The 57671-nt window shown below is 42.5% G+C and carries 53 protein-coding genes, 1 tRNA gene and 1 pseudogene (1 of these 55 running past the window's edge); 24 read left to right on the top strand and 31 right to left on the bottom strand.

Annotated features, from left to right (window positions below):
* Positions 1–343 carry the 3' end of a diguanylate cyclase gene (locus H4I94_RS11200; RefSeq protein WP_131274145.1) on the top strand. Its footprint begins 620 nt before the window's first position, so only the last 343 of its 963 coding nucleotides appear in the window; its start codon lies beyond the left edge, outside the window; its stop codon occupies positions 341–343.
* Between the two features lie 63 nt (positions 344–406).
* On the opposite strand, the gene H4I94_RS11195 is transcribed toward H4I94_RS11200, so the two are convergent.
* The 3 genes from H4I94_RS11195 to metG form a co-directional block, all read right to left on the bottom strand.
* Positions 407–1375 (bottom strand): MBL fold metallo-hydrolase, encoded by a 969-nt coding sequence (locus tag H4I94_RS11195; protein ID WP_261183156.1) that lies wholly within the window; start codon positions 1373–1375, stop codon positions 407–409.
* A gap of 45 nt (positions 1376–1420) precedes the next feature.
* Positions 1421–2692 (bottom strand): DUF6602 domain-containing protein, encoded by a 1272-nt coding sequence (locus H4I94_RS11190; protein WP_261183155.1) that lies wholly within the window; start codon positions 2690–2692, stop codon positions 1421–1423.
* A 103-nt stretch (positions 2693–2795) separates the two neighbouring features.
* Positions 2796–4856: a methionine--tRNA ligase gene (metG, locus tag H4I94_RS11185; RefSeq protein WP_261183154.1), complete on the bottom strand. Its 2061-nt coding sequence runs from the start codon at positions 4854–4856 to the stop codon at positions 2796–2798.
* 308 nt (positions 4857–5164) lie between these two features.
* Between metG and H4I94_RS11180 the strand changes: the two genes are divergently transcribed.
* Together H4I94_RS11180 and H4I94_RS11175 are read left to right on the top strand one after the other, a co-directional pair.
* Positions 5165–5953, top strand: coding sequence for a hypothetical protein (locus H4I94_RS11180; protein WP_261183153.1), 789 nt, complete (start codon positions 5165–5167; stop codon positions 5951–5953).
* A 270-nt stretch (positions 5954–6223) separates the two neighbouring features.
* A complete protein-coding gene (locus H4I94_RS11175; protein WP_261183152.1) occupies positions 6224–7027 on the top strand; it encodes a hypothetical protein in 804 nt (267 codons plus the stop codon).
* A 296-nt stretch (positions 7028–7323) separates the two neighbouring features.
* On the opposite strand, the gene H4I94_RS11170 is transcribed toward H4I94_RS11175, so the two are convergent.
* Positions 7324–7518 carry a hypothetical protein gene (locus H4I94_RS11170; protein WP_092819820.1) on the bottom strand — a complete coding sequence of 65 codons (195 nt, stop codon included), beginning with the start codon at positions 7516–7518 and terminating at the stop codon, positions 7324–7326.
* A 554-nt stretch (positions 7519–8072) separates the two neighbouring features.
* On the opposite strand from H4I94_RS11170, the gene sbmA reads away from it, so the two are divergent.
* The 3 genes from sbmA to H4I94_RS11155 all read left to right on the top strand — a co-directional run bounded on the left by sbmA (position 8073) and on the right by H4I94_RS11155 (position 11778).
* The gene (gene sbmA / locus H4I94_RS11165; protein ID WP_261183151.1) at positions 8073–9269 is read left to right on the top strand and encodes a peptide antibiotic transporter SbmA; all 1197 of its coding nucleotides are present in this window, start codon (positions 8073–8075) and stop codon (positions 9267–9269) included.
* A gap of 116 nt (positions 9270–9385) precedes the next feature.
* Entirely contained in the window at positions 9386–10456 is a 1071-nt protein-coding gene (locus H4I94_RS11160) for a DUF1176 domain-containing protein (RefSeq protein ID WP_261183150.1), read from the top strand.
* A gap of 326 nt (positions 10457–10782) precedes the next feature.
* Positions 10783–11778: a hypothetical protein gene (locus H4I94_RS11155; RefSeq protein ID WP_261183149.1), complete on the top strand. Its 996-nt coding sequence runs from the start codon at positions 10783–10785 to the stop codon at positions 11776–11778.
* Between the two features lie 92 nt (positions 11779–11870).
* Here H4I94_RS11155 and H4I94_RS11150 read toward each other — a convergent pair whose 3' ends face one another.
* Positions 11871–12449 (bottom strand): DJ-1/PfpI family protein, encoded by a 579-nt coding sequence (locus H4I94_RS11150; RefSeq protein WP_261183148.1) that lies wholly within the window; start codon positions 12447–12449, stop codon positions 11871–11873.
* 297 nt (positions 12450–12746) lie between these two features.
* Here H4I94_RS11150 and H4I94_RS11145 point away from each other — a divergent pair, with 297 nt between their 5' ends.
* The gene (locus H4I94_RS11145) at positions 12747–13202 is read left to right on the top strand and encodes a hypothetical protein (RefSeq protein ID WP_409976750.1); all 456 of its coding nucleotides are present in this window, start codon (positions 12747–12749) and stop codon (positions 13200–13202) included.
* A 124-nt stretch (positions 13203–13326) separates the two neighbouring features.
* On the opposite strand, the gene H4I94_RS11140 is transcribed toward H4I94_RS11145, so the two are convergent.
* From H4I94_RS11140 to gatC, 6 genes are all read right to left on the bottom strand, one after another.
* Complete coding sequence (locus tag H4I94_RS11140) at positions 13327–14058, bottom strand: carbonic anhydrase (RefSeq protein ID WP_261183146.1); 732 nt, start codon at positions 14056–14058, stop codon at positions 13327–13329.
* Positions 14059–14350: 292 nt separating this feature from the next.
* Positions 14351–14956: a hypothetical protein gene (locus H4I94_RS11135; RefSeq protein WP_261183145.1), complete on the bottom strand. Its 606-nt coding sequence runs from the start codon at positions 14954–14956 to the stop codon at positions 14351–14353.
* A gap of 392 nt (positions 14957–15348) precedes the next feature.
* Positions 15349–16296 carry a hypothetical protein gene (locus tag H4I94_RS16325; protein ID WP_409976800.1) on the bottom strand — a complete coding sequence of 316 codons (948 nt, stop codon included), beginning with the start codon at positions 16294–16296 and terminating at the stop codon, positions 15349–15351.
* A 63-nt stretch (positions 16297–16359) separates the two neighbouring features.
* Entirely contained in the window at positions 16360–17835 is a 1476-nt protein-coding gene (gatB, locus tag H4I94_RS11130; protein ID WP_261183144.1) for an Asp-tRNA(Asn)/Glu-tRNA(Gln) amidotransferase subunit GatB, read from the bottom strand.
* Complete coding sequence (gene gatA / locus H4I94_RS11125) at positions 17835–19313, bottom strand: Asp-tRNA(Asn)/Glu-tRNA(Gln) amidotransferase subunit GatA (RefSeq protein ID WP_261183143.1); 1479 nt, start codon at positions 19311–19313, stop codon at positions 17835–17837. The genes gatB and gatA overlap by 1 nt, the downstream gene beginning before the upstream one ends.
* Before the next feature lie 52 nt (positions 19314–19365).
* Entirely contained in the window at positions 19366–19680 is a 315-nt protein-coding gene (gene gatC, locus H4I94_RS11120; RefSeq protein ID WP_086174772.1) for an Asp-tRNA(Asn)/Glu-tRNA(Gln) amidotransferase subunit GatC, read from the bottom strand.
* A 132-nt stretch (positions 19681–19812) separates the two neighbouring features.
* Between gatC and H4I94_RS11115 the strand changes: the two genes are divergently transcribed.
* From H4I94_RS11115 to H4I94_RS11090, 6 genes are all read left to right on the top strand, one after another.
* Complete coding sequence (locus H4I94_RS11115) at positions 19813–20859, top strand: rod shape-determining protein (protein WP_092819810.1); 1047 nt, start codon at positions 19813–19815, stop codon at positions 20857–20859.
* Positions 20860–20874: 15 nt separating this feature from the next.
* Positions 20875–21732 (top strand): rod shape-determining protein MreC, encoded by an 858-nt coding sequence (gene mreC / locus H4I94_RS11110; protein WP_092819809.1) that lies wholly within the window; start codon positions 20875–20877, stop codon positions 21730–21732.
* The gene (gene mreD, locus H4I94_RS11105; protein ID WP_092819808.1) at positions 21719–22210 is read left to right on the top strand and encodes a rod shape-determining protein MreD; all 492 of its coding nucleotides are present in this window, start codon (positions 21719–21721) and stop codon (positions 22208–22210) included. The genes mreC and mreD overlap by 14 nt, the downstream gene beginning before the upstream one ends.
* Positions 22198–22764, top strand: a complete 567-nt coding sequence (locus tag H4I94_RS11100; protein WP_092819807.1) for a Maf-like protein — start codon at positions 22198–22200, stop codon at positions 22762–22764. The genes mreD and H4I94_RS11100 overlap by 13 nt, the downstream gene beginning before the upstream one ends.
* Positions 22765–22806: 42 nt before the next feature.
* A complete protein-coding gene (gene rng, locus H4I94_RS11095; RefSeq protein WP_131274128.1) occupies positions 22807–24261 on the top strand; it encodes a ribonuclease G in 1455 nt (484 codons plus the stop codon).
* 135 nt (positions 24262–24396) lie between these two features.
* Positions 24397–24567, top strand: a complete 171-nt coding sequence (locus H4I94_RS11090) for a PA1571 family protein (protein WP_086196905.1) — start codon at positions 24397–24399, stop codon at positions 24565–24567.
* 77 nt (positions 24568–24644) lie between these two features.
* Here the strand turns inward: H4I94_RS11090 and H4I94_RS11085 are convergent, their stop codons facing one another.
* Together H4I94_RS11085 and H4I94_RS11080 are read right to left on the bottom strand one after the other, a co-directional pair.
* Positions 24645–26030 (bottom strand): WS/DGAT/MGAT family O-acyltransferase, encoded by a 1386-nt coding sequence (locus H4I94_RS11085; protein ID WP_261183142.1) that lies wholly within the window; start codon positions 26028–26030, stop codon positions 24645–24647.
* A gap of 169 nt (positions 26031–26199) precedes the next feature.
* Entirely contained in the window at positions 26200–26931 is a 732-nt protein-coding gene (locus tag H4I94_RS11080) for a phosphoadenylyl-sulfate reductase (protein ID WP_261183141.1), read from the bottom strand.
* A 200-nt stretch (positions 26932–27131) separates the two neighbouring features.
* Between H4I94_RS11080 and thrH the strand changes: the two genes are divergently transcribed.
* Entirely contained in the window at positions 27132–27749 is a 618-nt protein-coding gene (gene thrH, locus H4I94_RS11075) for a bifunctional phosphoserine phosphatase/homoserine phosphotransferase ThrH (protein ID WP_086196902.1), read from the top strand.
* A gap of 69 nt (positions 27750–27818) precedes the next feature.
* Here thrH and H4I94_RS11070 read toward each other — a convergent pair whose 3' ends face one another.
* From H4I94_RS11070 to H4I94_RS11060, 3 genes are all read right to left on the bottom strand, one after another.
* Positions 27819–29039, bottom strand: coding sequence for an OmpP1/FadL family transporter (locus H4I94_RS11070; protein ID WP_180081929.1), 1221 nt, complete (start codon positions 29037–29039; stop codon positions 27819–27821).
* 327 nt (positions 29040–29366) lie between these two features.
* Positions 29367–30665 (bottom strand): OmpP1/FadL family transporter, encoded by a 1299-nt coding sequence (locus tag H4I94_RS11065; RefSeq protein ID WP_166171227.1) that lies wholly within the window; start codon positions 30663–30665, stop codon positions 29367–29369.
* Positions 30666–31636: 971 nt separating this feature from the next.
* Complete coding sequence (locus tag H4I94_RS11060; RefSeq protein ID WP_409976751.1) at positions 31637–31969, bottom strand: hypothetical protein; 333 nt, start codon at positions 31967–31969, stop codon at positions 31637–31639.
* Positions 31970–32194: 225 nt separating this feature from the next.
* Here H4I94_RS11060 and H4I94_RS11055 point away from each other — a divergent pair, with 225 nt between their 5' ends.
* The gene (locus tag H4I94_RS11055; RefSeq protein WP_092819800.1) at positions 32195–32653 is read left to right on the top strand and encodes a DUF2147 domain-containing protein; all 459 of its coding nucleotides are present in this window, start codon (positions 32195–32197) and stop codon (positions 32651–32653) included.
* 371 nt (positions 32654–33024) lie between these two features.
* On the opposite strand, the gene H4I94_RS11050 is transcribed toward H4I94_RS11055, so the two are convergent.
* Together H4I94_RS11050 and H4I94_RS11045 are read right to left on the bottom strand one after the other, a co-directional pair.
* A tRNA-Arg gene (locus H4I94_RS11050) sits at positions 33025–33100 on the bottom strand.
* 90 nt (positions 33101–33190) lie between these two features.
* Complete coding sequence (locus tag H4I94_RS11045) at positions 33191–34546, bottom strand: amino acid permease (RefSeq protein WP_092819782.1); 1356 nt, start codon at positions 34544–34546, stop codon at positions 33191–33193.
* 323 nt (positions 34547–34869) lie between these two features.
* Here H4I94_RS11045 and prpF point away from each other — a divergent pair, with 323 nt between their 5' ends.
* Positions 34870–36060 (top strand): 2-methylaconitate cis-trans isomerase PrpF, encoded by a 1191-nt coding sequence (gene prpF, locus H4I94_RS11040; RefSeq protein WP_131274122.1) that lies wholly within the window; start codon positions 34870–34872, stop codon positions 36058–36060.
* A gap of 218 nt (positions 36061–36278) precedes the next feature.
* A complete protein-coding gene (locus tag H4I94_RS11035; protein ID WP_261183139.1) occupies positions 36279–37187 on the top strand; it encodes a polyprenyl synthetase family protein in 909 nt (302 codons plus the stop codon).
* 81 nt (positions 37188–37268) lie between these two features.
* Here H4I94_RS11035 and putP read toward each other — a convergent pair whose 3' ends face one another.
* The 5 genes from putP to H4I94_RS11010 all read right to left on the bottom strand — a co-directional run bounded on the left by putP (position 37269) and on the right by H4I94_RS11010 (position 41989).
* The gene (putP, locus tag H4I94_RS11030; RefSeq protein ID WP_261183138.1) at positions 37269–38759 is read right to left on the bottom strand and encodes a sodium/proline symporter PutP; all 1491 of its coding nucleotides are present in this window, start codon (positions 38757–38759) and stop codon (positions 37269–37271) included.
* Positions 38760–38940: 181 nt separating this feature from the next.
* Positions 38941–39795, bottom strand: coding sequence for an SPFH domain-containing protein (locus H4I94_RS11025; protein WP_092819778.1), 855 nt, complete (start codon positions 39793–39795; stop codon positions 38941–38943).
* Between the two features lie 14 nt (positions 39796–39809).
* Complete coding sequence (locus tag H4I94_RS11020; RefSeq protein ID WP_092819777.1) at positions 39810–40283, bottom strand: NfeD family protein; 474 nt, start codon at positions 40281–40283, stop codon at positions 39810–39812.
* Positions 40284–40381: 98 nt separating this feature from the next.
* Complete coding sequence (locus H4I94_RS11015) at positions 40382–41299, bottom strand: patatin-like phospholipase family protein (RefSeq protein ID WP_261183136.1); 918 nt, start codon at positions 41297–41299, stop codon at positions 40382–40384.
* Positions 41300–41362: 63 nt separating this feature from the next.
* A complete protein-coding gene (locus H4I94_RS11010) occupies positions 41363–41989 on the bottom strand; it encodes a 1-acyl-sn-glycerol-3-phosphate acyltransferase (RefSeq protein ID WP_261183135.1) in 627 nt (208 codons plus the stop codon).
* 146 nt (positions 41990–42135) lie between these two features.
* Between H4I94_RS11010 and H4I94_RS11005 the strand changes: the two genes are divergently transcribed.
* From H4I94_RS11005 to H4I94_RS10985, 5 genes are all read left to right on the top strand, one after another.
* Complete coding sequence (locus H4I94_RS11005; protein ID WP_261183134.1) at positions 42136–43410, top strand: MFS transporter; 1275 nt, start codon at positions 42136–42138, stop codon at positions 43408–43410.
* A 118-nt stretch (positions 43411–43528) separates the two neighbouring features.
* A complete protein-coding gene (locus H4I94_RS11000) occupies positions 43529–44644 on the top strand; it encodes a porin (protein ID WP_261183133.1) in 1116 nt (371 codons plus the stop codon).
* A gap of 127 nt (positions 44645–44771) precedes the next feature.
* Positions 44772–46439 carry a phosphoethanolamine transferase gene (locus H4I94_RS10995; RefSeq protein WP_261183132.1) on the top strand — a complete coding sequence of 556 codons (1668 nt, stop codon included), beginning with the start codon at positions 44772–44774 and terminating at the stop codon, positions 46437–46439.
* Between the two features lie 9 nt (positions 46440–46448).
* Positions 46449–47126, top strand: coding sequence for a response regulator transcription factor (locus H4I94_RS10990; RefSeq protein WP_092819771.1), 678 nt, complete (start codon positions 46449–46451; stop codon positions 47124–47126).
* Between the two features lie 39 nt (positions 47127–47165).
* Positions 47166–48476: an ATP-binding protein gene (locus H4I94_RS10985; protein ID WP_131274114.1), complete on the top strand. Its 1311-nt coding sequence runs from the start codon at positions 47166–47168 to the stop codon at positions 48474–48476.
* Positions 48477–48524: 48 nt separating this feature from the next.
* On the opposite strand, the gene H4I94_RS10980 is transcribed toward H4I94_RS10985, so the two are convergent.
* Positions 48525–49226, bottom strand: coding sequence for a phosphatase PAP2 family protein (locus tag H4I94_RS10980; protein ID WP_261183131.1), 702 nt, complete (start codon positions 49224–49226; stop codon positions 48525–48527).
* 209 nt (positions 49227–49435) lie between these two features.
* Here H4I94_RS10980 and H4I94_RS10975 point away from each other — a divergent pair, with 209 nt between their 5' ends.
* On the top strand, positions 49436–50119 hold the full coding sequence (locus H4I94_RS10975) for an HAD family hydrolase (protein ID WP_261183129.1): 684 nt from the start codon (positions 49436–49438) through the stop codon (positions 50117–50119).
* 112 nt (positions 50120–50231) lie between these two features.
* Here H4I94_RS10975 and H4I94_RS10970 read toward each other — a convergent pair whose 3' ends face one another.
* The 6 genes from H4I94_RS10970 to H4I94_RS10945 form a co-directional block, all read right to left on the bottom strand.
* Positions 50232–51419, bottom strand: coding sequence for an ammonium transporter (locus H4I94_RS10970; RefSeq protein WP_261183128.1), 1188 nt, complete (start codon positions 51417–51419; stop codon positions 50232–50234).
* A 438-nt stretch (positions 51420–51857) separates the two neighbouring features.
* A complete protein-coding gene (locus tag H4I94_RS10965) occupies positions 51858–52583 on the bottom strand; it encodes an amino acid ABC transporter ATP-binding protein (RefSeq protein WP_171458688.1) in 726 nt (241 codons plus the stop codon).
* Between the two features lie 14 nt (positions 52584–52597).
* The gene (locus H4I94_RS10960) at positions 52598–53281 is read right to left on the bottom strand and encodes an ABC transporter permease subunit (protein WP_092819765.1); all 684 of its coding nucleotides are present in this window, start codon (positions 53279–53281) and stop codon (positions 52598–52600) included.
* Positions 53281–54024: an amino acid ABC transporter permease gene (locus tag H4I94_RS10955; RefSeq protein ID WP_131274109.1), complete on the bottom strand. Its 744-nt coding sequence runs from the start codon at positions 54022–54024 to the stop codon at positions 53281–53283. Before H4I94_RS10955 ends, H4I94_RS10960 begins: the two co-directional genes overlap by 1 nt.
* A 71-nt stretch (positions 54025–54095) precedes the next feature.
* Entirely contained in the window at positions 54096–55037 is a 942-nt protein-coding gene (locus H4I94_RS10950; RefSeq protein ID WP_131274108.1) for a transporter substrate-binding domain-containing protein, read from the bottom strand.
* A 335-nt stretch (positions 55038–55372) separates the two neighbouring features.
* Positions 55373–56050 carry a YetF domain-containing protein gene (locus H4I94_RS10945; RefSeq protein ID WP_261183127.1) on the bottom strand — a complete coding sequence of 226 codons (678 nt, stop codon included), beginning with the start codon at positions 56048–56050 and terminating at the stop codon, positions 55373–55375.
* A gap of 256 nt (positions 56051–56306) precedes the next feature.
* Here H4I94_RS10945 and H4I94_RS10940 point away from each other — a divergent pair, with 256 nt between their 5' ends.
* Entirely contained in the window at positions 56307–57332 is a 1026-nt protein-coding gene (locus tag H4I94_RS10940; RefSeq protein ID WP_261183126.1) for a molecular chaperone DnaJ, read from the top strand.
* 192 nt (positions 57333–57524) lie between these two features.
* Here H4I94_RS10940 and H4I94_RS10935 read toward each other — a convergent pair.
* A pseudogene (locus tag H4I94_RS10935) lies at positions 57525–57671 on the bottom strand (transposase); the annotation flags it as partial.

Raw genomic sequence — 57671 nt, 5'->3', positions numbered from 1 at the left:
CAAGCAGATTGCACAGATGCTGGAAAGCTGCTGTGTACGTCCACGTGACCTGGTGGCACGTTATGGGGGCGAGGAATTTGCGATTGTATTGCCAGAAACGAATTTAGAGGGTGCAATTCAAATTGCAGACAATATCCTTCGTATGATGAATCAGGCAAATCTGCCCCATCGGGCATCTCCGATTTCAGAGAATGTCAGTTTAAGTCTGGGGGTGAAATGTATTTGTCCGACAGAGAAAGATGACAAAATACACTTTTTAAATATGGTCGATAAAAACCTGTTTAAAGCCAAACAGACCGGACGCAAACGGTTTGTTGCCGATGAAGCGAAAATCACGGTTTAGGTCTCAGCAGTTCATTAAAAAATAATCCCCTGTATTGAGGGGATTATTTTTATTCATCTTTTATCAATCCTTAAAATGTACCGGAATCCACTGATAGTTTTTCCCATCTTTTGAATAGATATGCCCAAGACCCGGGAAAGGTAAATGCGGGGCAGCAATCAGCTGACCGTCTTTGGCATATTCGGCAAAGTGTTTTAAACGTGTCTGTACCGCTGCTTTGGGATCAGTATCAAATTCAATTGCGGTTTCAGGGCGGTCAAACTGCAAAGTGTGTGAATGCACGATGTCGCCAATAAACACGACTTCCTGACCATCAGCTTTGAGTTTAAAGCTGTAATGCCCCGGGGTATGTCCGAAAGAAGGCTTAAATTCGATTCCACCCAATGCCAATGATTTGTCCGAGAATACCTTCACTTTTTTGGCTTTTTCATATGGAGCTAAAGCCGCTTTAATTTTTTCAACTGTACCCAAGAAACCTGCTTGCTTGTCTTTTGGCAGTTTCTTCACGGTATTGGGATTTAGCCAGTAGTCATATTCTGTTTTTGAAATATGCAAAGTGGCATTTGGATAATTCGCTACGCCTTTATTGGAAATACCGCAAACATGGTCAGGGTGGAGATGCGTCAGGAAGATGTCATTCACTTGCGTAGGTTGATAACCTGAAGCTTTCAGGTTGTTATAGATTGAACCCAGATGTGCGCCAAAGCAGCTGGCTGCACCACTGTCCACCATTACCAGTTGCTTGCCTGTATTGATGAGAAAGGCGTTGACTGAGGTTTGAACGCCTTTGTCATTTATAGCAGCATATTTTTTTAGGATGTCGCTTTTTTCGCTGTCGCTTAAGCCTTTAAACATGGATGGGTTTAGGTGGTTCGTACCATCAAGCAGGGCGGTGATTTGGGTGTTACCCATTTGGTGGTGGTAATAGCCAGCGACTTGTTTTTGAGCTGGAATGGTTGATTCAGCTGCTTGGGTGGTGATGGCTGTGGTACTTAGCGTGAGTGCGAGGAATAGGGGGTTTAAAGTTTTCATAGGTTTCTTATAAGTTGATTAAATGTTTTTATATGATATTAGATTCTAACTAGGAGATTTAAGTTTTGTTTTTTGTCTATTGATCTTTTGAGTCAGATTTCTCTGACAACGTGGACAATCTTCAAATAGATTCTCTTTTAAAATATAATACCAAGGCAGTAGAACATTAATTTTATTACCTAATTTATTAATTATTATCTTTTCATAAATCATTGTGTTTTTATCATATTTTAGAATGGGATCTAACTCTAGTTTTTCAGGATTATAAATTTTAACAAGGTTGTCTGAGTGTATATTAAAAAGTATAAAATTTTCATCATAAAATTGTGTATTAATGACTGAGTTGTATATTTTTTCTAAATTTTCACTTTTAATAGTTTTTAAATATTGATAATCGTCTCCTTTGTGTTTATCACAAGTCATTAATTCATGATGTTCACCAAACATGAATTTGAAAGAAATATTGGTATTAAAGTCGATATTACCTAAATTATAGTAGTCAGATAATTTAAATGTAAATGTTCTAGTATTTTGTAGTAGATATAATAATATTGAGTGAAAATGGAACAAGTGATCATCATGATTTGGATTGCAAAAGTACGTTAATTCTTCATTTTGGCAAGAACTAATGTGGTCAGTAAGGAAATAATTGTATGAATCCTTATGTTGTAGAATAAAATGACCATGATCTAGAATAAATATAGCATTAGGTACTAAGTCAAGAGAATATTTGTTTTTTAAAGAATTTATACATTCTGTTAATTTTTCATTATCTAAATCTGTGGTATAAAAAAATATAATTCCAAATCCTTCATTAGATATATTAGCTTCTTTTTCACTTCTATTTTTTCTTAGTCTTTTATATGAAGCAATATTTTCAAAAGCAGATTCTAATTCTGTTTGAGTTACTTTTGATTTAACTTGAATTGTACCGTAAGTATTTTCAACTGGATGAACTTCAAGTGTATTTCCTCTTTTCATTAATAAAATTCTTTCTTCGTGGTTAGAAAAAAGAATGTCCAATTCTCTTGAATAATTGCCATTAGTATCTGCAACTCTACAACTTATTTCACTAATAAGAAATTTAGGAGGTACTAAACCGGCATTTAATAAGTGTTTACGTAAAATTTCTTCTCTATGTGTACCTAAGTCTCTTGTATGTTTTATATTCTTTGAGCGGTTATAACTATTCATTAAATCTTTTTGGGAAATTGACAACTCATGACCTAGCCCTTGAAATTCAGTTTTTTTTAATTTTAAAGTCCTTACAGTCTCGGTCTTATCGACGAGAAATTGAAGTGCATTTGAATTGCTCATAAGATTCCAATAATATTAAGCATGCTTTTATTAACAATTATTATTTTATCAAATAAAAGCCCCTACATCAGTAGAGGCTTTTTCTTATCTTTCGACCGAAATCTTAAGACACTTTATCACCCGGTTTAGCACCAGATTCAGGTGAAATCACCCAAACACCTTCGCCATTACCAGCGGCAAGTACCATACCGTTTGAAATACCAAAACGCATCTTACGTGGAGCAAGGTTTGCAACCATCACCACCAGTTTGCCTTTCAGGTCTTCCGGTTTATAGAACTCACGGATACCGCTGAAGACATTACGTGGCTCAGCTTCACCAACATTCAAAGTCAATTGCAGCAGTTTGTCAGAACCTTCAACCGTTGTAGCTTCCAAAACTTCAGCAACACGTAGATCAACTTTAATGAAGTCATCAATCGTAATGATTTCAGCTTCACCCACTTTAGGTTCGGCTTTCTTCTCTTTAGCTTTCTCTTTTTTCTTCTCAGCTTTTGCTGGTTCAGCAGCAGGTGCAGCTAAAGAATCTTTAGAGGCATCGACCATTGCAGCCACAGCTTTCGGATCAACACGTTGCATCAATGGCTGGAACAATGCAATTTCATGACCAGTTAAGATTTCTGTACGTGAAGCAAAGTCGAAAGAAGCCAGTTTAAGGAAGTCCTGAACCTGAGCAGCCAAAGTTGGAAGTACTGGAGCTAAATACACAGCCAATTGACGGAACAGGTTGATACCCACAGAACACACGTCATGAACTTGCTGTTCTTCGCCTTCGATTTTCGCTAAAGCCCAAGGTTTTTTCTCATCGATGTACTGGTTGGCCTTATCTGCAAGCGCCATGATTTCACGGATCGCTGCCGAAAATTCACGGGTTTCATAAGCTTTGGCAATTGAGTCACCAGCATCAATAAAGCTTTGAACCAGTTCAGGCTCGGCACAAGTTGCACTTAGCTTGTTATCAAACTTGGTATTGATGAATTTTGCACAACGGCTGGCGATGTTTACCACTTTACCTACAAGGTCCGAATTCACTTTCTGAACGAAGTCATCCAGATTCAGGTCAGAGTCTTCTACCTTGTCAGAAAGTTTTGAAGCAAAGTAATAACGCAGGTATTCAGGGTTCAAATGCTGTAAATAAGTTTCAGCTTTAATGAAGGTACCGCGAGATTTAGACATCTTCTGACCATTTACAGTCAGGAAGCCATTCACGAATAAACCGGTTGGTGTACGGTAGTCTGCACCTTCCAGCATTGCAGGCCAGAACAGGGCATGGAAGTAAACGATGTCTTTACCAATGAAGTGATAGACTTCATTTTTAGAATCTTTTTTCCAGAAATCATCAAAGCTTAAGTCAGGACGTTTGGTTTTGATGTAATTTTCGAAGCTCGACATATAGCCGATCGGAGCATCCACCCAAACATAGAAATATTTGTTTGGTGCATCAGGAATTTCAAAGCCGAAATAAGGTGCATCACGTGAGATGTCCCAGTCATTCAAGCCATTATCAAACCATTCATCCAGTTTGTTGGCGATAGATACGGGTAGACGACCTTCATCACGGGTCCATTTTTGCAGGTATTCACCAAAATTTGGCAGTTTAAAGAAGTAATGATCCGAAGATTTCTCAACAGGAGTCGCACCGCTTAAAGTCGATTTTGGATTTAATAATTCAGTTGCGTTGTAAGTTGTACCGCAGACTTCACATGAATCGCCGTATTGATCTTCTGCCTTACATTTTGGGCATGTACCCTTAATAAAACGGTCTGACAGGAACATGCCTTTTTCAGGATCAAATAACTGGGTTACAGGGCGAACTGCAATATTGCCGGCTTCACGGTTTTTGATATAGATTTCTGAAGCGCGGGCGCGGTTGGTATCACTGTGGGTAGAGTCATAATGATCGAAATGCACACCGAAACCGTCAAAGTCACGAATGTGTTCTTTTTGCACATTGGCGATCTGTGCTTCAGGTGAAATGCCATTTGCCTCAGCACGCAGCATGATCGCTGTACCATGAGCATCATCCGCACAGACATACGTCACGTCATGACCCATTGCACGCATCGCACGTACCCATATATCAGCCTGGATATAGCCGAGTAAGTGACCCATATGAATCGGGCCATTGGCGTAAGGAAGGGCATTGGTGACTAGGATTTTACGCACGGATTCACTCTCTCATTCGTATTCATTATGCAATGGGCCATAATTTTACATGATGCAGAAGGGATTACAAAGAAATGCTTTAGCTGAAGCGCAATGAATAAAGCGACCTGAATCTTCAAATACAGCATTCGGTATCATCCGATGCGCGACGATTAAACAATTGACCGAGGTAAGTTAACGCTACTTTCTGCAATCAATAGCAACAACATGTACAGGCTTTGTTGCAGTTTACTTAATTCGTCCGTTTGGGTGCATGCTTTGTGCTAAAAAATTGTCTGATCATTTTATGACACCTCAGGAGGGTACTCATGACTCAGAATAACCAGACAAGTACTTCGAAGCAAAACCCAGATAAAGAACAACATGCACGAGAATTGAATGAGCAAGTGGAAAAAGAGCAAAAGCAGAACGAGATCGATAAAAAGCATAATCAGGAAGTTCTAGAAGCCCAGAAGCACAATACTGATGAAAAGTCCGAAGCTAGGCAAGGCACTCAGCCAAGTGGCGAACATGCAGACCAGAAAGATAATTCTAATCAAGCTCAGTCTGGCAAGTTAGATCAAAAAACTGAAAGCATTAAGATGGATGACTTAAAAGTGAAGGCAATCGCGATTGGTGAGGATCTGCTGAAAAAAGCTGAAAAGATTCTGAATGAGCTAAAAAATGGCAAGTCAGACAGCCAGCAAAATGGTGAACAGGGTTCGGATGACACGAAAAAGGCTAAAGCAGATCATACATCGGAAGATAAATCGGCAAATCAGTCAGATCAGCAGGACCGTATGGCACATTTAAAAGATGAGGCCCTACACAAGTTTGAAGACACCAAACAGAAGATTATGGAGTTGGTCAATGAAGCCTCTGTCAAACTGGGTGAACTGAGACAGATGGCGACGGACACAATGAGTAAAATGAAAGGAGAAGATCAGTCTCAGTCTGGTGAGTCGAAAAAACAGGATCAGGATTCTTCGTCCAAGGACAATCAGGATAAAGACCAGAACTCAGCTCACACCAACAACAAAGCTGAGGCCAAAAAGGATCAAGATAAAACCCATCAATCTGAGCAACACAAGTCTGACCAGAATAAAAATCATCAATAAGGGTTTCAATTTTAAAGATACTTCATTCAGGGCATGGTTGAAGGGGCTAGAACGGCCAAAAAATTGAAAATGGTCCGGATGGCATCCAAACATGCTCCATCTGCAAACCGGGCAATGTCTAAATCGGGCGAACTGTAATTGGGTGGCTACAGTTGATTGAATCTCGCTTGGGATTCAATCAACGTCATCGTATTTATTTTATAGCGCTATGTGCTGTAATGAATACCTGTGATAATAGGCACTTAAAGCAATCTGCCAAGAGTAAAGACCATGATTGACCAGGATGATTTTGATTACGACCCACCTGTAACGTGTATTCAGCAAAATCAGCAGAATAAAGTGCAAATGGGCAATCAAATCTTGAAAGAAGCCGAACAGTATCTGGAAGATATCTCGGCAGATGAACATGCTTTTCTTATCAAAACATTATTGGGCTTAGCCGAGCAGGAACCGTATTTTCAGGTACTGGTAGAAGAACTTGATCAGCCCCTGGGGGCGAAAGTTGCCAATGATGCCTTAAACCTGATGCACTTTTGGCCTGCAATTCATCAATTTAAAGATATTGAACAATTTAATTTACTCGACATCATTAATTGCAAATATTTTCAAACAGAAATGCTTAAAGCTTTTGATGCTTTAGAGATTGATGACAGCATCAAAGCACAGCGTCGTTTTGTGCTGCTTGAAAGTTTTAAGATGTATAAACTTGGTTTTTATAGTGGCTGTATTCCTAACGTCTATGCACAGCTCGAAGGCATCTTGACCGATGTTTTACTGAAAACCGGTTTCTTAAAACAAAACGGCACCAAATTTGTCGATGTCTATAAAATCGTTCCGGGCTTAAAAGGCAACGAGATAAAAAGCCTGTGGCATAAATCTAAAATTGCAGCAGAGCTGAATCCTTATTTTCCCGAACTTGCAGCATACCAGATGGATAGCAGTTCAACCGTGAGCATGACCCGGCATAATATTTTGCATGGTACGGATCTGAATCATTTTAATCAGGGGCGCAGTTTCGTCTTGTTTATCTGGCTGTTTTCTGCGCTAAGCTTTATGAGTACGCTTAAATATTGAAAAAAACTGGTGTAAACAATATTCAGCTTAAAGCAGCTTGGTTGGGGGATGCTGGATAGACTAGAGGTAGAGGGAACTTTTAAGCTTCATAACAGATAAAGCATCTATCTCTTTTTCTATGGCTTTGATCAGCAGCGGAGGCTTTTTAGCCAAACTTTATGATTCTTTAGTGGTTGTTTAGCTTTAGGGTTGTTTATGGCCCACCAAAAATCTCGAACCTGAGTTTAGGGAAGGTGTACCCAAGTTGAGAATTCCGTAGCCAAATTTTCTAAATCAATATAAAAATCCAATGAAATTTATAGCTCACGCCAGACTGTATTCTCATCTCGCAAAGAAACAGTAAAGTTAAAATTTGAGTCGTCTGATACCAACAGGCTGGTCGGTGTTTGCATAACGACTTTTAAAATAGTGCCTTGTTCAAAAACCAGCGGATTGCAGTTTTCTTTTTCCAAGGTTACGGGTTTTAATAATTCGATGATTAATTTTTCCATTTCACTTCCCCTGTTTATTAGAAATTAGATTAATTATACCATAAATTGGTAAATATTTAACCAATTTTATCAGTTTTGCGAGTTAAATCAAAAACAAACGGATAAAAATCATTATGCAGTCGACATACTGAAGAAGTAAATGAGAAGGGATTAAAGTTTATATTTTGATTTATCTTCCATTTTTGAACATTTCCATAAAAATTTTAGGGATTTAATAGCTGGATTATTTTTAAGAAAATTTTAATTTATCCCCTCTAAGCTGAGTCAAGATCTGGCAAAAAGTCATCAGTGCTGTGTTGAATGCAGGATGTCGCAGATTTTAAGCTGAACTGAATGGTTAAGACGTCACCACAGGGCGAATGAACCCTACCATTTGCCGATTAAGGTGTCAGCCCAAGACAATATTTCATCTGAAAAAACATTTCACAAACAGTGTATAAGTTGCTACAAAGATGAAAAGACGAGAATAATAGCCGCTTCATCCATCCGGCTTAAATGGGCCGGCTGGTTGATTGGCAAGTTTGAAACTAAAAATAAAGGAATAGCTTGAGCGAATGTTTAAATCTTTTTTTCCTGACCCGAAGTGGTTCTTTTCATCGTTGGTACTCTGGTTTGTCATCAATATTGCACTGTGGTATTCCGGCGGAAGTGGCTGGGGAACATTTTTAGGCTTTGCACCGGGTTATGCCACTGCAGAATTACCGATAGGGGTAAGTCGCTTTTGGGCGCCTTCATTTTTATGGTTCTATCTGTGGTTCATGGTTTCAACCGTTATTTTTGCCCTGTTCTGGCGCTTAAAATCCAGCAATCCATGGCAGGGCTGGTCGGTCTGGGGCTCGGCTTTTATTCTGTTTAACATCTGGTTTGCCGTGCAGGTGAATGTGGTGGTGAATGCCTGGTACAGCCCATTTTATGACCTGATTCAGAAAATGCTGAGCAGTGGCGGTGGCAATGTCAATTTACTCTACAGTGAAACCTTGACTTTCCTCTATGTCGCCATGGTCTATGTGACCATTGCCGTATTTAACCTGTTCTTTGTCAGCCATTATGTATTCCGTTGGCGTACGGCCATGAATGACTATTACACTGCACATTGGGAACAGTTACGTCATATTGAAGGGGCTTCGCAGCGTATTCAGGAAGATACCATGCGTTTTGCCAAAACCACCGAAAGTTTGGGAGTGAGTTTCATTCAGGCCCTCATGACGCTCATGGCATTTTTACCGGTGTTATTGCAGTTGTCATCGCATGTCAAACAGCTGCCGGTGATTGGTGAAATTCCATATGCGCTGGTTTGGGCTGCCATTAGCTGGGCAGTGCTGGGTACCGTAGTGTTGATGGTCGTCGGGTATAAATTGCCGGGTCTGGAATTTAACAACCAGAAGGTTGAAGCTGCCTACCGTAAGGAACTGGTTTACGGTGAAGACTATGCCGATCGTGCCGATCCGCTGACTTTAAAAGAACTGTTCAGTCGCGTGCGTTTTAATTATTTCCGCCTGTATTTCCATTATGCCTATTTCAACATGGTACGCATCTGGTACATGCAGCTGGACAATCTGTATGGCCTGTTTGTGCTGTTTCCAAGTATTGCCGCAGGGGCGATTACCTTAGGCCTTATGATGCAGATTGCCAATGTCTTTGGCAAGGTACGCGAGTCATTCCAGTATTTAATAGAATCTTGGCCGACCATTATCGAATTGCTTTCAATTTATAAGCGTTTAAGGGCATTTGAATCGACTTTGCATAAATAAGGCATACTCAAATTGAGCAACAGAACCCGTATGATGCGGGTTTTTTATAACGCTTTATATTTCACAATCATGAAAATGCTGAAGTATAGTAATTAAAAAGGGAAGGGGCAGAAAAAATGAAAAGGTTTTATGCGTGGACTTCGCTTTGCTGTCTGGCCGTGACCAGTCCTCTAACATTTGCCAAAGAAATTCAAGGCATGTCTTTTTCTCATCAGGATTGGGAAGTGTATTGCAGTAATACCGGCACCTGTCGGGCAGCAGGCTATCAGGATGATCATCTGCAAAGTATGCCTGCCACAATCTTGTTGACCCGTAAAGCTGGAGCAAAACAAACCGTACAAGGGACATTTTCCCTATCCAGTTTTGATCAAGCCTTAGACTACAAGAAACTGAATAATTTAAACTTTTTTATCAATAATCAGGATTATGGCCGAGTCAGGATTAACATTTCAGAGCAACTGCTTACAGGAGCACTAAATAGCAAACAGCTCAATGCACTGTTACAACAGGCCCGGAAAAAAGCGAACATCGTATTTAAAAATGCCTATTACATCTGGCAAGTTTCTGATGCAGGCATGACGGCCTCATTGTTGAAAATGGATGATTTTCAACAACGTATGGGTACGGTAGGGGCTTTGGTCAAGCCCGGCACCGAAGGTGAGTCGAAAGTATTGGCAGCACAGCCCAAATTAGTGGTCAATAAAGTAAAAACCGCAGCAAAACCTTATTTAACACTACAGCCCAATAGCAGACAGTACCAAAACCTGCATAAGTTACTCATGGCTGCCCGGCCGACACAGTCAGATGTAGCTGAATTTTGTGCAGGCATTTATGATGGAGAGGGTGCCAAACCACAAGCGATTGAACTCTATAAGCTTACCAATAACAAAGTTCTAGCTACCACCCTATGCTGGCGCGGAGCCTACAATGAAGGCTATGGGGCTTGGGTAATGAATCAATCTTTAACAGGCAAAGCGAGCTTTGTGACCGAATCTGCATCGGGTTTTGCAGCAGGCGAAATCAGCAGTGCACAAAAGGGTCGTGGTATTGGTGATTGCTGGAAGATGAGCGAATGGATTTGGCAGGGACAAGCTTTCGTTCAAACTGTAGATCGCTGGTCTGGCATGTTTAAAGGTTTTGCCGGTGGTGCTTGGGATCTTGATTTAATTGAAGCCGTGGTGAAATAACCCATTTCATTTTTGCTTTTGAGTACGCCAGCTGGCTATTTATATAAAAGATTAAATTTACATCAGGTCATGATGGAAATTGCCGAATAGCATCAGGGATAACTAAAGCTTCACCAATCATACAAAGTTTCAAATTGGCTAAAAAGTGTTATCTCCTTCAGATTTCAGTGCTGAAACTTTTAAAAGATTGGCAGTTATTTTGCTTTTTCAGATAAAAATGTATCCTGTAAATCAGTGGGAATTAATAATAAAATCAAGGTAGTGTATTTGTGATTTCCCGGATTTTCATATATTTTCTTAATGACAGCATCAGTGAGCATTAATACGTGAATTTCAAAACATTCATCTTGATTGGCGGAGTGGGCATCACTTTACATGGCTGTACCAGTTTTAATGCTTTGAGCTCAGATGATTCCGCTAAAAATTATGCTTCAGCACAGGAAATGATCGTTCAAAAAAATATTAACCAATCGAATGGACATGCCAAAGAATATGTCTATTCATGGGGAGCAAAACAGAATGACAAAGAGCCGCAATCTTTATATCCAAGAAAATATTTAAACAATTACTGTTCTGCCAAGCAGGGCAAATTCACGCTGCTCTATAAGAGCTCCATGACTCTGGTCAAGGATGCATCGGATAAAAAGCGTTTATCTGCATCTGGCAATGTCAAACAAGGCATAGGTGCCTACAAGTGCGTACAAAATAATGGGCAAAGCTGGATTGCGTCTATTGAGCCGGTGGCTGAACGTAAACTCAATGATGGGCGTGATACGCGTGTCGTCAGTTTGCAGACCAGGCTGATGTCTGCGGATGAAGCCAAAAAGTTTTATAAAAATATCCGTGTGACTACAAATGTTGCAGATAAAAAAATCAGTTCCAATGATCAGGGCAATAAAAAAGCGCTGAACAAGTCTGTGCCTCAACAAGAGGCTGAAGCTAAAAAAGAAACGGAACTGAAAAAAGAAACCAAGCCTGCAGCAGAGTTACCTGAAAAACAGCCGCTAAAAGTGGTGGAAAGTCCGCAACAGCAGCAGGTGAAATTTTACGTCGCTGCACGCCGTGATTTAAATAGCGGTAAAAATCAGGTGGCTGCCTGTAATAATGCACAGCGGGCCTATAATTATGGCAAATTGCAGGGAACGGAGGGAACCCGGGTCTACACTGAATCGGGGATGCTGGTGGCGCGCTGTTTAACCAGTGTGCCAAGTTATAGCAACCGCTTTTCTAATTCTAAAGCTCAAGCAAGGCGGGTCTTGCAAAATTTAGCCGTGAACTATAATCACAGTGGGGCGAAAAATATGCTTAGGCAGATGAAATAAAAAGCTATTTTGCTCATCTTCATCAGCGTCATGTTCCATCATCATGCGATGGAACATGAATGTTGAAATTTTCAAATCTTAACGCGGTAGTATTAGAGCTGAATCGTTGCACCGAGTGCTTTCATAAATTGCGCCATCCAGGCAGGGTGTGCAGGCCAAGCCGGCGCAGTCACCAGATGTCCGTCGGTGACTGCTTCAGTCACGGCAATATCGGCATATAAACCACCTGCAAGTTTTACTTCCGCTGCACATGCAGGGTAAGCAGAACAGATTTTACCTTGAAGTACATCGGCAGCCGCTAAAAGTTGCGCACCGTGACATACGGCTGCAATCGGTTTTTTTACAGCATCAAATTCACGCACAATTTCCACCACACGTGCATTCATACGCAAGTATTCAGGTGCGCGTCCGCCCGGAATGACCAGACCCACATAATCTTCGGTATTGACCGAGTCAAAGTCATAATTGATGGCAAAGTTATGACCACGCTTTTCGCTATAGGTTTGCTCGCCCTCAAAGTCATGAATGGCTGTGGCGATGCTGTCGCCGGCTTTTTTATCCGGACAGACTGCATGCACGGTATAGCCCAGGCCAGTTAAAAACTGGAATGGCACCATTGTTTCGTAGTCTTCGGCATAGTCGCCCACCAGCATCAAGATTTGCTTAGTCATGATTTTTCCCTCTGTTCAGATATGATTTATATAAAGTTTTATTTTCATTCACCATAGCATAAGCAGAGGTCCTTTTTAAGGATGAAGTGGCTTTCTTTAGTCGAAGCCGGAAACCCTTCAAATTGTCAGGTGGATAGACAAGCTGAAAAAGAAGCTTGATTTTACACAGCCATAACAGGCTGCACCCGGCAATTTATGATAAAAAGACAGCAGTTCAGAATGGAAGTTTGCTTTATGTTTTACTCTATTTTCACCACCTTGGGTCGTCGCTTTGCTCGAATCGGTTGTTCTGTTTTGATGGCAACTGCGGTTATGGGAACAACACAAGTTGCAATGGCCGGACCAACGGTGGATCAGTTGAGTAACTGTCTGGTGAAATCCACCACGGCAGCAGATAAAACAACGGTGCTGCAATGGACCTTTGTCGCGTTATCTGCACATCCGGAATTGAAGAAATTCAGCAATGTGAATGAAGAGCAGAGAACCCAGCTGGATAAAAACCTGGCACAAGTGTTACAGCGTATATTGGTGGATCAATGCGCGAGCCAGACTAAAGCTGTCATTGCTGCGGAGGGTGTACAAGCGGTGGGCGATAGTTTTCAGGAGCTTGGACAAATTACCGGTGAGGAAATTTTAGAAAATCCTGAAGTAGAAAGTCAGCTCAAAGGTGTGCTGCGCTATGTAGATTTAAATAAACTGGTGGTCACTTTCTTGACACCGGATGTGTGGAATAAGTTAGGAAAAATAAGATAAAACAACCATAAAAAAGACCTGAATTCAGGTCTTTTTTATGTTCAAGGGCTAAAAATTAAAAGTAACTTATATTTCAAAAGATGTGTGGAGATATAAATCGCTTTCTGTATAAATATTGGTGGCTTTATTCCAAAACCACACGTGCATTTTGCGGTTGTACAGGTCGATTGTTCGGATGCTCCATCAGTTTTGAAAATGCTTCAATTTGCTGTTTCGATGCCTGTTGAATGTTTTTTAAAACAATCCAGCGGACACCTTCGGTACAAGGCGGGGTAGTGAGTGAACCGTTAAAGCGGTAGTACTCCAGGTTGTCAGGTAAAAATGCAGATGCCAGGTCCTGTTGCTTGAGTGGAATGGCAGCACCGGCTTTTTTAGGTAATTCTTTCCACAGTTTAGCCAGTTTCTGGTTTTCTTTTCCTTCGTCAAACATCACCGCAACCACAGCAAGCTCACCCGTAGTTGATGCATGCACCAGATGCATTTCCATAGCGTAGGATTTACCTTGAATCTGGTTTTCACTGGGGCTATGCAAATGGAATTGTTTGAGTTCAAACTGTTGATTGTCCAGGTTTAAGTCGTTGCCTGGCTTGAAATTAATTTGAATGGTATGGCCGTTATGAATAATGTCTTGAGCTGAAGTGTGGTAATTAAATTTAAGTGGTGGCAGTTTGGCTTGTACGGTTTGATTAATATTAATAGGGGATTGGTTCGCCCCGGCACAGCTTTGATAGTTTGTGTTTAAGCTGGCCCAATGTTCAGGGGCTTTGTGACTGGCATAACCCCAATCGTGAGTTGAGCCAGCTTGAGCTGTGTGAACCGTGGCTAAAGTTAAAAGTGCTATTTTTCTAAAAATCATTATTTACTCTACATTTCATGCTTTATAGTTGGGCGTGTATAGTCTAAAAAATCAGCATTAGCTGCAAAAGAAAATGAATATAAAATATACAGTTAATGTTGTTTTTTTGAAGTTTATATTTTTATAAAGTGTTATTTTTACAGGTGAAATTAAGAGTTAAAATTAATCTTCTTCCTAGTCTTCACTTGTGCTGCGTTTTAAAGTAGTGCTTTAAAACTTGCTCAGGAGAGGGAACCGCGCGTATCAAATTGATGATGAGGCAAGTCCCCCTTTGGAAAAGGGGGATTAATGATTACAACAAATCAGGATAAAACTTCTCAAACTCTGGATTCACAGCTTCACCCCGCAGCAAATAGCCTTTGGGTTGTATATAACTATAAATTTCCCGCGAAGGTTGTTCATGCCAACCAATATTAAAAGCACAGAGTTTTGGGAAAAATTGTAGGTGGCTGTAGTTTAAGTTGTTATGAATCCAATAGGCGAGTTGTTGCCAATTCGCTTGGTCTTTTTCATACAGTTCTAGAAAAGATGGAATGACAATACATGCCGTTGCCCCATAACCTTTTGCATCGGGGTAGTCCCAAATATGGCTGGCAAAGTTTTTCTCGTTGCTTGCGCAGTTATGTCCCTTTTCATTGCCAAGTTGGTTGACGCTTAGTGAACGATATGCTGAACGAATAGCGAGACGTCCAAACTTTTCTTGCAGTGGTTCGAGTAGTTGTTGGCAGAGTTCTGTACCTGTGCGAATGGCAATGTCAGGATGATCGGGGAAGTTGGGCACACCGTACCAATTGGCGATTTCACTATAGAGAAAATCACGCATAAAAAATGACTTTGAAAGTTGGATACGTCCTAAGTCTTCGAGTTTGGCGATGGAGGATACTTTTTTGATGGTCATGTTGTTTTTGGCGTGAAGTGTTTGGGTTGATTGTATGTTTAAAATTTTGAAATTTAAATGATAATCCTCTCCCTAGCCCTCTCCTTTAAAAAAGGAGAGGGAATTTTCATTACTATATAAATACTGACATGTGATTTGTAATGATTACTCCCTCTCCCTTAGGGAGAGGGCTGGGGTGAGGGTATTAACGCATAAAAAATGACTGTGAAAGTTGAATACGTCCTAAGTCTTCGAGTTTGGCGATAGAGGATATTTTTTGATGGTCATAATTATTTATTCTTCATACTCGAACGATTTTTGAAGTCAGGCTTAGGTCTATCAATATGAAGCAATATAATATTCCACTTAATATCCTAAATTTTTTAATCGTTGGCTAGATCGGATTCTTGATTCTAANAATAACCAAGACTTTTTAGCCGTTGATTAGATCGGATTCTCGATTCTAGTTCTAACATTTCCAGATTAGACAGATTCGAAGTATCTCCAGAATAACCAAGACTTTTTAGCCGTTGATTAGATCGGATTCTCGATTCTAGTTCTAACATTTCCAGATTAGACAGATTCGAAGTATCTCCAGAATAACCAAGACTTTTTAGCCGTTGATTAGATCGGATTCTCGATTCTAGTTCTAACATTTCCAGATTAGACAGATTCGAAGTATCTCCAGAATAACCAAGACTTTTTAGCCGTTGATTAGATCGGATTCTCGATTCTAGCTCTATCATTTCCAGATTAGATAGATTCGAAGTATCTCCAGAATAACCAAGACTTTTTAGCCGTTGATTAGATCGGATTCTCGATTCTAGCTCTATCATTTCCGGATTAGATAGATTCGAAGTATCTCCAGAATAACCAAGACTTTGTAGTCGTTGATTAGATCGGATTCTTGATTCTAGTTCTAACATTTCCAAACTAGATAAATTAGGAGTACTACTTGGATATTCAGTTTTTTTAAACTTTTGAGTCGTGTTACCTATATAAGGTTGTGCTGGAATCTTAGATGCTGAATTAGAATAAGTAGACTGATTTTGTTTTGAATGTGGGTTAATTGATGAGTATGTTGTTGTATAAGGGATATTAAGCTCTTTTACAGTTGAAGGTAGATAAACTTGTTCTTTATTAGGATTAACGGTTTTTGTACCATATTCACCTGTATAGGGATTTACATTGTCAACAGTTGACCAATTATTATTAAAGTTTCCATCCGGATTTGATCTGTAATGGGATTGTACATATGTACCATTTTTCCGATAGTATCCTTTGACTTTAACATTCGCGAAGATACTAGAGTTAATAATAACTAAACTTAAGAATACTAATAATATTTTATTAAACAGCATAAGATGAAAAACCCCGCATTAAGCGGGGTTTTATAGCATAAAATCAATTAATTAGCGAATAAATTAACCAATCAATTTCTTCATCAACTCATTCACTTGCGCAGGGTTGGCTTTACCTTTCGCTGCTTTCATCACTTGACCAACAAGACCATTGAAAGCTTTCTCTTTACCAGATTTATACTCTTCAACCATTTTTTCGTTGGCAGCAAGTACTTCTTTAATAATCGCTTCAATCGCGCCTGTATCAGTTTCCTGTTTCAAGCCTTTTTCAGCAATAATCTCGTCCGCAGTTTTGCCTTCTTCCCACATAAAGCCGAACACTTGTTTTGCGATCTTACCGTTAATGGTGTTATCGACAATACGTGCAATCATGCCACCAAGTTTTTCACTCGACACAGGAGAGTCAGCCAAATCTAAGCCTGCTTTGTTTAAAGCACCTGAGAATTCGCCCATAACCCAGTTAGCAGCAATCTTACCTTGTGCTGCACCGCCAGCAGCTTTTACGACATCCTCATAGAACTCTGACATTTCACGTGTCAGCGTTAATACGTGAGCATCGTACTCAGTCACACCAAAGTCAGCCACGAAACGCGCACGACGTGCAGCAGGCAGCTCAGGCATGGTCGCTTTAATCGCTTCGATTTGCTCGTCGGCAATAATTACAGGCAACAAGTCTGGATCAGGGAAGTAGCGGTAATCGTTCGCTTCTTCTTTAGAACGCATTGAGCGCGTTTCCATCTTCACAGGGTCGAACAGACGAGTTTCCTGATCAATGGTGCCGTCCCATTCCAGGATTTCCATTTGACGTTCAATTTCAACATTGATCGCCTGTTCAATGAAACGGAATGAGTTGAGGTTTTTCAATTCACAACGTGTACCGAATGGTTGACCCGGACGGCGTAAAGACACGTTACAGTCGGCACGGAACGAACCTTCTGCCATGTTACCGTCAGAAATACCTAACCAGCGAACCAGCGTGTGAATCGCTTTAATGTAGGCAACCGCTTCCTCAACCGAACGCATATCTGGTTCAGATACAATCTCAAGTAAAGGTGTACCTGCACGATTTAAGTCGATACCTGACATACCTTCAAACTGGTCATGAATCGATTTACCAGCATCTTCCTCAAGGTGTGCACGAGTCACGCCAATGCGTTTAGTGGTGCCATCTTCAAGCTGGATGTCGATATGACCCAAGCCCACAATCGGGTTGTCCATCTGGCTGATCTGGTAGCCTTTTGGAGAATCCGGATAGAAATAGTTTTTACGTGCAAACACAGACGCCTGGTCGATGTACGCGTCGATACCCAAACCAAAGCGAATCGCTAAATCCACCACTTCTTTGTTCAGTACTGGCAATACGCCCGGCATGGCCAAATCAACCAGACTTGCCTGAGTGTTTGGATCATTACCAAACTCGGTTGATGAACCCGAGAAGATCTTAGATTTCGTCGCCAGCTGAGTATGAATCTCGATACCAATGACAACTTCCCAACCATCAATCAGGTTAGATTTTGGTTTAGCGTTGTTCTTCGCCATTATGCATTCTCCTCAGCAATTGCAGCGCGTTTTGTATGCCAATCCGTTGCTTGTTGATACTGATGTACCACAGACAACAATTGCGATTCTGACCAGTAGTTACCAATCAGCTGTAAGCCAACTGGCAGGTTGTCTTTGTCAAAACCAACAGGCGCGTTAATCGCAGGAAGACCTGCAAGGTTTACCGCGATGGTGTAGATGTCACCCAGGTACATTTCAACTGGGCTTAAGTTTGCACCGATCCGGTATGCAGTGGTTGGTGCAGAAGGCGCAGCAATCACATCTACAGATTCGAATGCTTTTAGGAAGTCTTGTTGAATTAAACGACGTACTTTTTGTGCTTTCACATAGTAGGCATCGTAATAACCGGCAGAAAGGGCATAAGTACCAATCAGAATACGGCGTTGCACTTCAGCACCGAAACCTTCTGAACGGGAACGCTTGTACAGGTCCATCAAGTCCACTGGGTTTTCACAGCGGTAGCCATAACGCACGCCGTCATAACGTGACAGGTTTGAAGATGCTTCAGCAGGGGCAATCAGGTAATAGGTCGGCACGTAGCTTTCTGTCATGTTGAGATCAATCTCAACCAACACAGCGCCCATGTCTTCCAGCTTTTTCAGAGATTCTTCAACACGTGCTTTCACGTCTGCATCTAAGCCGGCAACGTTAAAGTACTGCTTTGGAATACCAATGCGTAAACCTTTAACTGACGTAGCGTTCAGGTTTGCCACGTAGTCATCAACATCTTTTTCTACAGAGGTTGAATCTTTGGCATCATGACCCGCCATCACGTTCATCAGGTAAGCACAGTCTTCCGCAGAACGCGCCATTGGACCGCCTTGGTCTAAAGATGAGGCATAGGCGATCATACCGAAGCGTGACACACGACCATACGTCGGTTTAAGACCAGTCAGGCCACAGAAAGACGCAGGCTGACGGATTGAACCGCCGGTATCGGTACCAGTGGCAAAAGGAGCCAGATCAGCCGCAACCACCGCTGCAGAACCGCCTGAAGAACCGCCTGGAACATGATCCAGTGCCCACGGATTTTTGGTCGCGCCAAAGTAAGATGACTCGGAAGTTGAACCCATGGCGAATTCGTCCATGTTCACTTTACCTAAAGTGACTAAGCCCGCAGCTTTACCTTTCGCTACAACGGTGGCGTCGTAAGGAGAGATAAAATTGTCCAGCATTTTGGAACCGGCAGTGGTTTTAATGCCTTGGGTACAGAAGATGTCTTTATGCGCAATTGGCACACCGGTCAATGCTGTGGCGTTGCCGGCTTTAATGGCTGCATCTGCGGCGTCGGCTTGGGCCAATGCCTGCTCGGCGGTTACAGTCACATAAGACTGTACCTGGGCATCGATTTTTTCAATGCGTTTTAAATAATGTTCAGTCAATTCGCGAGACGAAAATTTAGCCCCAGCTAAACCTTCGGAAAGTTCACGAATCGATAAGCGATGTAAATCTGTCATGAGAAATATTTCTTTACGTTTAATTTAATAAAATGATTTAACTGAATAAAGATTATTCAATCACGCGCGGAACAAGGTACAAGCCATCTTGGGTTGCCGGTGCAACAGCTTGATATTCTTCACGATGATTTTCTTCAGAAACCACGTCTTCACGTAAGGGCTGTGGATGGTCAAATGGACTTTTAAGCGGCTCAACATTTTCAGTGTCAATGCCTTTTAGGGTTTCCATCATGCCTAAAATTTTATTTAGACTTTGAGCATATTCAGCAGATTGCGTATCATTTAGCGACAATCGGGCCAGATGTGCGATTGCTGAAACTGTTTTTGCATTTAAATCTGCAGAATGCTGTGCATCCGATGTAGACATAATATTACCTAATCAGTATTAAAAAAATTCAAAATATCGTGCGTTATAATAAGCGATTGACTTGTCCAAATCATCACATTTAGTTAAAGTTGCCACCTTGCGTCCACATAAAGTTTAATCGAGAACGTCTCCGTGATTCTAAAAAGACTAATTGGCTTGTTTTCGCCCGATCTAGCCATTGATTTAGGTACAGCAAATACACTTATTTATGCACCAGGACGAGGCATTATATTAAATGAACCGACGGTTGTGGCCATCCGTCACAGCGGTTCACAGAAAATCGTTGCCGCGGTTGGTCTTGATGCTAAACAAATGCTTGGTCGTACACCTGCAAATATTTCTGCAATCCGCCCGATGAAAGACGGGGTGATTGCCGATTTCGAAGTGACCGAAACCATGCTGAACCAGTTTATTGGTAAAGTCCATGAAAAGCGTCTATTCCCGCCTGCACCGCGTGTTGTGGTGTGCGTGCCGTGCAAATCGACCTTGGTTGAGCGTCGTGCCATCCGTGAAGCGGTATTCAATGCTGGCGCACGTGATGTCCGCTTGATTGAAGAGCCAATGGCTGCTGCAATTGGTGCCGGTATGCCAGTTGAACAGGCATGTGGTTCAATGGTAGTCGATGTGGGCGGTGGTACCACTGAAATTGCCATCATTTCATTACAGGGCTGTGTTTACGCAGACTCACTGCGTATTGGTGGTGATGTATTTGATGAACAGATCATTAATTATGTACGTAAAGCGCATGGTTGCGTGATTGGTGAAACCACTGCTGAAGTGATTAAAAAAGAAGTGGGTATGGCACTTCCGGATGAAGGTGCCAAATCACTGGAAATCGAAGTGCGTGGCCGTAACCTGGCTGAAGGTGTACCTCGTGCCATCACGGTGACTTCAGACGAAATTACCCAGGCGATTTCCGATCCATTACAAAATATTGTGTCTGCGGTTAAATCTGCCCTTGAACAAACCCCGCCAGAACTGTCTTCTGACATTGCAGAGCGTGGTATCGTGCTGACCGGTGGTGGCGCATTGCTGCGCAACCTGGACAAGCTGCTTGCACAAGAAACAGGTCTGCCTGTGGTTGTGGCTGAAGATCCGTTGACTTGCGTGACTCGTGGTGGTGGCAAGGTTCTGGAGTTCTTCGACAATCCAAATCACGACATGTTATTTGTAGGCTAAGTTAGGAACCAGGCGGTGCAAACACAACTGTTTTCCAGACAACCGCCATCTTTTCGCTCATTTATCATTGCGGTGATCACATGTCTGGTTGTGCTGTTTTTTAACTGGCGCATGCCTCAGGTGATTCAGCCCGCACGTGATGTCTTGTATGCGGCATATAATCCGATTTATGCCCTCGCAAGTTATCCGGTGTTGTCGCGAGAATGGCTCAATCAACAAACCAAGTCTGAAGCCCAGTTACGTCGTGAAAATACTGCGATGCAAGCCGAGTTGTTGCAGGCTCAGGTTCGTCTGCAAAAATTATCTGAACTTTCTGCCGAAAATACCCGTTTAAGAGGTCTGCTGGATACACCTTTGATTATTGATGGGCGCATGGAAATTGCAGAAGTCATCGGTACCGATGCAGATCCTTTACGGCATATTATTGTGATTAACCGTGGTTCCAGCAGTCAGCTCAAGGTCGGTCAAACCGTACTGGACGATAAAGGGATTATGGGGCAAATCATCAATGTCAATTCGCATAGTAGCCGTATTATGTTGCTGTCCGATAAAGAGCACTCGCTCTCTGTGCGTTTAGAACATACCGGGATGCGTGCCATTGTATCGGGTACAGGTGATTTAGGTCATTTGAAGATGGAATATGTTCCGACCAGTGCCAATGTCAAGGTCGGTGAAAAAGTCTATAGCTCAGGTCTGGGGGCGCATTTCCCGGCAGGCTATCTGGTCGGTACGGTGTCCAAAGTCAACCGGCACAATTCGGGTGAGTTTGCCCAGATTGAGGTCATTCCAGCCGCGCAACTGGCCGGTGGACATCATGTGGTGGTGCTGTTTTCCGATTCATTAGCGATGGAGCAGCCGCATGCCACTCGCTAAATTACGTGCCGAAACCAATCGTGATCCTTTAATCGCGATTATTGTTTCAGTCATTGTCTGTTCGGTGCTGATGGTTTATCCATTGTCTTATGCCGTGTCAGGCGCACGTCCCTTATTCATGTTGCTGCTCATGCTGTTTTGGGTGATGTGCCAACCTACATGGTGCGGAATCTGGTTTGCCTTTGCCACCGGCATGTTCACCGACCTGCTGGTGGATGCCCCTTTAGGCATGAATGCGCTAAGTTTTGTGTTGATTACCTTTATTGTCCGGTTTTTAACCCGTGAGCGCCGTATCATGACTTTTGGCAATCTCTGGGTAATTAGCTTCCTGGCCGTGCTGGCACATTTATTTTTGACCTGGATTCTTCAAATTATGGGCGGCTTGCAGTTCTCCCTTACCCGGCACTGGCAGCCTTTATTGAGCAGTGTGCTGGTTTTCCCGGTCATGTACTTTATGCTAAAAAAATGGCGCGTTTAATTCTGGCTTCGAGTTCTCCACGGCGCCGGGAACTATTGCAACAATTGGGTCTAGATTTTGAGATTTATAGTCCGGATATCGATGAATCTGTTCTTGACGGAGAAGATGTTGCCGCCTATGTCGAACGTTTAGCCTGCAGCAAGGCTCAAGCCGTGTTGGAGCGATTTCCGGATGCCATCGTCATCGCCGCTGACACCAGTTTGGGGGTGGATGATCAAATTTTAGGTAAACCTGAATCAAAACAACATGCTTTTGAAATGTGGCAGCGCATTTCCGGGCGCAAGCATGATGTGTTTTCAGGTGTTTGTGTGCGTACAAGAAAAGAAAAATCAAGTATAGTGGTACGGACGCAGGTTGAGTTTCAAAAATTAAGTCTCAATGATATGGAAAGTTATTGGGCAACCGGGGAGCCCTTAGGCAAAGCGGGTGGTTATGCCATTCAAGGTATCGCATCGCGTTATATTCCCCGTATAGAAGGCAGTTATAGCAATGTCGTGGGTTTGCCTTTACACGAAACCGCACAGTTATTACAGGCAGTTAAAGCACTAAATTAACTGACCTCAAAAAAGAATTTTTATAATGTTTTGAGTTTTATTATGTCTGACGAGTTGTTGATTAACGTCACACCTATGGAATGTCGTGTGGCTTTAATCCAGAACGGCACGGTCAATGAATTATTTGTTGAGCGTACGGTGAAGCGTGGATTGGTGGGCAATATTTATAAAGGTAAAGTGGTGCGTGTACTTCCGGGTATGCAGGCTGCTTTTGTCGATATTGGTCTTTCTCGAACCGCTTTTCTACATATCAATGATATGGTCTGGCCCCGTAATCAACCAACCCCCAATGTTTTTGAACTGCTTCAGCCCGGTCAAATTCTCACGGTGCAAGTGATGAAGGATATGCTCGGGACCAAAGGTGCCCGTCTTTCTACCGATCTTTCCATTCCTTCACGCTATCTGGTACTGATGCCTTATGGTCATCATATCGGTGTATCACAACGCATTGAATCTGAAGAAGAGCGAGATCGATTACGTTCAATGATCGAACGGATTCAAAGCGAGCATAAATTACCCGGCAGCGTCATTGTCCGTACCGCGGCAGAGGGGATTCCTGAAGCTGAAATTGCGCAGGATATGGCGTATTTGGCCAAGCTTTGGGAATTTATTCAGCGCAAGCAAAAAAGCATTGCAGTACCTTCACTGATTTTTGAAGAATTGCCGCTACCACAGCGCGTGATTCGCGATTTGGCCAATGAAGATACCGCTAAAATCTCAGTCGATTCACGTGAAATACATGCAAAATTGCAAGAATTTGTCCTTGAGTTTGTACCGAGTATGCAAGACCGCTTGGTTCACTATCCGGGTGAGCGTCCAATTTTCGATTTATACAATGTTGAAGAAGATATTCAGAAGGCGCTGCAAACCCGTGTAGCGTTGAAGTCTGGCGGCTATCTGATGATCGACCAGACTGAAGCCATGACTACCATAGATGTCAATACCGGTTCCTATGTCGGCGGTCGCACGCTTGAAGACACCGTATTTAAAACAAATATGGAAGCCACTCAGGTCATTGCCCGTCAGCTGCGCTTACGTAATCTGGGAGGCATTATCATTATTGACTTCATTGATATGCAGGAAGCCCAGCATCGTGAAGAAGTAATGAGCCAGTTTGAGCGTATGCTGGAACGTGATCATGCCAAAACCAAAATCACCCAGGTTTCGGAACTGGGTCTGGTGGAAATGACCCGGAAACGTACCCGTGAATCTTTAGAACACTTATTATGTGAATCGTGTCCAACTTGTCAGGGGCGTGGCTATGTCAAAACGGCAGAGACAGTGTGTTACGAAATTTTTCGGGAAATTTTGAGATATGCACGTGCTTTTGAATCTAAAAGTGGTTTTACCGTGGTTGCACATCCTTCGGTGATTGACCGATTGTTAACAGCGGAAGCACCTGCTGTGGCTGATTTGGAGCACTTTATAGGGCGTATCATCAAATTCCAGGTGGAAAATCTATATACGCAAGAGCAATACGATATCATTCTGAGCTGAAATTGTAACAGAATATCGTTAAACACTTGTTACATCTGAAATTTTACTTTTTAAGCTGAATTTTGAATACTAGTCGTACACAGTAGCCAAAGCCAAAATCTCCCAGTTTTGGCTTAGCAAAAAAAGAGGTATGACATGAGTATAAGCCAAGTAGCAGTTCAACAAAATACGAAAGTTACAGATAATAAAATGAGCCAAAACGGTTATATCGTCAATGAGCAGGGTAAAGAAGTTCAAATTACAGCTGCCATGATTCATTCAGTTTGCCATCAACTATTAAATCAATGTCGCGCAATTAAAAATTAATCTCATGCAAAGATAAAATAAAGGGGCCTTTGAAAGGCCCCTTTATTAATTTACTATTCACTTTTTTGAAATGGCGGCTAACTCACCGCTCTCAACTTCTTTGGCGGAATATCTTGTCCTACAATCTCTTCAAAGCGCTGAATTTCATCTTCCAGGTGTGTGAGCAGGTTTTGCATCTTCGGTAAGGCATGGCGACAACCAGTTAAACCCACCTCCAACTTATCCAGATAGCTAGTCATGGTAATGTTGAGCGCCTGTCCATCCAGCACAATCGAAGCTGGATACAGGGCATCCAGCTTTGCCCCATTCCAGTAGAGCGGTTCACGTGGCCCGGGCACGTTAGAAATCACAATATTGAAGGCTTGGCGTTTAGGCATCATGCCGGACACAATATTTAAGCCGGCTGCACCATAAACCAACGCACTGTAGTTTAAAATTTGATTGGAGTTCATGCGTTTAAAACGCTGTTTCGCATTTAACACGCTACGACGAATAATTTGCAGGCGTTCTAATGGGGTTTCTTTATTCGTGCCTAAATTGGCTAGAATCATGGTAATACGGTTAGAGACATCGGAATTGTCATCACGAATCGAGGCCGGTACCATCGCGATCAGCGGTTTTTTCGGCAATGCATGTTGACTGAGCAAATATTCACGCAGTGCGCCGGAACAGATGGCCAGTACCACATCATTAATGGTGACACCGAGTGTTTTGGCAATCCTGCTTAAACGACCCAGCTCAAAAGATTGTGCAGCAAAACGACGAGAAGAACTTACGCGTTGATTTAAAATACTGCTGGGTGCCTGGAAACTTGAAACATAGTCAGGATTGCGTCCCATATCTTTAAAAATCGTCTGGGATAATTCATACATGACTTTTGGCGTTGCTTCCAATTGATCCTTTAAAGTCCCCATGATTTTTTTGATGCGGCTCTTTGGGGGATTTTTAATACGTTTCGCGCGAGGACCTTCAACACACCAGAGTGGCACAATGCTTTTGGCATTTGGATCTTGCGACAGGGATTTTTCTACCAGACGCATACCGGCAATACCATCGACCATGGCATGATGAATTTTAAAGTACATGGCAAAGCGATTGCCTTCAATCCCTTCAATAATGTTACAGGTCCAGAGGGGTTTGGCACGATCAAGCAGTGCGCTATGTTCTTGTGAAATATAAGTCAGCAATTCACGGATTCGACCGGGATGCGGGAGTGCAATGTGGCGGAAATGATGGTCTAAATCAAATTCTTGGTCTTCATCCCAAAAGAGGCCATTGAGTTTATTATTAAAAGGTGTAACAGGAAGACATTTGGATTTACGAATATCAGCAACGAGGTCTTGAATGAAGGTCTCAGGCGCATTGTCGGGAATTTGAAACAGGAACAGCCCACCGACATGCATCGGTTGCTGACGTTTTTCCAGCGACAGGAAAATAAAGTCAATTGGGTGTAATGGACGCATAGCGTTGAATGCCTCACTGCAATTTTATGACTGTTCTTATATAAACAGGCTTGTTAGAATTATATGAAAAGGTGTTTTTAGTATATCTTTTTTCAAAAAGAAATGAACTGCTTTATGTGTAATCATAAGTTAAAAAAAATCACTGAATAACAGTGATTTTTTTAAAATATTATTTTAAATTTCCTGCATGTAATCCGCATTCTTTATGGGTCGCTTCCTCCCACCACCAGCGGCCTTCACGTTCGTGTTGATTCGGTAATACTGGGCGGGTGCAGGGTTCACAGCCAATCGAAATAAAACCACGTTCATGCAGCGGATTATACGGAATTTCCATCATACGGATATAGTTCCATACGTCGGAACTTGACCAGTTTGCCAAGGGATTATATTTAATCAGTTGTTTTCCTGGACCGGAAAAACCGGCATCGGCCTGAACGACTGGAATTTCATTGCGAGTACCCGGGCTTTGATCTTTACGTTGACCGGTAATCCAGCCATCTAATGTCGCCAGCTTTTTACGTAAGGGTTGAACTTTACGGATACCGCAACATTCCTGATGACCATCCTGATAGAAGCTGAATAAACCTTTTTCAGTCACCAGTTTTTGCATCGTTTCTGTTTCAGGGAAGCAGATTTCGATTTCAATATTATAGTGTTTACGAACTTGGTCGATAAACTGATAGGTTTCTAGATGCAAACGACCGGTATCGAGACTGAAGACACGAAAAGGTTTGCCCAAATGAGAAGCCATATCAATTAAAACCACATCTTCAGCACCCGAAAATGAAATGGCAATTTCACCTTCTTGACTTAAAGCAAGTTCCAGAATCTCGCTGGGAGATTTGTCGGCATATTCAGATGCAAGTGCATCAACAAGGTCAATGGTAGGGATTGGAGTCATGACAGTTCCTGGCGTATAGGCTTGGACACTTAAAAACCTATATTAATTTAATTCACAATGATTCTAATAGAATTGAAATAAGCTGCTTAGCACTAAAAAATAAATGCTTATGAATAAAATAGATTTAAAAAACAGCCCCTGAAATATCTATTTTTAAGCTATCATAACGCAAAATTTTTTCACTGACATTGGGAGAACCCATGGAAATCGTATGTCTTGATCTTGAAGGGGTGCTGGTTCCGGAAATTTGGATTAACTTTGCCAAAAAAACAGGAATTAAAGCATTGGAAGCCACTACACGTGATATTCCAGACTACGATGTGTTAATGACGCAGCGCCTGAATATCTTAAAAGAACACGGTTTGGGCTTAAACGATATTCAGGAAGTAATTGCAGAGATGGGACCTTTCCCGGGGGCAAAAGAATTTGTGAAATGGGTCAGCACTCATTTTCAATTGATTATTCTTTCAGATACGTTCTATGAGTTTGCTCATCCTTTAATGAAGCAACTGGATTGGCCAACCATTTTCTGTCACAAGTTAGAAACGGATGAAAATGGCATGATCACCGCTTATAAACTTCGTCAGCCAGATCAAAAGCGCCAGGCCGTTAAAGCACTGCACGGTTTGAACTTCCGTGTGATTGCAGCAGGCGATTCTTATAACGACACCACAATGCTGGGCGAAGCAGACCACGGGTTCTTGTTTGATGCACCGGAAAATGTCATTGCGGAATTCCCACAGTTTCCACCGATTCATGGGTATGATGCATTAAAAGAAGCGATTCGTAATGCTTCAGTGCGTAATATTCCAGCTTAAATCCTTATATTTATATAAGTAAAAAAGGCGTACCATCGGGTACGCCTTTTTTAAACATATAAAATATATTTAGAATTTATAACCTACATTCAAACCATAAGCGATAGCATGGTTATCTGCAAATTGTCCTGCTTGGGTATGCGCTCCAGTCACAGCATCAGCATCACCTAACCAGAAATATTTCACACCTGCTCCGATAAAGTAATTTTCAGCAGGGGAGAAGCGCACACCTGTTCCCAGATTCCAGTAGCCTTCGGTTGGACCAAGGGTAGTGACTGGATTACCCGCACCTGAATCCCAGCCTACAGAGACATTGGCACCCCAACGTTCATTCAGTTTACGGCCTAGGCCTACTGTTGCAGAAATTTGATCGTCTTTATAGTCAATTAGATTAAAGCCATTCGGTTTTCCCGGTACCAGACCTGCTTGTCCAAGCATTTGAGAGAGTTTTCCAAAATTGTAGGGTTGAACTTTAAAATTAGACCAATCCACCCAACGCAGATTTGCAAAGGCAACAGTGTCCGCCATAATGCCGCTCTGTAAATCAACATTGACAGATTGTGGCGTGGTTAATTCAGTTTGTCCTGAAGATGCATTCAAGGCAGTCATTGCATTATCTAATAGGGTATTGCCTGTCATGCCTGCAGCATTAAAGCGTTCATAAGCATTGATCTTGTGCTTGATTTCTGAACGATAGGTGACGGAAGCTTTGAGTGCAATTTCCGGAATTTGATATGCAACACCTGCTAACCAGCCTGCCGACTCATCTTCACCCGTTCTGAAATCGTAGCCATTAAAAGCACTATAGGTAGTACCACGAAGTAGTACTGTACCATCCACAGTTTGATATACGGCACCTGCATATAAGTTCCAATTCTGAGTCGGTTGGTAGCCTAATATGAGATTTAAGTTTTGTGTATCTACTTCGACAGAGGTGCCACCTTTAAAAGGAACAGGATGATTTTCTACAAAATTATTATTTCCAGAGTATTCTGCATCCGCACCATAAGGTTGATCGTAAATTAAACCTACAGAAAAGTGTTCATTCGCTTGAACTTTCAAAGCAGCATGTGGGAAATAGTAGTCACCAGCCATATCTGTAGCCGTATTTCCAGACTTATCTTTACCTGAAACTTCAGGGTCTAAAATAGAAATGCCTGCTTCAAAATAATTTCCGGGTTGTAAAAATGCGGCGATAGATTGACCTGAGCGATCTAAGCCAGCGGCAAATACTGAAGTAGATGGAAGTAAGCTAATTAAAACTGCTGAATATATTTTGTTGAGCTTCATGGTTCTTTCCCTGATGCCATTTTGTAACTAAAAGTGCTGGAAAAGTAACATAAATAAAAAAAGAGTAAATACTCTGCTAGAGTTTAATAATTGACTTGTAAGCACACAAATGATGCTTGATAGAGTAATAATTCTATTTTTGTTAAGTTATCTTTATGATTTTTAAATAAAAAGAAAATTATGAAGAATGAAGTAAATTTCAAAATAAAAAATTAACCGTTTGATGGAAAATACAGCTATTAATTTATAAATGTATATTAAATGCTAATCAAAGACTGAAAAAAGACCATTGCGAACAATGGTCTTTTATTGTTTGGTTAAATAAAATTAGAAGCGGTAACCAATTTTTAAGCCGTATGCAAGTGCATTGTTGTCTTCAAAGCTAGCAACTGTATTAGGAGTACCAAATTGTGCGCCAGATTGTGCTTTAGCATCACCTAACCAGAAGTATTTCACACCACCCGCGATGAAGTAGTTTGGTGCTGGGCTGAATTGTAAACCTAAACCAACATTCCAGTAACCTTCTGTTGGACCAAGGGTAGATACCGGATTGCCTGCACCAGTATCATAACCTACGGAAACGTTACCAGCCCATTGCTCATTCAGTTTACGACCAACACCAACAGTTGCAGAAATTTGATCATCGGAATATGCAACTAAATCAAAGCCATTTGGTTTTCCAGTTGAAGCTACAACAGGTGCTTGTACACTAGCTGTACCAAATTTAGGTGGGCGAATGGAGAAGTTAGACCATTCAACCCAGCGTACATTAGCAAATGCTACGGTATCTGCCATGATGCCGGTTTGGAAATCCAGGTTAACAGATTGTGGTGTCGTGATTGAAGTACTTGAATTTGGTTGTAGGTTAAGACCAGCAAATAAACCTGTATTAAAAGTTTCGGTGGTTTTTGCATCATGGTCAATTTCAGAACGATAGGTTAAAGATGCTTTGAGAGCAATATCAGGAATTTGATAAGCAAAACCAGCTAACCAACCGACTGAACCGTCTTCTTCCATATTGGCATTATAAGAGCCAAATGTACTGCTACCGCCATATGCTAGACCACGTAATTGAACGTCACCTTCAACAGTTTGATAAACTGGACCTGCATAAAAATTTAAATTTTTATTTGGTTGGAAACCAAATAGCATTGATATATTTTGTGTTTTTACTTCAACTTTAGTTGATTCAGAACCATTATGGAATAAACCTTGACCTTGAAATGCGGCTAATGCACCTGGTAGTACAGCAGGTGAACTTGAGTCTGTGGCTGAATAAGTTGCATCAGCTCCGAAAGGCTGATCGTAAATTAAGCCAAAAGAGAAATTATCAGTAAGCTGTAATTTTAATGCTGCACTTGGAAAATAATAATCATCTCCCATATCTGATAAGTTTGTATTTTGAAGCCCAATAGCACTTGCTGGAGCTGCTGGGTTTGGAGTATATCCATTATTTACTTTACCTGAAACATTTGGATCTAAAACAGAAATACCCGCTTCGAAATAGTTACCCGGTTGTAGGAAGGCTGAAATAGATTGACCTGAGCGATCTAGTGCAGCTGCAAATGCACCCGTCATTGGTACTGTTGCAAGAATCATTGCGGTACTAAGAGTTTTTAATTTCATTTTGTGTCTTTCCTTGAGGTACAAATTTTATTACGGCTGATTTGTGTTTTTGAATGCGCTAAATTTATTTTCCTAATATCAGTTATATAACCAGATATCATTTGTTACTCCATGTGACAAAAATAGCACAATAAAAAAAAGAGTAAATGCTCTATAAAAAACTATAGAGTTTAAAAAATGAACTTATTAGAGTTTTTAGTCTAAATTTATACTAATAGTTTATTTTAAATAATTGAAAAATAATAAATTAAATTTAATTGATAATTATTTTGTTTGAATATTTATTTGATTAAAAAGTGATCATTTATCATAAAAAGTATCATATTTTTATGTGATAGAGTTCTCTTTTTAAGCGTAATAATTGAAATTAAACAATAGCAGTTCAAAGCATTAAATTTTAATTGCTTGGATTATTGATCTTTATATTTCATTCGAGGAGTACAAAATTCTTATCTTATTGTCAGCTTAGACCAGTGAAATTTTGAATAATGAAATTCATGTAAAATGATGCTTAAATCAAGTTTAATCTCATGGTGATTTGAGGTTATTTTGATACCAGAACTGAGTATCTTTTGAATGATCCTAGATGGTATCGTGTGGACAGTTGTAAGGTATTCACTTAAAGATATCTAAAAGTCAGACATGGGATATTTAATTTATATAATTAAGAAAATACTAAAGTCGTGATAGCATTTGGCAATGTTAATTTGAAGAAAAATATAAAGAAACCCACCGAAGTGGGTCTGTGCGATCGAATACTATCCGTAGTATCAGGGTGTGAATATACACCTATAAAATGACAGTACTGTTTAGATTTGCTTTATAAATAAGCAGGTGAGTTATTTTTTCTTGAAATAAAAAGTGATCAGTAATATCACGATAATAATGAGAATTACTGCAATAACAGCTCTTTCCATAACAGCTCACCTGCAATTTACAATTAAGTTCAGCATTGAATGTTGTGTTTTACTTTATCGTAATCCATAGCCATCCAATGCCTTTTCCAGATCAGAAAGCAACATGACTTCAGTAGTGTAATTTTTAGGAGAAAGCTTTAATAGTGCTGGTATGTAATTCTTTTTGTATTCAGAAGGATAATTTGTACACAGGACCTGTTTCCGCACTTTTTGTTTAGTGTCTGGGTTATCCAATTGATTCAGGAATTGTTCGATCTTGGCATCTGATTCTTCGAATTGAGCTTTTACCCCTGGATCAACAACTGGTTCAGAAGCGATGGCTTCTTCAGATTGCTTTTGGCAGCCGCTGATAGCAATAGAGAAGTAGGGCCGGTTCGTATTTTTGATTTCATGGTTTTATGTTGTTATTGGTAGATGAATTATAAGAGGAAATGAGAAAAAGAAAACCCAACGCAATTACATTGTTGAACTACTTTTTGTTCGAACCTAGGATAGGGTATGTGTTTCATCTTGATGAATTTTTTGTCTTTTGAAAAAAAATAATTGCTATAATCCCCCGCGCTTTATACACACTTGTGCTTCTTTTCTAACTTAGTTGTAAAATATCTTTATATGAAGTTTAAATTTATTGGTGCTGTTGCACTACTGCTGGGGCTTATCAACCCATTAAATGCCATGCCTTTTGACCCGTTAATTGGCACATGGAAGGTCATAGATGACCGTACCGGATATTATATTTCAGATATTGTGATTCGCAAAAATTCTAAAACAGGGCAGTACAGTGCTGTTGTCACTAAAAATTATCCGTTGCCTGGTGCGCCAGTTGCTGAAACCTGTACTAAATGTCGGGGTGTTCTGAAAAATCAGCCGATTTTCGGGATGGAGACTTTAAGAGGACTTGTTGCCGATAGTAATCATCAGCAATTCACTAAGGGTGTATGGATTAATACACAAGATGGTCAGGTCTATAATGTTGATGCTCGTATAAACGCATCGAAGGATCAGCTTAAAGTTCAGGGTAAATCTAAAAGTAGTAATACCATGAGTAATATGACATGGAAAAAACTCTAATAGAGTTTTACGTAATTAGAGTGAACATTTCTCAAGTTGCTAAAAACAAAACCCATTAAATGTTCTTATAGTTAAAAGTATATAAAAAGCAAATGAGCGGGGTGTTTAATTATATATATCATATAGTTATTCCCTCAATCATTTTTTACATGTATAAAATTAATATCTAAAAACTTTAAACTCGTTCGCTTCCATTTGTTATCAATTGAAAATCAGCTTGGGTATAAATAGAACTATTTATATAGTCATTCGTGTACTCATTAATTGCAACTATGGGCGGTTTTGTTGAATTATATGCGGTTAATAAATTTAAAAAATATTTAAAAATCAATGTGCTTAGAGCTATGTGCTGCTAAGTTTAGGAAAAATGATGGTGCGCCCTGCGGGACTCGAACCCACGTCGGTCGCTTAGGAGGCAACTGCTCTATCCAGTTAAGCTAAGGGCGCAATGCGCAGCTAATTTAGCGCAAATACCGGTAAAAAAAAAGTTATTGTCGAAACAATAACTTTTTAAAATGAGTTAAATGAATTTTGCGCTTAAGATTTCTTCGCATTTAGGCTTTTGAATAGGCCAAACATCAGCACAATCCAGACTGGAATCATCAGTACAGATTCTTTAAAACCTTGGGTCCACATAATATAAAGGACTGTTGCAATAAAGATCAGTACCACATAATTGCTGACAGGAGCCCAGAGTGCCGGGAACTTGGTTTGAATCGCAGCGTTTTTGACAGCCTGTTTGAATTTCAAATGCGTCAGACTGATCATGGCCCAGTTAAGAACCAATGCACCCACGACCACGTACATCAAGTGACCTAAAGCGTCTTCTGGAACAAAGTAGTTTAAAAGCACACAACCGAAAATAAGCAGGGCCGAGAATAAAACAGCAGGAATAGGTACACCTTGTTTATTCACTTTCAGGAACGCTCTTGGTGCATTGCCTTGCTGTGCCAGACCATACAGCATACGGCTATTGGCATACATACCGCTGTTATAAACAGACAGTGCCGCAGTCAAGATAATGAAGTTCAGTAAGTGCGCTGCCCAGCCAATACCGAGTTGACTGAAAATCATCACAAATGGGCTTTTATCCAGACCACCGAGGTCTAGCTGGTTCCAAGGCACTAAGGATAAAAGAATCGTAAGTGAACCCACATAGAAAATTAGGATACGAAAAACGACCTGGTTAATGGCTTTAGGAATGGTTTTTTCCGGGTCTTTGGCTTCCGCAGCCGCCATACCAATCAGTTCAATACCGCCAAAGGCGAACATGAGGAAAGCCAGCATATAGAACAGGCCTTCAAAACCATTCGGGAAGAAACCGCCATGTGCCCAGAGATTGCTAAATGAAGAGGTCGAACCTGCATCTGCGGTCAGCAATAAATACAAACCGAAAACAATCATGGAAATCACGGCAGTCACTTTAACAATGGAAAGCCAGAATTCGGATTCGCCATAAAACTTCACATTGCCGAGATTGACCAGAGTAATGACAATGAAAAAGAACAGTACCGAAGCCCATGCAGGAATATGCGGCCACCAGTAATTGATATATTTGGCGACTGCAGTCAGCTCTGTCATGGCCACTAGAATGTATAAGATCCAGTAATTCCAGCCCGCCAGGAAGCCCGGGAATTTGCCCCAATATTTAAAGGCAAAATGGCTAAATGATCCTGCTACAGGCTCATGTACAATCATTTCACCCAGTTGGCGCATGATTAAAAAGGCGATTAAACCACCAATGGCATAACCCAGAATAATGGAAGGGCCAGCAGATTGGATGACCTGTGCGGAACCTAAGAATAAGCCTGTCCCAATTGCACCGCCCATGGCGATCAGTTGGATATGACGGTTCTTTAAGCCACGCTGAAGTTTGGAAGACTCGTTGTTCAAAGTATTCAGCCCGACAATGTGTAAGGAAAGGATTGTAATGGATTGTAATAGATTGAAATGTATAAGCCTAGTACAGGGCCAGGAGGGAGGTTGTTAAAAAATAATCACAAAAAACATATTTTATATATTTTAATTTCGAATCAAGGAATTAATTTTATTTTTTATTACATAAAATAAAATGATGTTAATGATAAAAAAAAGTTTGATATCCGTTTTTTATACTTAAGTCAAGAAAGCATCTATTTCATCAAAAAATCGCTATGATACTTTTTAGCATTTTGCTGACGATGTACAACAATGATAAATGAAAGGATAAAAGAGAAATGAGTTTTGCTCCACAAATCAAGATTCCAGCAACCTATATGCGTGGCGGTACCAGTAAAGGTGTGTTTTTCAAACTGGATGACTTGCCGCAAGCTGCACAGCAGGCTGGAAAAGTGCGTGATCAGTTATTGCTGCGAGTAATTGGAAGTCCTGATCCATACGGCAAGCAGATTGATGGCATGGGTGGAGCAACTTCAAGTACCAGTAAAACCGTGATTTTGGCTAAAAGTACCCAGCCAGATCATGATGTCGATTATTTATTTGGACAGGTTTCGATTGATCAGCCTTTTGTGGACTGGAGCGGCAACTGCGGTAACTTGACGGCTGCAGTCGGCTCATTTGCCATTTCCAACGGCTTGGTAAATGCAGAACGTATTCCTGAAAATGGCATTTGTACCGTTCGTATCTGGCAAGCCAATATTCAAAAAACCATTATTGCCCATGTGCCGATCACCAACGGACAGGTACAGGAAACCGGTGATTTTGAACTGGATGGGGTGACTTTCCCGGCAGCTGAAGTTGCAATTGAATTTCTGGACCCGGCTGATGATGGTGAAGAGGGCGGAGCCATGTTCCCGACGGGGAATGTCGTGGATACCCTGGAAGTGCCGGAAATCGGAACTTTCCAGGCGACCTTTATTAATGCCGGTATTCCGACCATCTTCTTGAATGCTGAAGATATTGGCTATGAGGGCACTGAATTACAGGATGCCATTAATGGCGATGCCCAAGCTCTGGCACGTTTTGAAACCATCCGCGCTTATGGCGCCAAACAGATGGGACTGATTCAGGACATTTCCGAAGCGGAAAAGCGCCAACATACCCCGAAAATTGCCTTTGTATCGAAACCTAAAGCCTACACATCTTCAAGCGGTAAAGACATTCAAACCACTGATGTCGATTTGCTGGTTCGCGCCTTGTCGATGGGCAAACTGCATCATGCCATGATGGGCACGGCTGCGGTGGCGATCGGTACGGCTGCTGCGATTCCTGGAACGCTGGTCAATCTGGCAGCAGGTGGCGGAGTACGTGAAGCGGTACGCTTCGGGCATCCATCTGGTACTTTAAGAGTCGGTGCACAAGCTGTTCAGGAAAATGGACAATGGGTAGTCAAAAAAGCGGTCATGAGCCGCAGTGCACGGGTACTGATGGAAGGTTGGGTTCGAATTCCGGAAGATAGCTTGAAATAGCAAACAAGATAGAGAATCTTGCGAGAAAGCAGTATCATGCTGCTTGTCATTGATCAATAAGTTAGCCTGGTTCAAGCTTAAACGATGATGACGGTTCAATTCTCATGTAGATGAGGAATCACAAGTTCTCTGTCGAAGGTGACAAGAGCGTTGTATATTAGATCGGAGCATTTTTAATTTTCCCGATCTATTCCCAAAGCAAAGTATTCGAGGCGAATGTGTCATCTTTAACTGACGTGCAAGCAAATGCATTAACTCAAGCACAGCAACGTATTCAACAAGATTTATTAACGGCATTAGACGCATTTTCCATACCGGAGCCGCTTAAAGGGGCTGTGTATCATGCGGTCATGCTGGGCGGAAAACGGGTACGTCCTGCACTTTGTTATGCCACCGCTGCTTTAAAACCGAATGCAAATTTTGCTGCCGTACGCCGTGCTGCAGTCGCCATTGAAATGATTCACTGTTATTCACTGGCCCACGATGATTTACCCTGTATGGATAATGATTCCTTGCGTCGTGGTCAACCGACCTGTCATGTTGCTTTTGGGGAAGATACGGCATTACTGGCAGGGGATATCTTGCAGTCGATGGCCTTTGAAATCTTGGGTAGCCGTCTGTTTGACCAGGGCCCGGCAGTTGCTCCGGCCATTGTTTTAAAACAGATGCAAATTCTGGCGACTGCCAGCTCGAAAATGGTCTGTGGTCAGGTGCTGGATTTACAGGCTGAAGGCAAGCAGGTGAATCAGGATGCGTTGGAAACTATTCACCGTAATAAAACCGGCGCCCTGATTTCTGCAGCCGTGATGATGGCAGCCGTGACTGTATTTGAAGGTACAGATCCTGCCATTCCTAAACTGCGTGAATATGCACAAGCGATTGGACTGGCGTTTCAGGTGCAGGATGACATTCTGGATATTATTTCCGATACGGCAGTACTGGGGAAAACTGTGGGCAAGGATGAGCAAGTGGATAAATCTACTTATCCTGCACTCATGGGGCTGGAAAAAGCTCAAGCCTATGCCAAGGAGCTGCATGATCAAGCCTTTAATGCTTTGGAGATGTTTGCTGAAGATGCAGCTGAATTGAACCAGATTTCAGAATTTTTATTGGCGCGTAAAAGTTAAAAATAATGTAAATTCATCAAAATTGAATCAAAAAAAGAGGACTTAAAGTCCTCTTTTTTTTACGCGCTTAGACTGTAAAAATTATTTAGATGCTTTATACAGGCGGTCACCTTCATCGAAACGGGTGGTCACTTCAGCAGAAGGGGCTTTACCCAGCAGGCTGACCACGACAATGGCAATGATTGAAGCAATGAAGCCCGGAATAATTTCATAAACACCGGTATCGCCCAACAGGTTTTTCCACAGAATGACCACCACTGCTCCGACCAGCATACCGGCAAGTGCGCCATTTAAAGTCATACGACGCCAGAACAAGGACAGAATAATCAATGGACCAAAAGCCGCACCAAAGCCCGCCCAGGCATAAGCGACTAAACCAAGCACCTTGGATTCAGGGTTTCCAGCCATCCAGATAGCAAGCAGGGCAATCAGTAACACCATGAGACGGCCAATCCAGACCAGTTCGGTTTGCGATGCGTTTTTACGCAGGAAGGATTTGTAAAAATCTTCGGTTAGCGTACTTGAGCAGACCAGTAACTGGCAGCTCAGGGTACTCATCACCGCGGCCAAAATGGCTGCAAGCACAATGCCTGCTACCCAAGGATTGAACAGGATTTTGGTCAATTCCATAAATACGGTTTCAGGATTGGCTGTCACCGCACCTGCAAGTTCCGGATGCTGCTGGAAGTAGGCAATCCCAAAGAAGCCTGCTGCCACCGCACCACCTAGACATAACGTCATCCAGGTCATACCGATACGGCGTGCATTGGGAATGGATTTCACCGAATCTGCTGCCATAAAACGCACCAGAATATGCGGTTGACCAAAATAACCCAAGCCCCAGGCAAGCAGGGACATAATCGCCACAAAGCTCAAATCCCCCATGACATTCATGGCTTGTGGACGTGCTGCCTCAAGTGCCAAGGTCATTTGAGACAGGTCCGAGAAACTCAAAATGGTCACAATAGGGGTCAGTAACAAGGCAAAAATCATCAATGTCGCCTGAATGGTATCGGTCCAGCTGACCGCGAGGAAGCCTCCAATAAAAACATAACTGATGGTGGCAATCGCACTGATCCAAAGCGCCATGCTATAGGACAGGCCAAACATGTTTTCAAACAGGCGTGCACCGGCCACCATGCCTGAAGCACAGTAAATAGCAAAGAAAATCAAAATGATGAAAGCTGATGCCACACGCAGGATTTTCTTCTGGTCGTTAAAACGGTTGGAAAAATAGTCCGGCAAGGTCAGGGCATTGTGCTGTACTTCGGTGTGTAAACGTAAACGTCCGGCAACCAGCAGCCAGTTAAGCCATGCACCAATAATCAGACCAATGGCAATCCACATTTCAGATAAACCTGAAAGATAAATTGCGCCCGGAAGGCCCATCAGCAGCCAGCCACTCATGTCTGAAGCACCGGCAGAGAGCGCCGTCACGAAACTACCTAAACGACGACCTCCCAAAATGTAATCAGAGAAATTGGCTGTCGCGCGATAAGCCAGAAGGCCAATCGCGACCATGGCGACAATATAAAAAAGAAAGGTGATTAAGGTCGGATTCAGGGAGCTCATACGGTATCCATTTACACGGTGGACAGTAGATCGAAACACAGGCTTTTAAAGAACAAGCACAAATAATTTCAAAAAAATAACGCGAAATTTAACCATAGATTAAAAAAAATTGCAGATTTTTTCGTGGCGGAAATAAAAATAGACAGCCTTTGCTGTCTATTTTTCAAGTTAAAAGAATAGGTTACTGATTGCGTCCCATCACTCCACGGATGGTATGCAGGATGTCGGCAGGCAACACCACAGTTTTGGCATTATTGGACTTCGACATGTCCTGCATGGCTTTGACATACTGTTCACCGAGCAAATAAGCGACCGGAATTTCTTTATCGCCGACCGCTGAAGTGACCATCTCAATGGCTTTCTGTGAGGCTTCAGCCAGGACAACTTGCGCTTCTGCATCACGGCGTGAAGCTTCCAGGCGGCCATCGGCTTCTAAAATGGCTGCCTGTTTTTCACCATCTGCCTTGGTCACGGTAGCGCGGCGCTGACGCTCGGCAGCCGCTTGGGCTTCCATAGCCGCCTGCATGGTCGATGAAGGCTGAATATCCTGAATTTCCACGGTTTTCAGGGTAATGCCCCAATCTGAAATATCATCGGAAATGGCGGCTTTCAGTTTGGCTTTAATGTGATCACGTGAAGACAATGCATCATCCAGATCCATTTCACCGACAATAGAACGCAGTGAGGTTTGTACCAGGTTCTGAATGGCCCAGGTATAGTTTTCAATACCGTAAACCGCTTTTTCCGGGGTGGTGATATTAATGTAGGCCACTGCATTCATCAGCAGTACCGCATTGTCACGGGTAATCACTTCCTGCGAAGGAATATCCAGCACAATATCTTTGGTGGTGACTTTATAAGCCACTTCATCAATATAGGGAATCACAAAGCTCAGGCCGGGAGCCAGAGTGGTATGGTATTTACCCAGACGTTGCACAATCCACTTATAACCCTGCGGGACAATGCGCACCCCTTTAAAAATGGTCACACCGGCAAAAACCAGCAGCGCCAAAACAATAATTGTTCCACCAGACATGTTATTTCCTCAGTTTATATATTTTCGTTATTGGGATTATGGGGTTTAACCACCAGATCATTGCCCGAAATTTCGACCACGCGAACCCTGTCTCCAACGTGTACCGGCGCTAAAGTACGGCAATTCCATTCATCTGAACCCAACACAGGCATTGGAAAACGTACCGTAATCAGGTCATGTTGCAAATGGATTTGAATCACCATGCCGACCTGACCAATCGTGGCTTCACGGGATAATCCGGCTTTGGTTTTATCAATGGAAAGCGGTTTGATAAACTTGAACCACAACAAGGTGCATAGCACAGACAGGATAATCCAGGTGACAATCTGGGTGGTGAAACCCATCATCGGAAACATCCAGTATAAAACCCCGACCATAATGGCACCGATACCAAACCATAAGGCAGCAAAAGCGGGCAGGGCCAATTCGGAGAGCATGAGTAAAATACCCAATACAAACCAGTGCCAAGGTTCCAGAACAAATTCCATACATCTACTCGTGTATTGTAAAAATTGATATAGACGACTAACTGTCTATATCAATTTAGCAGATGAATAAGTCTTTGAATATTAAAAAAGCATAATTTTTAAATTCTGGATTTTGGCGCAGGTTTAAACGCCGCGGGTGACTTTTTAAAATCGCTAATCGCCTTATCAATCGAGATAATTTTCAGCTGGGCCGCTTTTTCACCTTCCAGAATGGATTCGTGACTGGCTTTTAAATCCAGCGTGCCTAAATGTCCCACTTTAGGCTGAATGATTACATGGGCCTGATTCAGTTCTTCATTAATGCTTTGCTGACCCATAATATTGATGGTCTGGTCCAGCAGACCCCACATGTTCATCGGTTTATTGCCGGCCGGACGTGCCGAAATATCCACGGCAATGACAATATCGGCCCCCATGGCCTTTGCGGTTTTCACCGGAATCGGACTGACCAGCCCCCCATCGACATACTGTTTCCCGCCAATGGTGGCGGGAACAAACACATTCGGGATACTGCAGGAAGCACGCACGGCCTGACCGGCATTGCCTTTAATAAATTCAGCTTTAGTGCCGGTGTCCAGACGGGTTGCAACAGCGGCAAAGCGAATCGGAAATTGTTCAATCGGTTTATTGGCAATGTGCTTGTTCACGTAATTCTGCAATTTCTGACCCTGCACAACACCTTGGCTGTTGAAGGTTAAATCACGGATATCCGATTCTTTTAACGTCAGTGCAATTTGCTGTAGTTGATAGGGTGTTTTACCACTGGCATAAATGCTGCCAACAAAACTGCCTGCACTGGTCCCGGTCACGATTTTCGGTTTAATGCCATGCGACTCTAAAACTTTCAGCACTCCGATATGGGCAAATCCTTTGGCGCCACCCCCACCGAGTGCAATGGCAACCACAGGTTCACGGGCCTTGATGGTTGTGGTTTGCGGTGGGGTTTTGGTGGTTTTATCACAGCCAACCAGGCTCAGCCCAAGTAAGCCAATACAGGAATAGTGTGCAAGTTTCATAATTGAAATTGAACATCAAATAGACAAGGTTGCACACATCACAGCAAATAATTTTATGTTTGGCTAGTTGTTTTTTAAACGATTTTGTAAAGGCTTGGCTAACCAGCCCGGATTTTTGGGAGAAAATTTTCCGGTATAGTGATCCAGAATTCGTTCTACATCCTGTTCATAATTTCCTGTAGGCTGAAACACGCCCAGGCAGTGTATCGCCTTGTTTTTATAATCCAGTGAAAACATCACAATCGGGATATGCGCACCCACGGCAATGCGGTAAAAACCACTTCTAAACGATTCAGCCTGTTTGCGCGTTCCTTCCGGTGCCATACCGACCCAGATCTGCTGTTGCGTATTGATGAAGTCGATAATTTGCTGAGTCGTGCCTTGCTGGATACTGCGATTGACCGGAATCACCCCAATCCATTCCAGTAAGGGTTTCAGCGGGGTGTTAAATAAGGTGTGTTTGCCAAAAACCGTGATCTTGATACCCAGCCCAAGCAGTGCGGCAAAACCATGCCAGGCATCAATATTCGAGGTATGCGGAGAAATAATGGCGACTGCTTTCGGCAGGTTGGGAAAATCACCTTCAAAACTCCAGCCTTGAGCCAGAAATAATTTTTTGAAAATATTTCGGCTTAAGTGACCACTACGGGCAGGCACTTGATCGGGCAAGGTCGGAAAGTGTTGAGTCATGGTGCTGTATGGAATTTCCCGGCAAATCTATAGACTTTTAAATATGTTAAGCTTTTGTAAAATAAGATTCATTGGCAAAATGTAAAGCATCATTCAGCTTGCCTGATCAAAATAGTCAATCCGGTTTTTGACCCTAAGGGCACACTATGCCGAGTACACGTAACATCTATCTCTTGTTGTTCTCTTTATATTGGGCCCAAGGTTTACCCGTCGGTTTTATGACCCATGCTTTACCGGTGATTTTACGTGCCCAAGAGGTATCGCTGGCACATATTGGCGGTTTTGGCTTATTGATGTTGCCCTGGTCGATTAAAATTTTCTGGGCGCCCTGGGTTGACCGTTTTGGCCATTCAGCATTTGGGCATTACCGTAGCTGGATTATTCCGACCCAGTTGTTGAGTGTGCTGGTACTGGCTGGCTTGTCTTTCCTCCCGATTCAGGCTTTAAACCAGCCTGAGTATTTACTGGTCTTTTTTATTGCCTTACTGAGCATGAATCTGGTCGGTGCCACCCAGGATATTGCCACCGATGGCCTGGCGGTCAATTTGCTGAACAGTCAGCAGCAACATTGGGGCAATACCTTTCAGGTCATTGGCTCCCGACTGGGCTTTATTGTCGGTGGAGGGACCATTCTATGGGCACTGGACTGGCTGGACTGGCAAAGCACATTTTTAATCTTGGCGGGATTGGTGCTGCTGAATACTTTACCCATTTTATGGCTGAAAGAACCGCAACAATTAAAGCATACGCCGTCCCGAGTTAAAGCAGAAACGTTTCACTGGCAAAAAATAAAGGATTATCTGGCTTATTTTTATCAAGAGCAAAGTCTTGCTGCATGGCTTGCAGTCCTGATTACCTTTAAAATTGCCGATGGTTTAGCCGGGCCTTTGCTGAAACCTTTAATGGTCGATTTAGGACTGACATTTTCCCAGATTGGCCTTTATGTGACCATGCTGGGTGCTGTGGCTGCGCTCATCGGTGCAGGGCTGGCAGGGTTCAGCCTGAAGTATGTTTCCCGTGAACATGCCTTAGTCTGGTTTTCTATTTTGAAAATTTTCAGTCTGGCTGCCTATGCCTGGCTAGCCGTTCAATATGAGGCACAAGGTCCTATTGAAACCTGGCTGATCTATCTGATTAATGCCGCTGAAGACATGATTTCCGCCATGCTGTTGGTGGTGATGCTGACTTTGGTGATGCAATACAGCCGCAAACATTTGGCAGGAACAGATTTCACTTTCCAGGTGGCGTTGATGGCCACCGTGAGCGGGGGGCTGTATAGCCTAAGCGGGATTTTTGCCGATCGTTTAGGCTATGGAAATTATCTCATCATTATTACTTTGATTGCGGTTTTATGTTTGTGGGCAATTTTCCGATGGATAAAATATTTTAAACAATGTAATAAAAACTTAACAAATCAATAATTTGACTATTTGATAAGGCTAAATTATTAAAAATTATATATAAATATAAAATTAATGATTTTGTAACATAAATGCTTTGTGTATTATTTGTTACAAAATAAACCAATGGACTATTGAAATGAAAACCAAATTAGCAGCAGCGATTGCATTAAGCTTACTGGCAGCACCAACTTTTGCAGCGCCAACTCTTTATGGGGAAATTGATGCAAGTATTGATTACTTGCCAGAAGACAATGCCAATACTTCGGATAAAGATGTAGTAGAAGTCAGTTCTAACAGCTCTTTCATTGGTTTAAAAGGTGAAGAAAAACTGTCTGAACGTTTAAATGCAGTTTATGCGATTGAGTGGGCATTTAACGCAGATGGCGAAGGTACGGACTGGTCGCAACGTAACCGTTTTGTTGGTTTAAAAGATGCTCAGCTCGGTACTTTAAAAGTGGGTGCACATGATACTCCGCTTAAACAGCTTTCAAGCCCAGTTGATACTTTCAATAACTATGTAGCAAACAAAGCCGATGTTACAGGGATTATGACTGGTGAAGCCCGTATATCGAATGCCGTCATTTATGAATCTCCGGCAATTGCCTTGCCTACAGGTGCCATTAAAGTAAATGCATTATTGGCTTCTGGCGAAGCTTCAGGCATTGCGAAGGGTAACGGTGCTTCTAAAACTGCCGGACGTGGTTTAGGCGATGCATGGTCTGCATCTGTGGTATATGACAACCCGGTGGTTGTGGCGGGTATTGCTTATGATAAAGCGATTCCGAGTAATTTTGGCGGCCGTGGTATTGTGAACGCAGCGACACCTGAGGTTACTGCAGCAGCAGCCGGAAGTGCATTTGCAGCAGCAAATACGCTTCGTGCTATTGGTCGTGTAAATATTGATGGTGGTTTGGCATTAAAAGCACTTTATCAAACTTCTGAAGTAGAAGATGCAGCCGGCAATGAGCCAGCCGCAGCAGATATTGATGATTCACAAGGCTGGTTGTTGGGTGCAGAATATAATCTGCCGACAGCTAAGGCTTGGACGGTAAAGGCGCAATATAGCCAAAATACAACCAGTTTTAAATCAACAAAATCAGATTTTGATGCGCAACAGATTTTTGTCGGTGCCGACTATGCATTTAACAAACAGGTGAAAGCTTATGGTTATGCAGGTTACCTGACTCTTGAACAAGGTGATCTTGAAACTAAACAACCTGTAGTGGGTACAGGATTGGAATATAAATTCTAATCTGTCAGTTGTTGTATTCTAAAAGGTGATGTTTTACATCGCCTTTTTTATTACTTTTTTTATATTAAGTGAATTTTAAGTTTGGTATTTTAGATTAAGGCATCAGTAAAAAGATTAGCCCAAAGTCATGTCAAATATCATCAGTCCCATACGCGATAAGATAAAGCCGATTTCATTAAGCCAGTTTAATTTGTTGCTGGCGATCTGGCTGGGTGCGATTTTAAATTTTGCATTTTTTCAGAAAATCCAGAGTTTGACTCCTTACCAGGGTCCGAAAGCCTATCTGTTTTTAATGGCAACGGTACTGGTGATTGTGGCTGCCTATAACCTGATTTTTCAGCTGATCCAGTGGAAATGGAATGCAAAAATATTTGCCTCCATCTTTTTGGTGGTGGGCGGTTTTACGGCATATTTTGTCAATAGTCTTGGTGTGGTCATTTCCCCCGAGCAAATTCAAAACATGATGCAAACCGATGCCCGTGAAGTTGGCGATTTACTGTCTTTACAGTTTGTATTGTGGACAGCTGCTTTTGTTGTGTTTCCTCTCCTTTTTATCAGTCTGGTTCGGATTAAAACTGAATCTTTGCCTCGCAAAATCATTAAAAAGCTATTGAATGGCGTTTCTTCGTTGCTGCTGGTCGGTGCTCTATTATTTCTTTTTTATGTTGATTATGCTGCAATTTTTCGGGAACATCGTGATTTGAAAGGCATGATTTCTCCACAAAATGCCATCGCATCGACCCTATCGTATTACCACAAATCGGCACCTAAAAAGAATTTGCCTTTAATTCAGTATGGGGAAGATGCTCATTTGCTTCAGCCAGTCAATGAACAGGCTAAACCGAAGCTCATGGTGTTGGTGGTGGGTGAAACAGCCCGTGCAGAAAGTTTTTCATTGAATGGCTATGTCAAAAATACCAATCCTGAACTCTCTAAACTGGACATTATTAATTTCAGTCAGGTGAGTTCATGCGGTACTGCAACCGCCGTGTCGGTACCCTGCATGTTCTCTGGCATGCCGCGTGAAGATTATGACGAACAGCTGGCCAGTCACCGTGAAGGACTGCTCGATATCGCACAGCGTGCCGGCTATAAAGTGACCTGGATGGATAATAACTCGGGTTGTAAAGGTGCCTGTGACCGGGTTGAACAGTATCAGATTCCGCAACAGCTCAAAGATAAATGGTGTGCGAAAGATGGTGACTGTTATGATGAAATTCTGGTAGATAGTTTAAAAACTTATCTGGCTACAATTCCTGAAACTGACAAAACTCCACGTTTAATTGTCTTGCATCAGATGGGTAGTCACGGACCTGCTTATTATCAGCGTTCCAAAGCACCCTTCCAGCCTTTTAAGCCAAGTTGCGATAGCAATGCAATTCAAGGTTGCAGCCGTACAGAACTGTTGAATAGTTATGATAATTCGATTGTATATACCGACCATGTTTTGAGTTCGCTCATTCAGGTGTTAAAAGGCAGCACGGCTTATCAAACCGGATTCTGGTATCTGTCCGATCATGGTGAATCGACAGGAGAACATGGCTTGTATTTACATGGCTCACCTTATGCGATTGCGCCGACCCAACAAACCCATGTTCCCATGCTGATGTGGTTTTCTCCTGAATGGACTGCACAAAATTCTGCGCAAATTACTTGCTTAACCAAGCAAAAAAGCAAAGAATTAAGTCAGGATAACCTGTTCCCGAGTCTGTTAAGTTTACTGGATGTGAAAACCCAAACCATTGATGAACAAAAAAATATGTTGCAGCAATGTCAGTCAACAAAGAAGGTATGAGTTTAAAGCATGGCTAAAATATTGATCATTGAAGATGATTTCATGATTGCTGAATCCAGCATGACTTTGCTGAAATATCAGCAATTTGATGTGGAATGGGTCAACAACGGAATTGACGGTTTAAAAAAACTCATACAGGAAAAGTTTGATATCGTCCTGCTCGATCTGGGCCTGCCGATGATGGATGGCATGCAGGTGCTGAAACAGATTCGCCAGCAGTGGCCCGCTTTACCTGTACTGATTATTTCAGCACGGGATCAACTGCAAAACCGGGTGGATGGATTGAATAGCGGGGCAGATGACTATCTGATCAAGCCCTATGAGTTTGATGAACTGTTGGCCCGGATCCATGCTTTGTTACGTCGTAGCGGGGCAGAGTCTGCGCTGCAGGACAACCCGCAAATTTTAAGTTATGGCGAACTCACGCTGGATGTCGAACAGCACATTGCCAAGTTCAAGGGGCAATATATTGACCTGTCCAATCGTGAATGGGCAATTCTGATTCCCTTGGTCAGTCATCCGAACAAGATATTTTCTAAAGCCAATTTAGAAGATAAATTGTATGATCTGGATAGCGAAGTCAGCAGCAATACCATTGAAGTGTATGTGCATCATTTACGTGCCAAACTCGGTAAAGATTTCATTTGCACCATTCGCGGCTTAGGTTATCGACTGGGACAATTATAAATCAGACAACCATAAAATCAGCTAGAAGGTCAGTCACTGGTGCAGTCACAGTATTCATTAAAAAAACGCCTGATTATTTATGTTTCGGTTTTTAGTATTGCCCTGGGCTGCTTGCTGATTTTTTCTGCTTACCGCATTGCACTACAAGAAATTAATGAAGTCTTAGATGCGCAGATGCAGAATCTGGCAGAACGCGTTGCGCAGCATGATCCTGAACCGGTGCAAAGCCAGTTTGATCAGGCTAAGCATTATCATGAAGAAGACCTGTTTGTCGATGTCTGGTCTTATGCAAATGCAGAACATAAAACTCATGCCCTGAATTTGTTGGTGCATCCTGTGAAAAAAGCAGGATTTTATACCCATAAAACGGCACAGGGGGTTTGGCATACTTACATTTTGCCTTTAGAGCATTACCAGATTCAGGTGAGCCAGCAGCAATCGACACGGCAGCATTTGGCCCTGGAACTTGCCGGCAGTATGTTTATTCCTTATTTACTGTTCATGCCCTTTATCATCTGGGGACTGAGCTGGATTATTAGCCGCAGCCTGCAGCCTCTGGATGACTTTAAAGCAGAATTGGCACAACGTGGTTCGGAAGAGTTAAGTCCCATTGAGTCGAATACTTATCCCCTTGAAATTGTGCCGACCATTATGGAAATGAATCATCTGTTTGAACGGATTTTCTCTGCACAGCAGGAACAGCGGCAGTTTATTGCCGATGCAGCACATGAGCTGCGCACGCCTATCACTGCATTGAATTTACAGATGCAAATTCTGTTAAAACAGTTTCCAGATGCTCAGGAACTACAGAATCTCAGCAAAGGATTAATCCGGATTCAGCATTTGGTCAGTCAGCTGCTGAGTCTGGCAAAACAGGATGCTTCGATTCTGGAGGTTGAAACCAAACAGCAGTTTTTACTGAATCAGGTCGCAGTAAATTGCGTAGAACAGCTCGTTCATCTGGCCATGCAAAAAGAAATTGACTTGGGTATGGAACGTCAGGAAGACGTACTGCTGCATTGCCAGGAATCTGCGGTACATTCCATTATTTATAACCTGATTGATAACGCGATTAAATACACGCCCAATCAGGGAGTGATTAATGTGTCGGTATTTGAGCAGGCGGGTTTTGCTATGATTCAGGTGGAAGACAGTGGACCCGGAATTTCTCCCGAACTGTATGAGCAAATTCTTAAGCGTTTTTATCGTGTCCATCATCATCTGGAAATAGGCAGTGGTCTGGGGCTGTCTATTGTGGATAAAGCCACAGAACGGCTCGGCGGCAAGCTTTCATTTTCCACGAGTGCAAGCCTGGGTGGCTTGCAGGTTAATGTGCAATTGCCACTCTAGCAGATCACTTTTCGCAGATGATGGGTTTTAGCAGATGGGTGTGAGCAGTTAAAATTTCTCGGCTGCCTTATCCATGCTTTGGCCTGGTGCAAATCTTTGATAATTGAGTAGATAAAAACTCACGTTAACGAGCCAGATAATCCATGCCGTCCATAAATTATGGCTGAGAAAATGTGCCCCGCGCATCATTTGCGCCCAGCCCATGGCAAAACCTAAAATAAGCCCCGAAACCAGAAAAAAATAGGCACGCTTTTTATCGGAAAGCCTGAATACAAAAAAACCCGCCATCAGTGCAAAGCCGGTACACGCATGTCCGCCCGGGAAACAGTGGCCTTTGGTGGCAGAAAAATCCCAGAAAAAACCTTGATGGGTCGGAATGGTGATATTCCAGGGGCAGGCATGGGCAGACTGCGATTTTAACAGGCCAATAATCGAGGTGGACAGGATGACCAGCCCAAAGAAATAACCATAGGTCCAGCGTAAAGCTTTGACTTTCTCAAACTTGAACGATGCCAGCCAGATTATTAAAAAGCCGACATATACTGCAATAATCAGATTTTTGACATAGCGATGGTTCAGTTCAGCTAAATACCAGTTGTCACGTAACAGGAATTTCCCGGATTCACTGACCCAGGGATGAATCAGCGCCAGATCCAGCGCGCCCCCGATCGGAAAGAAAACCAAAAGCAGGCAGAAACTGATGATGAGAAAACAGCCCTGATAGAGCATGAAGCGTTGCTGATCGTGCATAGTAAAGATCAATTGATTTTAGTGCTGCGATTACAGCAATAAAAACTTAATCCAGACTTAAGCGCGCTTGAATCGGTGGGGAAAATCGCTGCAAAGGTATCGTGTTAAGTATGATGTTGGATTAAATGCTGATAAGCATATCCAGGAAAGAGCATAATGATATAAAGCTTCAATGCTACATTAGCGGCAAGATTTGTATAGGTATTCAAATGACTATTCGTGCTGTTTTATTCGACCTGGATAATACCTTAACCCATCGCGATCAAAGTATTCTGGCGTATAGTCAATATCTGGCACAGACCTATCAGCACCAGTTACAGCATGATGCAATTGGCCAAATTCAGGCGATTATCCGTCGCATTGATAATGGCGGCTATCCGAAAAAAGAATTGCTTACCCATTCCAGTATTGCCGCGTCTGTGGCTTATGCCTTGCAGCAGGAATTAACCTGGAAAAGCTTGCCCGATCTGGATGAGCTTACCCAGTTCTGGTTTCAGCAATTTGGCTTATCCGCAGTGGCCATGCAGGGTGCCAGTCAGCTCTTAACTGAATTAAAACAGAAAGGTTATCAGCTGGCGGTTATTTCTAACGGTGGTCATGCCACCCGTTTAACCATTTTACAGGGTTTGGGTTTTAGTCATTATTTTGACGAGATTGTCAGTTCGGAACGGGTCGGCGTCAGTAAACCGAATCCGGAAATTTTTCTCTATACCAGCCAGAAGTTGGCCGTTGCACCAGAACATTGCCTTTTTGTGGGCGATCACCCGGTGAATGATGTACAAGGGGCAATCAATGCCGGTATGCAGGCTGTCTGGTTACAGGGTTTTCATGACGTTCAAGATCAGCCCATAAATCGCATTCAATCTCTGGCTGAAATTAAGCAGTTTTTATAATCACTCTCACTCATTTATTGGGTCAGGCTAAAGTCCTAGATAAAAAAAGCGACTTTTTAAAGTCGCTCTGAAAATTGAAATGTCGTTTAAATAATCAGTTTAAACTACAGCTTTAAAAAATGGTTTCTTCTGAATTGGCAGAAATTTTATGAATGGATAAATCGGCACCACGGAATTCATCTTCCTGTGATAAACGGATGCCCATGATGGCTTTCAGCGAACCGTAAACCACAAGACCGCCTGCAAGTGCAACAGAGACTGCGATTAAGGTCCCGATGATTTGCGAGATCATGGACACACCGCCTAAACCGCCGAGCCATTGCTGTCCGAAAATTCCGACTGCCAGACCGCCAAAGGTGCCGCATACGCCGTGTAATGGCCACACCCCAAGCACATCATCCACTTTCAGTTTGTTTTGGGTGTAAGTGAACAGTTTGACAAAAATGATTCCGGCAATGCCGCCAATAATCAGTGCACCGACTGGGTGAACCACATCCGAACCTGCACAGATGGCAACCAGACCGGCCAAAGGACCATTATGCAGGAAGCCCGGGTCATTCTTGCCCATGAAGTTGGCTGCAATGGTACCACCGACCATCGCCATCAGTGAGTTTATGGCAACCAGCCCAGAAATGGCATCCAGACGTTGTGCACTCATCACGTTAAAACCGAACCAGCCGACAATTAAAATCCATGAGCCAAGTGCCAGAAACGGAATGGAAGATGGCGGGTGTGCGCTGACGCGACCATCTTTTTTATAACGGCCATAACGCGCACCCAGTAAAATTACAGCCACCAGTGCAATCCAGCCGCCCATGGCATGCACCACTACAGAACCGGCAAAATCATGGAAAGCTGCCCCAAAGGTTTTGGTTAGCCAGCCTTGTAATCCCAAGTTGCCATTCCAAGCGATGCCTTCAAAAAATGGGTAGACCAAGGCAACCAGTAATAAAGTGGCAATGGCTTGAGAACGCATTTTGGCCCGTTCAGCAATACCGCCGGAAATAATGGCAGGAATGGCTGCAGCAAAGGTCAGCAGAAAGAAGCAGCGCATCAGGTTATAGCCATGATCTGCGGCCAAGGTTGCCCCGATGTGGAAAAAATGTTCCCCATAAGCAATATAGTAGCCGACAAAAAAGTAGGCGATGGCAGAGATGGAAAAATCTGTCAAAATTTTACTCAGGGCATTGACCTGATTTTTATGTCGTACAGTGCCCAGTTCCAGGAATGCAAAACCTGCATGCATGGCTAAAACTAAAACCGCACCAAGAAGGAGAAAGAGTAAATCTATATTTTGCATTTTATGGCTCCATTTTAGTGCTTAAAATCACAAAAAGAAGATCAGTATAACCATGTGATTGTTTTCGTGAAGATGGTCGAAATGAGGAAATTTTGATTAAGGCGGAGAAAAAAAACACAAGACTCGATATAAAGCAAGCACTTGCTGAAAAGCAAGGAGTCTGCACTGCTATGGTGCAACATTATTTAATTTAAATTATAAATAAACATATGATAATTGAATAAAATTTAAGAATTTTAAAGAAGTTATTTTTAAGGAGTTTTTATAGCACTGAATAGTGGCAAGTTTAGCCCGATAAAAATTTAAGTGCGCGCATTGCTCATTATGAACAAGAAATGAAAAAAATATTTAAAGCTGGGCCGATTTGGTTCAGTTTTAGGAGTTGATCATAAAAAAACCAAGCCGCAGGCGTAGGGCTTGGTTAAATTGCACACTATTTTAGTGCAAGATTTTATTCAGGAACTGCTGAGCGCGATCACCGCGTTGGGTGTTAAAGAATTCATCCTTGGTGCAATCCTCAACAATTTTCCCCTGATCCATAAAGATCACCCGGTTAGCCACCTGACGGGCGAAACCCATTTCGTGGGTCACGCACATCATGGTCATGCCTTCTTTGGCCAGTTCAACCATCACATCCAGCACTTCATTAATCATTTCCGGATCCAGTGCAGAAGTAGGCTCATCAAACAGCATCGCAATCGGGTCCATGCTCAAGGCACGGGCAATCGCAACGCGCTGTTGCTGACCGCCGGAAAGCTGCGCAGGAAATTTAGAAGCATGTGCGCTGAGGCCAACACGGTCTAAATAAGCCAGCCCTTTTTTCTTGGCTTCGGCTTCAGAACGCCCCAATACTTTGACTTGGGCAATGGTCAGGTTTTCGGTAATGCTCAAATGCGGGAACAACTCAAAATGCTGGAACACCATACCCACACGGCTGCGCAGTTTGGTCAGGTCGGTTTTGGGGTCCTTGATGGAAATCCCGTCCACAATGATATTGCCTTGCTGGAACGGTTCCAGTCCATTCACGGTTTTAATCAGGGTTGATTTACCTGAACCTGAAGGCCCGCACACCACCACCACTTCACCTTGGTGAATCTGGGTGGTGCAGTCGGTCAATACCTGAAAATCTTTGTACCATTTACTGACATTCTGCAGGTCAATCATCACTTTACCATCAGTCATACAGTTAACTTCCTTTGTAATTTTTTAACGGCATAGGTCGCGATCATACTCACAGTGAAGTACACCAAACCTGCAAATAAAATATATTGGGTCAATAACGACATCAGGTCGCCACGGACATAGTTGGTCCGGAAAAAGTCCAGTAAACCAATGGCATAAACCATGGTGGAATCCTGAAACAGGATAATGGTCTGTTGTAACAGCAGCGGTGTCATTTTACGGAAGGCCTGCGGCAGAATGATCAGCCGCATGGACTGGCCGTAACTCATGCCAAGGGCATAGGCGGCTGCGGTCTGACCTTTAGGAATGGATTGAATTCCGGCCCGGACAATTTCCGAAAAGTATGCCGCTTCAAACAGCATAAAGGCCACGATACTCGACACCAAGGCGGTATCAATGGTCAGGTAATTTCCCGTGACTGCGGTATAGATAAACGGCACCGCAAAATAGAACCACATCAGTACCAAGAGCAAAGGGATGGAGCGAAACAGATTGACATAGCCTTGCGCAAATAAATTCAGGACTTTAAAGGAAGACAGGCGCATTAAAGCCAGCAGGGTACCAATCAAAATACCGCCGATGGTGGCACTGAACACCACTTTCAAGGTAATGCTCAAACCATGCCACAAGGCAGGAGCAGACAATTGTAAGTCATTTAAAAATGCAGTGAGCCATTCCATTATTTATCTCCTGCAATCAGACCGGGAACACGTAAGCGTTTTTCCAGCATATTCATTGCCTGAATTAAACAGAAGTTAATCACAATGAAGATGATGGTCACATAGGTATAAATTTCGATGGTGTTCTGGGTATATTCACTGATGGTTTTCATCTGGGAAATAATTTCTGCCACACCGACCAGGGATGCCACCGAAGTATTTTTGACACAGTTGGTCAGCTCGGAACTTAGTGGCGGTAAAATCATGCGGAAGGATTGCGGCAGAATGACATAACGGTAAAGCTGAGCAGTTGTAAAGCCCATGGCATAACCGGCATTCACCTGACCGACCGGCAAGGCTTCAATTCCGGTACGCACCTGTTCACAGACCCGTGCTGCGGTAAATAGCCCCAAACCGACACTGGCTGAAATCAGGGCCGTGGTATTGGCACCCAGGTCATTCATCCACCATAATTTAATCGGCGCGGGTAAAAAGTTGGGAACCACATAAAACCAGATAAACAATTGAATGAGCAGGGGAACATTACGAAACAGGGTGACATAAGCGGTACCTATACCCCGTGCGGTTTTACTGGGCAATGTGCGCATGATACCCAGGATGCTGCCCAGAACCATGGCAATGCTCCAGGCCACAATGGCAATCACCAGCAGCCAGCCCAGCCCGGTCACAATCCAGTTCAGGTAGGTCGTGTCACCTACACCGGTAGACTGTAATAAAACTCCCCAGTTCCAACTATAATTCATAGTAACTCCTGAGTAGCATCAGGCAAAAAAGTCCTTTTTCTGCCTGATGGATAAAGTTGTTGTTCTAATGCTTATTGGTCACGATCATGCGGATTGCTGATTAAAGCCTTCAACTGATCGGACATCTGGAAGTTCAGGTTAATATTTTTCGGTGGAATCGGCTGCTGGAACCATTTTTCATACATCTTGTTGATTTCACCAGAGCTATAGGTGGCTTTAATGGCGTCATCCACCACCTGTTTAAAGCCGGTATCGCCTTTACGCAGCATACAGCCGTAAATTTCATGGATGGGTGCAGTTCCGACAATTTCCCATTTATTCGGGTCAGCCGCCTTGGATTTCTCACCGGCAAGCAAGATGTCATCCATCATAAAAGCCGCCGCACGGCCATTTTGCAGCATCAGGAAAGATTCTGCATGGTCTTTGGCCGAAATGATTTCGCCAATGCCCAATTCCTGCTGATGCTGGCGGATATAGCGTTCCGATGTCGTCCCCGCTGTGGTGACCAGTTTTTTACCTTTCAGGTCGGCAAAATCTTTCACTCCGGAATCTTTTGCCGTCAGCAAACGGGAGCCGACTTCAAAGAAACCGACCGAGAAATCAACCTGTTGCTGACGTTCCTTGTTATTGGTGGTTGAGCCACATTCCAGATCTACCGTACCGTTTGATACCAGCGGAATCCGGTTTTGGCTGGTCACCAGGTTATAGCGAATTTTTAAATCCGGCATGTTCAGCTTTTTCTTCACCGCTTCTACAACTTTTAACTGTAAATCGTGTGCATAGCCCACCGGCTGATTCGGATTATCGGCAATATAGGAGAATGGAATGGAAGAGTCGCGATAGCCCAGCACAATGGTGCCAGACTTTTTAATTTTATCCAGCGTACCTGAAGCAGAGGCATCTCCACCGGCAGGCTTTTCAGAGGATGGAGCTTTATTGTCACTACACGCACTCAGACCGAGCATGAGTGTGCTTGCGCAAAGTAAAGAGGTGATATTACGTTTATATGTCATGTATAAAACTCCTTTTTATATCCTTATCATCAAGTGCCAAGTTGCCCATAGAAAGCCACTTATTTTTTTATGCAAAAGATGTTTTCTTTTCTGTCTATAAGTACATCAGTTTTCATCTTAAGCGAGTTTTGAAGGATTGCTCAAGCAAATTTTTTTACCGTTTTGTTACCAATAAATGACTATGAAATAAATGTTTTTTTGGTCAAAGCCTCTTAACACGAAGCCTTAACTGCAGCAGGAAACATGCCAGCTGGAATATGAGTTTTAGGGCTTCGACTAAAGTTCTACTCGCTAAATTTGAATAAAAGATAAAAAGAACTTGAGGGCGTTCCGGATTATCTGAGCATCTGTTCCCTGATAGCCTTGGCCCAGCGGCAACAGCCACAGCGCGGGCAGGACTGCTCGGGCTGGTCAGGATGATCGACATAGCCACAGTACATGCAGGCATAATGAGTGTTGGGTTCTATCTGAGTAACTTTCTGATATTGCTTGGGAAACAGCGGCAACCCATAACGGATGTCTTCAGGGCGAAAAAGCAGGATACTAAATTTACCATCGCTTTCGAGCAGCCCGGCACGCACCTGACCCAGATGTTCAATGCCTTGCTGGCGCATTTCGGCAAAGAACTCGTCGTGTGACATTTTCCCGCGCTTGATTTTCTCCAGTACCAATACACCATCTTCTACAATGTACAGCGACTTGCCTTCCAGTAAATCTTCAAAGGGCTGGTATTTCATCATCAGCCAGGTGGTCAGGCGGTACATCATGATGATGACGCTCATGATCAGCAGGGCCTGAATTAAGGGCAAGTCTTCGGTAAACATCGGGTCGCCGGCAATCGAGCCGAGGGACAAAATAATGGCCAGTTCAAACACCGAAAGCTGCCGGACTCCGCGTTTCCCCGTCAGACGTAAAAACAGAATAATCATGATAAACATACACACACAGCGCACCACAATTTCAGCGGCAAATTCCCAGTTGGTGTCGTGTATGAAAATACTGGCCCAATCCATGTGTGCTTCCTTTCTCTGCTTTATTCATCACTCTTTTATACTATGCACGAGTAGAGCAGGAGGTATCTTTATATTTCGGTAAAGAACTGCAATTATTTTAGTGACTTAGTTAATTCAAAAAATTACCTGATCTGAAAGCGTGTAATGCTAAGGCTTACTTGCTCAGTATTTTGCTGTGCTTCAGTTTTACCGAAATGAGCCAAAAAATACTTTCACATAAATCAGGTATAATTTTTCTTTTGCTTTTATCTTCCCTATGTCTTTTGCGCTGAAAACCACGCCACAAACGGTACTTGAAGTCTCACCACAGCATCAAAAGCTGAATCGTTTAATTGATGAGATTGAACAGCAGAAACAGTTATTGCTTGCATGGCAACATGCCAAAGATGAGATTCGTGCCTATAGCCAAAAAGCTCTGATGCCTGCATATCGAGATTTATACAGTACGCTGTATGAGCAGATGCAGACCTTATGGAATAGCCTAAGTCTTTATGGTTTAAGTAAGTCAGACACTGCTGTGGTGGAAGATAAAATTCAGACTTTAGTGCGTTTGCTACAAGGTTCACATTTACTCAGTCAAAAGCAGATGGATGAAGTGGAAAAGATGCATGCGTACTTTATGCAGGCGAGTGAATACACGAAGAAGAAAAAGAAAGTTAAAGATCAAGGTGCTGAGCCTGAAAATGAGGGCTTTGACGCCGTTGATGAGTATGAAGATTGGAACAGTGACCAATATCAACAGGTACGTGAGCAAGCTAAGCTGAAACGTCAGCAGGATAAACAAGCGCAAGCTGAAAAATTAGTGAATCAATCCTTAAAAACGGTGTATTTAAAAATTGCTTCCATCATTCACCCTGACCGTGAGCCTGATGACTCGAAAAAGGCTGAAAAGACTGAACTTCTACAACGTGCCAACGAAGCCTATGAGCAGGAAGATTTGTTCTTTTTACTCAAACTTCAGTTAGAAGTAGAGCAAAGTAAGAATGGTTCAAATAAAGGTTTAAGTGCGGAGCAAGTGAGGTTTTACCAACAGGCTTTAGAAGCGCAAAGCCAAGCCTTAAAGAAACAGATTCAGGAACTGATTGATTCTTTAGTGTGGTCAAATAAAGCCAAAATTGCGGTGCAGAAGTCAAAAGGGCAACTCAATATTGAGCAGTTATATAAGCAGATAGATGCGGATGTATCAGCGGTGAAGCAACAGCTTAAAGCGGAAAAGCAAAGGCTGATGTATATGGGGAAAGAGAGTGGGTTGGAGATGTTGTTGGAGCATCAAGTTTTATGATTTACCTCTTTAGCTTTACCTCTCCCCTTGCACAGCAGTGCTGCTCATCTCCTGAAAGGAGAGGGAAAAATCCATTACATAGCAGATTTAAACTGTAAGTTTGGTGATGGTAATTAGTATAAAATTTAATAATAACAATTAGGTTCGCAATGAACGTTCCCTCTCCCTCTGGGCATAGGTATCTACACATCTTTAGGCACCTAATGCAATGGTTGCAATTTCATTCAGTTCATCTATTGAATATTCTGAGAGCAGTTGAAGGGTATTCAGTAAAATCGAAAGTCCTGCCAATATGGCAGGCGCACTTTCTATCTTGCCTCTTTTCTGCTGTCTGCCTGA

Origin of the sequence: Acinetobacter sp. T_3_1, assembly GCF_025377055.1 — a bacterium.
Lineage (GTDB): Bacteria > Pseudomonadota > Gammaproteobacteria > Pseudomonadales > Moraxellaceae > Acinetobacter > Acinetobacter kookii.
The sequence above is the reverse complement of the archived record's forward strand: the minus strand, read 5'-3'. Positions and strand labels throughout refer to the sequence as shown.

Coding starts and splice junctions, on each gene's coding strand:
- H4I94_RS10950 (WP_131274108.1), bottom strand. CDS start 55,037: ATGACATATAAACGTAATATCACCTCTTTACTTTGCGCAAGCACACTC.
- H4I94_RS11065 (WP_166171227.1), bottom strand. CDS start 30,665: ATGAAATTAAAAACTCTTAGTACCGCAATGATTCTTGCAACAGTACCA.
- H4I94_RS10970 (WP_261183128.1), bottom strand. CDS start 51,419: ATGCAAAATATAGATTTACTCTTTCTCCTTCTTGGTGCGGTTTTAGTT.
- H4I94_RS10965 (WP_171458688.1), bottom strand. CDS start 52,583: ATGATTGACCTGCAGAATGTCAGTAAATGGTACAAAGATTTTCAGGTA.
- H4I94_RS11080 (WP_261183141.1), bottom strand. CDS start 26,931: ATGACTCCAATCCCTACCATTGACCTTGTTGATGCACTTGCATCTGAA.
- H4I94_RS11160 (WP_261183150.1), top strand. CDS start 9,386: ATGAAAAGGTTTTATGCGTGGACTTCGCTTTGCTGTCTGGCCGTGACC.
- H4I94_RS11195 (WP_261183156.1), bottom strand. CDS start 1,375: ATGAAAACTTTAAACCCCCTATTCCTCGCACTCACGCTAAGTACCACA.
- prpF (WP_131274122.1), top strand. CDS start 34,870: ATGAGTTTTGCTCCACAAATCAAGATTCCAGCAACCTATATGCGTGGC.
- H4I94_RS10955 (WP_131274109.1), bottom strand. CDS start 54,024: ATGAATTATAGTTGGAACTGGGGAGTTTTATTACAGTCTACCGGTGTA.
- H4I94_RS11070 (WP_180081929.1), bottom strand. CDS start 29,039: ATGAAGCTCAACAAAATATATTCAGCAGTTTTAATTAGCTTACTTCCA.
- H4I94_RS11100 (WP_092819807.1), top strand. CDS start 22,198: ATGGCGCGTTTAATTCTGGCTTCGAGTTCTCCACGGCGCCGGGAACTA.
- H4I94_RS11010 (WP_261183135.1), bottom strand. CDS start 41,989: ATGACTCAACACTTTCCGACCTTGCCCGATCAAGTGCCTGCCCGTAGT.
- H4I94_RS11135 (WP_261183145.1), bottom strand. CDS start 14,956: ATGACCATCAAAAAAGTATCCTCCATCGCCAAACTCGAAGACTTAGGA.
- H4I94_RS10960 (WP_092819765.1), bottom strand. CDS start 53,281: ATGGAATGGCTCACTGCATTTTTAAATGACTTACAATTGTCTGCTCCT.
- H4I94_RS11015 (WP_261183136.1), bottom strand. CDS start 41,299: ATGAAACTTGCACACTATTCCTGTATTGGCTTACTTGGGCTGAGCCTG.
- H4I94_RS10945 (WP_261183127.1), bottom strand. CDS start 56,050: ATGGATTGGGCCAGTATTTTCATACACGACACCAACTGGGAATTTGCC.
- H4I94_RS11025 (WP_092819778.1), bottom strand. CDS start 39,795: ATGTCTGGTGGAACAATTATTGTTTTGGCGCTGCTGGTTTTTGCCGGT.
- H4I94_RS11005 (WP_261183134.1), top strand. CDS start 42,136: ATGCCGAGTACACGTAACATCTATCTCTTGTTGTTCTCTTTATATTGG.
- H4I94_RS11175 (WP_261183152.1), top strand. CDS start 6,224: ATGATTGACCAGGATGATTTTGATTACGACCCACCTGTAACGTGTATT.
- H4I94_RS10980 (WP_261183131.1), bottom strand. CDS start 49,226: ATGCACGATCAGCAACGCTTCATGCTCTATCAGGGCTGTTTTCTCATC.
- H4I94_RS11140 (WP_261183146.1), bottom strand. CDS start 14,058: ATGATTTTTAGAAAAATAGCACTTTTAACTTTAGCCACGGTTCACACA.
- thrH (WP_086196902.1), top strand. CDS start 27,132: ATGGAAATCGTATGTCTTGATCTTGAAGGGGTGCTGGTTCCGGAAATT.
- H4I94_RS11020 (WP_092819777.1), bottom strand. CDS start 40,283: ATGGAATTTGTTCTGGAACCTTGGCACTGGTTTGTATTGGGTATTTTA.
- H4I94_RS11180 (WP_261183153.1), top strand. CDS start 5,165: ATGACTCAGAATAACCAGACAAGTACTTCGAAGCAAAACCCAGATAAA.
- H4I94_RS11000 (WP_261183133.1), top strand. CDS start 43,529: ATGAAAACCAAATTAGCAGCAGCGATTGCATTAAGCTTACTGGCAGCA.
- mreD (WP_092819808.1), top strand. CDS start 21,719: ATGCCACTCGCTAAATTACGTGCCGAAACCAATCGTGATCCTTTAATC.
- gatA (WP_261183143.1), bottom strand. CDS start 19,313: ATGACAGATTTACATCGCTTATCGATTCGTGAACTTTCCGAAGGTTTA.
- H4I94_RS10995 (WP_261183132.1), top strand. CDS start 44,772: ATGTCAAATATCATCAGTCCCATACGCGATAAGATAAAGCCGATTTCA.
- gatC (WP_086174772.1), bottom strand. CDS start 19,680: ATGTCTACATCGGATGCACAGCATTCTGCAGATTTAAATGCAAAAACA.
- H4I94_RS10940 (WP_261183126.1), top strand. CDS start 56,307: ATGTCTTTTGCGCTGAAAACCACGCCACAAACGGTACTTGAAGTCTCA.
- H4I94_RS11085 (WP_261183142.1), bottom strand. CDS start 26,030: ATGCGTCCATTACACCCAATTGACTTTATTTTCCTGTCGCTGGAAAAA.
- sbmA (WP_261183151.1), top strand. CDS start 8,073: ATGTTTAAATCTTTTTTTCCTGACCCGAAGTGGTTCTTTTCATCGTTG.
- H4I94_RS11055 (WP_092819800.1), top strand. CDS start 32,195: ATGAAGTTTAAATTTATTGGTGCTGTTGCACTACTGCTGGGGCTTATC.
- gatB (WP_261183144.1), bottom strand. CDS start 17,835: ATGGCGAAGAACAACGCTAAACCAAAATCTAACCTGATTGATGGTTGG.
- H4I94_RS11190 (WP_261183155.1), bottom strand. CDS start 2,692: ATGAGCAATTCAAATGCACTTCAATTTCTCGTCGATAAGACCGAGACT.
- H4I94_RS10990 (WP_092819771.1), top strand. CDS start 46,449: ATGGCTAAAATATTGATCATTGAAGATGATTTCATGATTGCTGAATCC.
- H4I94_RS11150 (WP_261183148.1), bottom strand. CDS start 12,449: ATGACTAAGCAAATCTTGATGCTGGTGGGCGACTATGCCGAAGACTAC.
- H4I94_RS11145 (WP_409976750.1), top strand. CDS start 12,747: ATGGCAACTGCGGTTATGGGAACAACACAAGTTGCAATGGCCGGACCA.
- H4I94_RS11090 (WP_086196905.1), top strand. CDS start 24,397: ATGAGTATAAGCCAAGTAGCAGTTCAACAAAATACGAAAGTTACAGAT.
- rng (WP_131274128.1), top strand. CDS start 22,807: ATGTCTGACGAGTTGTTGATTAACGTCACACCTATGGAATGTCGTGTG.
- putP (WP_261183138.1), bottom strand. CDS start 38,759: ATGAGCTCCCTGAATCCGACCTTAATCACCTTTCTTTTTTATATTGTC.
- H4I94_RS10975 (WP_261183129.1), top strand. CDS start 49,436: ATGACTATTCGTGCTGTTTTATTCGACCTGGATAATACCTTAACCCAT.
- H4I94_RS11170 (WP_092819820.1), bottom strand. CDS start 7,518: ATGGAAAAATTAATCATCGAATTATTAAAACCCGTAACCTTGGAAAAA.